Genomic DNA, 57,671 nt, shown 5'->3' with positions numbered 1-57,671 from the left:
TCCCGTTGGGCTTGTCGGCGACATAAGGGGTGAGCGTCGCGTCGGAGACGTTGCGCACGATGGTCCCGAAAGCTCCCGTCTCGCGCACCTCCCTCGAGGTCGCGGGCACAGGGTCCGACGACAGGCGGATCACCTCCCACGCACAGGCGGGGATCGCGACGATGGCGAGCGCACCGGCAACGACGGCAGAGAGGCGCATGGTCATGGCTTTCATTTCTTTTCGTTCCGTGCGGCGGCGATGGCGGTGAGCGCCGGCGTGGTTGCGGGTGCCATTGCGGTCGCGGCGATGCCCATCGACAATAGCTGCGGCGCCGCAGGGTCGAGCCGCGACCAGACGGGCAAGCCGCTGCCATTCGGATCGCCGGTCTTCGCGAAATTGGTCCAGTAATCGCCAAGCTGCTTCGCCGCAGCGCGATCGGCAGCAGTGGCATCGGCGGACAAATTGCCGAACTGGAAAGCGACGTCCGACGCATGGACCGCGCCCACGTCGGGTTTGCGCTGGCCTTCAGCGACATAGCCGAAGCGATAGAGCCAGGCCGGCCCCCCTGCGCGCGCCTGCAACAGGCCGAAGGCGAGCGCCGGTTCGGCGAACATCGCATCGCCGCCGAGCCGGCGGTTCGCTTCGTCTTCGCTTGCGTAGGCCGCCTTCACCATCCCGGCGGCGGCACCCAGCGACTTTTCGACCGGGCCATTGACCATCGCGCGGAACGGCGCGGGGATGAAGCCGAGTTCGTCGTCATTGCTGCCGATGATATAGGGAATGCGCGACTGCTTGCCCTCGGCAAAGATCGTCTCGGCGCCCGCGGGAACGATCGTCCCGTCGGTCATCGGCCCCGAATAGCGATCCTCTTCCTTGCTCATCAGCGCGACGCTGCCGAGGACCGTTTCGGCAGGCAGCGCACGCAGCGCCGCCACATCGGCGGCGCCTGCGCGGGTCGCAAAGACCTGCCCCTTCGCCTGCGCATCGGCCAGTGTCGGCCAGTTGTCGCGGCCGCCGCCCGAGGCAACGATCGCACGCGCGAATAGCCCCTTCGCCGCGGGCGATGCCATCAGGCGCGAGACTGACTCCCCGCCTGCGCTTTCGCCAAAGATCGTGACCTTCGCCGGATCGCCGCCGAAGGCTGCGATGTTGCGCTGAACCCATTTGAGCGCGGCAATCTGGTCCATCAGTCCCCAGTTGCCATCCTTGCCCAGCGCAGGGTGCGCAAAGAAACCGAAGCGGCCGAGGCGATAGTTGAAGCTGACGACCACGACATCGCGCCGCGCGAGCGCTGCGCCGTCGGTTTCGGGCAAGGTGCCCGATCCACCCACAAAACCGCCACCGTGGATCCAGACCATCACCGGCAGCTTCGCGCCCTTGGCGGGCTTCGGCGTCCAGACGTTGAGCGTCAGGCAGTCCTCGCTCATCGGTCGCGATCCGGGCTGGATGCCCGGCAGCGGGTTCTGCATGCAGTCGGGGCCATAAGTGGTAGCATCGCGCGGCGCGCGCCAAGGCTCGACGGGTGCAGGCGCGCTCCATCGCCCGGCGCCGACCGGCGCTGCGGCGAAGGGGATGCCCTTGAAAGAGGCGATGCTGTCGACGGTCGCGCCGGTAACGGCACCGCTATCGACCGTGACCTGCTGTGCCGCAGCGGGCGACACCAGTGCAGCGATGGCCCCCAAAACGAGTATCGCGCGGGTCATGGTGTGCCTCCGGTATTGAAGATGAAACGGCCGGGTCCGGTACGATAGACGGAATAACCCGCCTCTTGCCGAACGGCTTGAGCCCCCGACGGCGCAGCGATCCCTCCAAAACGTGTCGGCACCCAGATTTCACCGGTGGTGTTCGGCGGCACTTCGACCGTCAGCGTCAGTTTGCGGTGTGCAGCAAACTGCCACCCCGAAAAGGCGCGGCCGTGGACCGTCTCCATCGCCGCCTCGGCGCTCGCGAGCCCGTCGGGGATCGCCGGCCTGACGAGCACGACCTTGTACCCCGGCGCGCCCGGGCGCAGCCCGGCCAGGCGCTGGCGCATCCAGTCGGAAATCGAGGCGAAATAATGATGGTCGCGCGAACGGCTGTTCAGGCTCCACGTCTCGAACATCGTCGAGTGACCGTTCTTGATCCACCAACCCCAGCTCGGTTCGTCATTGCGCGTCGCGACGCGATACGCCAAGTCGGCGTAGCCATAGTCACTCAAAATTTCGAGCAGGTAACGCGCGCCATAGACGCCGGTGCGCAGCCCCTGTTTGTCGACGTCGCGCGCAATGGTTTCGGCGACGCCTTTCTCGCGCCCCGGCGGCACCATTCCGAACGCAAGCGGCAAGATATTCTGCACTTGCGTCGCTGGTCCTGCGACACCCTTGGCATCGACGGTCCGATACCAGCCGTTCGCTCCGTCCCAATAGCGCTCATTGTAAGCCGTGCGGATATCCTCCGCGAGCTTCGCGTAGCGCACCGCATCCCCTGCCTTGCCAACAATCGCCGACGATTTGGCGAGCAGGTCGGCCTGATGGAAAAAATAGGCCGTCGTCACCGCGTCGATACCGCCGCCGCGCGCATTGCTGTAGTCCATGCCGCCCGCCGATGCCCATTCGGACAGCCCCGCCGAACGCCGATAATCGGGCGCCTTGATGAAGGTCGCGGTGTAATCGACGAGCCTACGCTGCATGTCCTGATTGTCGGCGAGGATGCGCGTGTCGCCAGTGGTCGTGTAAAGCTCCCACGGCAGGATCATCGCCGCCGCATCCCACGGCGTCGTCGGGCCCCAGATCACGTTCCATCCCGGCGTATTCTCATAGCCATAGAAGGGCGTCGTCGGCGCGATTTCGGGCACCTCGCCCTTCTCCGATTGCGCATCGCGAAAATCGGCGAGCCATTTGGTCCATACGCGCGCAATGTCGAGGCTGCGCGCCGCGGCGCCCGCCGAAGCCTGCGCATCGCCGGTCCAGCCGTTCTTTTCATAGGTCGGCGTGTCGGTCTGGAAACCATGGAGATTGTTGAGGATCGACGCGATCGCGGCAAAATCGATCTGGTTCAGCAGCGGATCGGCGCTCGTGAAGCTGCCGGTGCGCGCGACCGCCGAATGGACGATGCGTGCTGTCAGAGCGCCTTCGCCGGGCGTGCCGGGAAAGCCATCGACCTGCACATAGCGAAAGCCGCGATAGCCGAAGCGCGGCTCCCATTGCTCGGCGCCCCTGCCCGCGAGCGTGTAGCGATCGGTCTGGAGCTGCGCGTCGATCAGCCCCGCGGCGGGCACGACCTTCCCGTCGTCGGCGACGCGCTCGCTCGCGACCATCGACACGGTGAGTCCCCGCGGCCCGCTGACCTTGAGCACCGGCCAGCCGGCAACGATGCGGCCGAAGTCATAGACATGAACACCAGGCGCGACCTCCTTGACCGCAACAGGCGCAATATCTTCGACGGGCTCGATCGCTTCCGAATTGGCCGCCACAATCTGCCCCGCCGGCCCCGCGACGACCGGAGCCGCCGACCATTTGCGGTCACGGAAACCCGCGCGATCCCAGCCCGCCGACACCAGTCGCGCGTCGAAGCGTTCGCCACGGTGCACAGAGTCATTGAGCGTCGGGCCGGCCATCGTGCGCCAATTGCCGTCGGTCGCGACCGTTTCGCGGGTGCCGTCGGCGTAGGTGACTTCGAGCTGCGCTTTCAGCGCGGGTTCGGCGCGCCAGGGCGCCGCGTGGAAATACCATTCATTCGGATCGGTCAGCCCGTACCATCCGCGTCCAAGTTCGGCGCCGATCACATTCTCGCCGCGGCGCAGCAGGCTGGTGACGTCGACAACATAGCCGAGCACGCGCTTGTCATAGGCGGTGAAACCCGCGCCGAGCGACGAGCCGACGACGGTACCATTGACCGAAAGGCGCGGCATTCCCGCGCCCGCATAATAAAGCCGCGCGCTTGCGATCGGCTTGGCGAGGCGGAAGGCATGGCGAACGAGCGGCGCGGGCGCCTCTATCGGCAGGACGATATCGACGCCCGGAACGCCGCTCGCGACGACGAGTCCGTCCTTCGCGACGCTGCCGCCGGTGAAGGGATTGTCGCCGCCCACGAAATCGAACGCGACGGCAGGGCTCTGCGCCCCCGTTACGCGGACGGAATGGACGATGGCGGCTGCGGCTTCCTTGCCCGCGAAGCCAATCGTCCCGTGCTTGTGCGCGTCATTGTCGAGCGTCGCAACGACTGCGCCGTCGATGCGCGTCACGATGCGCCCGCCCTTCGCCTCGATCGAGAGCTTGATGCGGCGCCCCTTCAGCGGCGTCGGCAATTTGACCTGCACCAGTCGCTCCATCTTGATCGCCGAACTGGTGCCGCCCGGATAGCGGCGGAGGGTCTGGATCAGCTCGGACCCGTTCTTGTCGTCGGCGAGCGTCCACACATAGGCATCGCCATAGGTCTTTCCGTTCGGCAACGCGCGAAACAGCACGTCGACACTCTTGCCCGTCAGCGTGAGGTCGGCGTCGAGCGTCAGGTCACCCCAGTCATGGTCGCGCCGTACAGGCCCCGAAATCCATTTCGCCTGCCAATCCTGAGCGTCAAGGAGTCCCATTTCCCACGAAGCAGGTGCGCTCCAGCCCGAGACATTTCCGCCGGAATCCCAGACCTGGACCTGCCACCAGTAGCGCTGGCGCGACACGAGCGCCGGCCCGGCATAAGCGATCTGGACATTGTCGGAGGAAACAACCTTGCCGCTGTCCCACAGCGGGGCGCGATCGAGGTCGGCTTCCGATGTCGCAACGCGGATGCGATATGCGCTTTGCCGCGCTACCGGCGAGCGCCACGCAAGCCGCGGCGCCGCCGTGTCGAGCCCCAGCGGCGCTGCGGCATATTCGGTCCGCAGCTCAGCCGGCGCCGCATCCGCAGCCTTCGCGGGGGCGGTTGTCATGCCAACGGCGGCGAGCGCACCCCAGAACAGGCCTCGCAAGCTTCCGATCAGCGGCAACCCAACCTCCCCGTCAGAATTTGGTGCGAATACCGAAGGATACCAGCCGGCCGAGCGTGCTGCCATTCGTATAGCCCGATGCACTGTTCAGGAATGGCGGGTCCTCGTCAAAGACATTGTCGACGTTCAGCGTCAGCAGCGTGTTCGCGAGCATGTCGCCGAGATCATAGCTGAAGAAGAGATCGACCGTGTCGAACGCCGCGATGCGCGTCTGCGGCGGTAGCCCGATGATCGGATAGCCGCTGCGGTGGTTGAGCGTCGCGCGCGCGGTGAAGTCGCCGACCGTCGCGCCGAGCCCCGCGGTGAAGAGGAAACGGCCCGTCCCGTTCTTGAGATCGTCGTTGACCGGACCGCCCTGCACCACCTGCGTCTCGCGATTGAGGAGGTAGCTGCCCGTGAAGTTGGCGTTGATCGAGCCAAAGCCGGTCGGGCGATTATAGGCGAGGTTGAAGTCGATCCCGTCGACTTTCACCGCGCCGAGGTTCGCACGCTGCGCGAGGAACAGCACATAGGGCGAGCTGATCGCGAACAAGGTCGCAAGGTTCGGTACGCCATCGACGCGGAGATTGCCTGCCGCCGCCTGCGCCTGCGCGAGCGTCGGGTTGAGGATATAGAAATCCGAATAGGCGGGCGTGGTGAACAAGAGCGGCGAGGTGAAGGGCGGGACCGCGATCGCATCCTTGAACTTCACGTTGAAATAGGTCGCGCTGGCGACGAGGCCTTCGATCGCCGCGGGCTTCAGGTCGAAACCGAGCGACCATGTATCGGCCTTTTCGGGCTTCAGATTGGCGTTACCGCCGGCGATCGCGATCGTCGGACGCAGTGCGTCGAAGGGCGAACTGTTCGGCGCGCGGAACGGACTGAACGGCAGAACCTGCACACGCGCGTCGACCGAATTGCCAAGGTCGGCGAGGCTCGGCGCGTGGAACGACGTGCCGTAATTGCCGCGGATCGTCAGCGCCTCGAACGGGCGCCAGGTCACTCCGACCTTCGGATTGGTCGTGCTGCCAACGTCACTGTAATCGTCGTAGCGAACCGATCCCGACAGTTCGAGGCTGTAGAAACCGGGCATGCGGTTGTCGGCGCCAAAGATCGGGACCAGCAATTCGCCGAACAGCGATTTCACATTACGCGCGGCATAGGCGTTCGAGCCGGTGACCGCCGCTTCGGGACCGCTACCGGTGAACGAACGGATATTCTCGTAATGATATTCGCCGCCGACCGCCAGGCGGATGTCGCCGCCGGGCAAGTTGGTCAGCGGGCCGTCGAGCACGAAGCGGCCCTCGGCAAGTTCCTGCGTCGCTTCGCCATAGTTGACGAAATCGTCGATCGCCGCGAGCACCGCGGGCGAGGTCGCCGAGAGGTTATAGGGGTTGAGCGCGGTCGCGGTCGAGGTTCCGGCGAGCGCAATCGTCGCGAGCGTCGAATTGAACGACCGCTCGGTCGATTCATTCTCGCTGCGCCCGAAGTTGGCCATTGTGCGCAGCTGCCAGCCGCCGCCGAGCTCGAAATCGAAGCTTGGCGTGATGCCGTAGGAGGTGAAGCTCGACGGGCTGTCGTTACTCGGCCCAAAGACATCGTCGAACGCGAAGGAAACGGTATGCGCCAGCTCGGTACCGATCGGGCGGAAGAAGGGATTTGCAGCGGTGATCGTCCCGCTTGCGCTGCTCTGTGCACTGCGATGCAGCGTGTCGCGCTTCGACCAATAGGCCGACAGCTTGAACGCAACCGAGTCGCTGAGGTCCTGCGTCAGGCCGGCGAAGACGCTGTGGCGCTCCTCGCGCGGATAGATGGCCGCATAGTCGGTCTGGTCGCAGCGATTGACCCCGGGCGTGCGGCCGGGAAGCGCATAGGTCGTCGTGCCGACGGTGATGTTGGCGAGCGCGCAGGCGGTGCTGCGGAAATCGCCGCCGCCGCGGTCAGTTTGGTTCGCCGTCGCATAGTCGCGGTCGAGCCCGATCAAATCGTCGTGCCAGGCATAGGCATAGGAGATGAAGACCGAGCCGGTGCCCCAATCCTTGCCCGCAATGACGCTGGCGTCGATCGTCTGATAATCCTTGGCAAAGCCATAACGCGCATTGACGCCGATGCCGTCGTAACGGTCACGCGTGATGAAGTTGATCACGCCGCCGATCGCGTCGGACCCATAGATCGACGAGCCGCCGTCGGGGATGACGTCGACGCGCTTGATGACGTCGGGCGGGATGACCGAGGGATCGAAGCTCGTCTGCAAGATGCCCGCGCCGACCATTCGATGGCCGTCGACGAGCACCAACGTCGTCGAACCGCCGCTCGCGCCGAGGTTGCGGATATTGGGGCGCACGATCGGATTGCCGAAATTGCCGAGCCCCGCCGGAATCGTGCCGAAATTGCCGACCTGCGGGATCGAGGCGAGCAGGTCGTTCGCCGACGCCGCACCCGAAGCGACGACATCGGCCTCGCTGACCGCAACGACATTGGTGCCGACCGGCGCAACGCCGCGCAGCAAGGTGCCGGTAACGACGATGTCCGCATCGCTCGGCGCTTCGGAGTCGGCGTCCTGCGCATAGGCGCTGCTTGCGCCAAGCAGCGCGCCCGCACATGCCAGCACCGAAATACCGCGTCGCCACGCGCCCCGCCGTGCAACCATATCCAGCCCTGCAGTCGTCATCGCCTTCATCGCATCCTCCCTGCGCTCGCCTGCGCGAGCTGTCCTTTTGACGGAGGTGCCTGTCCGGCAAATTTGTCCTCCGATGCCACGCCTCGTTGAGCGTTTCTGCATCAATGCTCATTATTTGTCTTTATCAATCACGTCAACGATCAAATTCAATCATTCCAGCCCGAACGGCACAGCCCCGCGCGGTTTTGGCGTGAAAGCTTTGGGAAATTCAGGCGATGATGACGCGGATACCGGCGGCTTCCATCATCGCGACATGGTGCGGTTCGATTCCGGCGTCGGTGACGACGACGTCGATTTCGTCGAGCGAGCAAACGACATTGCCCGAGGGACCCGAGAATTTCGAACTGTCGACGAGGACGATGATCTCGTCGGCGCGCTCGATCAGCCGCCGTTCGGCGGCGACGAGGATCACGTCGGCCTGCATCAGCCCTGCAGGACCCATCGACGCCGCGCCCATGAACAGTTTAGGCGCATGAAAGCGCGGCATCCCGTCATCGCCCGCCGCCGACAGCACGATATTCTGTTCGCGAAATACCTGCCCCGAGGGAATGAGGATGCGCGTCGTCGGCTGCGGCAACAATGCGCTGACGATATGGAGCGAGTTGGTCAGCACCTGCAGGCTCAGCCCGTCGAGGTGCGGACACATCTGCAGCGTCGTCGAGCCGCCGTCGATCATGACGCCTTCGCCCGGGATACAAAGACCCGCGGCCGCGCGCCCGATCGCTTCCTTCGCGGCGCGATTACGGCCGATATTCTCGTGGAACGGAACGCCCGATAGACCATCTTCGGACGCGGTCGACGCCCCGCCTCCCCCTCCAACGCGCTTCGCCCCGCCGCGCACGCGGGTAATGACGCCCGCGTCTTCCAGCCGGTCAAGATCACGGCGGATGGTAGCTGGCGATGCGGCAACGCGGCTTTCGAGGTCGCGGAACGAGACGAATCCGTTCTCGCCCAAGCTGTCGAGAATCATTTTTTCGCGTTCGGCTGCGTGCATATGGGTCCCTGTCTGATTGCGCCTATTTGACGGGAGCTGCGCCGAGTTGCAATCGAATGATTAGACAATCCCCGCCGTAGTCCCCGCCGCGCGCCGTTCCTGCGCCTTGCGCTCCCGCCAGCCGCTCGCGCGATAGGCGGCGATCGTGTCGATCGCCCCGCCCGCTTCAGCGCGCGCCGCGGCGAGGATCGGAGTGACGTCGGTGCGGTACGCCGCACGCAGCGCCTGAAACGCCATCATCGTATCGTTCGCTTCCTGCGCGGCAAGCAATGCCTCGCGGTCGACGAGCAACGCCTTGGCATAGGCCGCGACAATCGCCTCGGCCGACGAGAGCATCGACTCGATCGGGTCGGTCACATTGTGCGACTGGTCGATCATATAGGCGGGGCGGAAATCGCCGCGCGGGTTCAACTCGGCCTCGATCAATTCGTTGAAGACGAGGAACAGCTGGTGCGGGTTGATCGATCCGCTATCGAGGTCGTCGTCGCCATATTTGCTGTCGTTGAAGTGAAATCCACCAAGCTTTCCGAAGCGGTGGAGGCGTGCGACAATCTGTTCGATATTCACATTCGGCGCATGATGTCCAAGGTCGACGAGGCATTTCGCCTTGTCGCCCAATTCCTGCGCAACGAGGATCGAGCTGCCCCAGTCCGAAATCACGGTCGAATAAAAGGCCGGCTCGAACATCTTGTGCTCGATCAGCATTCGCCAGTCGCCGGGCAGCGCCGCATAAACCTGCGACGCCGCATCGAGATAGCGGTCGAGGCTGCGGCCGAGATCCTGCTGCCCTGGGAAGTTGGTGCCATCACCGACCCAGACGGTCAGGTCGGTGACGCCAAGCTGTTTCCCGATCTCGATGCATTCGATGTTGTGCGCTACCGCCTGCTCGCGCACCTCGGCGCGGGTCGAGGAGAGCGAGCCCGTGGTATAGCTCACCGCCTGTCCCGGCTGGTCCTGGAAGGTGTTGCTGTTCACCGCGTCGAAGCCGAGCCCGAGCGCCGCCGCTTCCTCACGCAAACCGCGATAGTCGCTGACCTTGTCCCACGGGAAATGTGGACTGACGCGCGGGGTCGCGCGGCCGAGCTGCTGGATGACTGCACAGTCCTCCAGCTTTTCATGGATGCTCGTCGGCTCGCCCGCGATCGGGAATTTGGCGAAACGCGTGCCGCCGCGCCCTGCACCCCAGCTCGGGACGGCGACCGAGAAACCCGCGACCTTCGCCTTTACGCCATCGATGTCGATCCCGCGCCGGCCTAGCTGGCGGCCGAGGCTGCCATAATCATCGTCGAGCGCGTCGGTCAGACCGGCGTTCAGCCGCTCAATATCATCCTGTGCGAGCGGCAGGTCGCCAGCCATAAAACTCTCCGTACCTTAGCGTGTGAATGCCTGCGCGTTGCCCGCGTCGACGTTGATCATATTGCCGGTCGACTTTGCCGACATATCGCAGCTGAGAAAATAGACTGCTTCGGCAACATCCTCGGGCAGCACGTCGCGCTTGAGCATCGAGCGATTCCGATAATGCTCCTCGAGCTCGCTACCCGAATCGATGCCATGCGCGCCCGCACGCTCGCGGCGCCAGTCGCCGTCCCATATGCGCGATCCCTTGATCACCGCATCGGGGTTGACCGTGTTGACGCGGATGCCGAAAGGCGCGCCTTCGAGCGCGAGGCAACGCGCGAGATGCAGCGCCGCCGCCTTCGCCGACGCATAGGCCGAGGCATTGGTCGCGGCGGCGATGCCGTTCTTCGACCCGATGAAGACAATCGAACCGCCGCCTTGCGCCTTCATCAGCGGGAAGGCCGCGCGCGCGGTGAGGAAATAGCCTTGAGCGAGCACGTCATAATTGCGCTGCCACAGCTCGAGCGTCGTGTCCTCGATCGGTGCCGACGAAGCAATGCCCGCGTTGGCGACGAGGATGTCGAGGCCGCCGAATTCGCGCGCGCACGCCGCAAAAGCCGCGGTGACCTGCGCCTCGTCGGTGACGTCGCACACCGCCGAACGGATGCGGTCGCGGCCGAAACGGCCTTCGAGTTCGTCCGCAGCTTTGAAGAGCGCATCGGCGTCGCGGTCGACAAGCAGCACGCACGCGTCGTCTGCGGCGAGACGCTCGGCTGTCGCGGCGCCGATCCCGCCCGCTCCGCCGGTAACGAGCGCGATGCGCCCTGCGAGCGGTTTGGGTTTCGGCATCCGCTGGAGCTTCGCTTCCTCAAGCAGCCAATATTCGATGTCGAACGCTTCCTGTTCGTCGAGCCCGACATAGTCGCCGATCGCCTCGGCACCGCGCATCACATTGATCGCATTGGCGTAGAATTCGCCTGCCAGCCGTGCAGTCGCCTTGTCGCCGGCAAAGGTCATGCGGCCGATGCCGGGGACGAGCACGACGACCGGATTGGGATCGCGCATCGCGGGCGAGTTCGCGCGCGCGCAGCGCTGGTAATATGCGGCATAGTCGGCGCGGTACGCCTCGATCCGCTCTGCGAGATAGGCGGTGTCGTCGATCCGTACGGGGTCGAGCACGAGCGGCGCGATCTTGGTGCGCAGGAAATGGTCGGGGCATGAGGTGCCGATCGCAGCGAGCTTCGCGAAATCGCGGCTGCCGGTGAATTCAAGCGTTTCGGCATCGTCGGCGAAGTGCCCAACGCGCCGCCCGCCCATCAGTCCGCGGAGCAGCGGCATCAGTTTGGCCGCGAGGGCATTTCGTTCGGCGGCGGGCCGCGGCGCGACGATCTCGCCGCCAAACGCCGGCCCCTCGGCCAGCTTCGCATTCAGATAATTTGCCGCGTCGGTGATTAGCGCTATCGTATTGTCGTAGCAGCCCTTGGCACTGTCGCCCCAGCAGATGATCCCGTGCCCCGCGAGCATGACCCCGCGAAGGTCCGGACGCGCGGCAACATAGTCACGCAGCTTCAGCCCGAGGTCGAAACCCGGACGCTGCCAGGGCAGCCAGCCGACGGCTCCGCCCCAAATCGCCTGCGTCGCCGCCTCGCCCTCGCTCGACGCGGCGAGCGCGATGATCGCGTCGGGGTGGACATGGTCGATATGCGCGAAGGGCAGATAGCTATGGAGTGGCGTATCGATCGACGCCGCGCGCGGATTGAGCGCGAAGGTGCAGTGCGGCAGATAGCCGACCATCTCGTCCTCATGCTCGAGCCCGCGATAGAGTTTTTCGAGACCGAGCAACTTGTCCTGATAGAGCGTCGAAAACCCGTCGAGCTTCATCGAACCGATATCGCCGCCCGACCCCTTGACCCACAGGACGGGAACGCTTTCTCCGGTCAGAGGATCGCGCGCATCGAGCTTGGCCGAGGTGTTGCCTCCGCCGAAGTTGGTGACGGTCAGATCGGAACCGAGGCGGTTCGAGCGATAGAGGAGCAAATCTTCGGGGGCCTTACCCTGCACCTCCTCATCCGACCAGCGATTCGCCGGAATGGCAAAAAGCAGCGCGGCCGGGGAACGGGATTCGGGCGTGGTATCCAGAAGATCGGGCATGAAGGAAACTCGTTGTTTCGACTATGCGAGGCTATCTATCGAAATCGCTGGCGCTCTGCAATCAGTTTCGATAAAGTTCGATCAAATTCGGTCTTAACGAAGCAAGAGGGAGAGAGATGAAGGGTCGCGCAACCGTAGTCCTCGACGTGGGAAAAACCTTGGCAAAGCTCAGCCTTTGGTCACCCGGGGGTGAATTGATCGAACGGCGCGTGCGACCCAACGAGCGCATCAAGGCCGGAACCTTTGTCGCGCTCGATACGGCGGGTATCGAGGGCTGGGCGGTCGAAGTGCTACGTTATTTTGCGACGCTCGCCGACGTCGGTGCGATCGTGCCGGTCGGCCATGGCGCCGGAGCCGCGATCATCCGTGACGACCGCCTCGCCTGCCCGCCGCTCGACTATGAAGAGGCGATACCCCCCGCCCTCCGGGCGGCCTATGACGCCGAACGCGACCCGTTCGCGCGCACCGGCTCGCCGGCGCTACCCGACGGCCTCAATCTCGGCGCACAGCTATTCCGCCTCGACGCGCTGGAACCGGCGCTGACCAAAGGCACACAGATAGTGCCGTGGACGCAATATTGGAGCTGGCTGCTGAGCGGGGTCGCAGCTTCGGAGGTAACAAGCCTCGGCTGCCATACCGACCTGTGGAACCCGCTCGCGGGAACACCCTCGGAACTCGCCGAACGGCGCGGATGGGCAAGGCGGCTCGCGCCTGTCCGCGCCGCGAGCGACATATTGGGCACGCTCCGGCCCGAATGGGTATTTCGCACCGGCCTGCCCGCCGACACCGAAGTGCACTGCGGTCTGCACGATTCGAATGCAGCCTTGCTCGCAGCGCGCGGCTTTGCCGAAATCGCCGACCATGAATCGACCGTTCTGTCGACCGGGACCTGGTTTGTCGCGATGCGTTCGCCCAAGGATGCCGCATCTGTCGACACGCGCGGCCTCGACGAAACACGCGACTGCCTGATCAACGTCGATGCCTATGGAAAGCCGATCCCGTCGGCGCGTTTCATGGGCGGGCGCGAGATCGAGACGCTGATCGGCCTCGATACACGGCAAAGCGACATCGCGCCCGACCAGCCCGCGCTGCTCGCGGCACTTCCCGAAGCGCTCACCGGTGGCGCGATGGCGCTGCCCAGCTTTGCACCGGGCTTTGGCCCCTTCCCCCGCGGTCGCGGGCGCTGGATCGCCGAACCCGCGAACCACGCGATACGCCGCGCCGCGGTCTCGCTCTATGCCGCGCTTGTCACCAACGCATCGCTGGAGCTGATCGGGACGCGCCAACGGCTGCTGATCGAAGGGCGCTTTGCCGAGGGCCAGGTCTTCGTGCGCGCGCTCGCGGCGCTGCGCCCCGACCTGCACGTCTATGTCGGCAAGGCGCACAACGACGTGTCCTATGGCGCCCTGCGCCTGATCGATGCCGCCCTGCCCGCCGCCGAACCGCTCGAACTCGTCGAGCCGCTAGGCGCCGACCTTGCGCCCTATCGGGACCGTTGGCGGAGCGAAGCCGAACGGGTGGAAGAAACCGCGTGAGAGCAGCATCGATCGGCGATTATCGCGAGGCCGCGCGGCGTCGCCTGCCCCACTTCCTCTTCGAATATTTCGACGGCGGCTCCTACGCCGAGCAGACGCTACGCGCCAACATCGCCGACCTGCAGGAGGTTTCGCTGCGCCAGCGCGTGCTGAACGATGTGTCGGCGATCGACCTGTCGACCAGCCTGTTCGGCCAGTCGCTGTCGATGCCCATTGCGCTCGGCCCGATCGGGCTTGCCGGCATGGCCGCGCGGCGCGGCGAGGTGCAGGCGGCACGCGCCGCTGCGGCGAAGGGTGTGCCCTTCACGCTTTCGACGGTGTCGGCCTGCTCGCTCGCCGAGGTCGCGCGGGGTTCTCCAACGCCCTTCTGGTTCCAGCTTTATATGGTGCGCGACCGCGGCTTCATGCGCGCGCTGCTCGACGAGGCCAGCGCCTCCCATTGTCCGGTGCTGGTGTTCACCGTCGACATGCCGCTGCCCGGCGCGCGTTATCGCGATGTGCGCTCGGGATTGTCGGGCGCCCCCGGCCTTCGCGGACAGGCACGCCGCGTCGGCCAGGCTATGATGCGCCCCGGCTGGGCATGGGACGTCGGCCTCCACGGCCGGCCGCACCAGCTCGGCAACGTCGCGCCTTTGCTCGGGGCCAAATCGGGGCTCGAGGATTTCCTCGGCTGGATGAAGAATAATTTCGATCCAAGCGTGACCTGGGCCGATCTCGACTTCGTGCGCGCACACTGGACGGGGCCGATCGTCATCAAGGGCATATTGGACGCCGACGACGCCCACCGCGCCGCCGAAGCGGGCGTCGACGGCATCATCGTGTCAAACCACGGCGGACGCCAGCTCGACGGCGTGCCGTCGGTCGCGCGCGCGCTGCCCGCGATCGCCGATGCGGTGGGCGACCGGCTCACCATCCTCGCCGACGGCGGGGTGCGGTCGGGGCTCGACGTCATACGAATGCTCGCACTGGGCGCCAGAGGCGTGCTGCTCGGCCGCGCATGGGCGTTCGCGCTGGCTGCGGACGGCGAACGCGGCGTGCGCCATATGCTCAACCTGATCGAGGCCGAAATGCGCGTCGCGATGGCGCTGACCGGGGTGACCGGGGTGGACAAGATCGGGCCGGAGATACTAGCCGCCTGACGAATGAGGGGAGAAGAAGGATGGATGCCAACCCGCTGCTTGGCGTGTTCTTTCACTGGCTGGGCGGGCTTTCGTCGGCGAGCTTCTATGTGCCGTACAAGCGCATCCGCGCTTGGTCGTGGGAGATTTTCTGGATCACCGGCGGTGTGTTTTCGTGGCTCCTCGCCCCGTGGCTCTTCGCCTCGATCCAGACGCATGACCTGATCAGCGTGCTGAGCCGCACGCCAAGTGATATCTGGTTCTGGTGCTGGTTTTGGGGCGCGATGTGGGGGCTTGGCGGGCTGACCTTCGGGCTCACGATGCGCTACCTCGGGCTGTCGCTCGGCATGGCGGTCGCGCTCGGGCTGACGACCGTCATCGGGACCATGGGGCCGCCGATCTTTCGCGGCACCTTGGGCGAGCTGTTCGCAACGACGAGCGGGCAGACGGTGTTCCTCGGCATCGCGATCACGCTCGCCGGGATCGTCGTCGTCGCACAGGCGGGGCGACGCAAGGAACGCGAGATGGGCGACGCTATCGCCGAGGCCGACAAGTCCGAATTCAATCTGCGTAAGGGGCTCGCGATCGCGGTCTTTTCGGGCATCATGTCGGGCTGCTTTGCATGGGGCCTCGACGCCGGCGCGCCGATCCGCGCATTGACGCTGGCCGCCGGGACCGACCCGCTGTGGCAAGGGCTGCCGGTGCTCTGCGTCGTGCTGCTCGGCGGCCTCACGACCAACCTCATCTGGTGCGGCATCCTCATCGCGCGCAACCGCAGCATCCGCCAGTTCGTCGGCGAAGCCGCGCCCGGCGCGACCGAAAGGCCGGCGCTGGCGCTCAACTATGGCCTCGCAGCGCTCGGCGGGACGCTCTGGTATTTCCAGTTCTTCTTCTACACGATGGGCGAAAGCCAGATGGGGCGCTTCGGCTTTTCGAGCTGGACGCTCCATATGGCGAGCATCATCCTCTTCTCGACGCTCTGGGGCTTCGCGCTCAAGGAATGGGCGCCCGCAGGCAAGCGCACGCGCGCGCTCGTCTGGCTCGGGATCGCGGTACTGATGGCATCGACCGTCGTGATCGGGCTCGGCAACAGCCTCGCCTGACCCTTCCTCAGGCAGGCGTGGCGGCGAGTTCGCCGCGCGCCTGCCGGAACACTTCGAAGCTGCCCCAAATTGCGAGTGCCGCCATGATCGCAGCGACCGCGAGGTCGGGCCAGCTCCGCCCGGTGCCGAACACGCCGAGCGCCGCGCCCATCACCGCGATATTGCCGATCGCGTCGTTACGCGAGCAGATCCACACCGAGCGCATGTTGGCGTCGCCCGTGCGATAACGAAAGAGCATCAGCGCGACTGCGACATTGGCGGCGAGCGCGAGCGCGCCGATCAGCCCCATCGTTTCGGCATGCGGCGCCGATCCGGCGAAGAAGCCCCATACCGCCGAGCCGAAGACCCAGAGGCCGAAGGCCAGCATCGTCGCGGCCTTCAGCAAGGCGGCGCGCGCACGCCATGCGAGCGCCATGCCCGCGACGCCGAGGCTGATCGCATAATTGGCGCTGTCGCCAAGAAAATCGAGCGCATCAGCCTGAAGCGCGCGCGAATCCGCCGCAACCCCGGCAACGATCTCGACGCCGAACATCGCCGCGTTGATGATGAGCGCGATCCACAGGATCCGCCGCCACTTGGGGTCATTGAGCGCGGTCTTGCCGCTTTTGCCGGCACAGCATTGATCGGCCATCGCCGAATTCTCCTGTTATCTTCGAGTCGGCGTCCTATATGCACCCTGTAGCAACTACAGGGTCAAGCAATGAAAATCGGCGAACTGTCGCGGGCAACCGGGACCAATATCGAAACCATCCGCTATTATGAGCGCATCGGCCTGCTGCCTGCCCCCGATCGCACCGCGGCGAACTACCGCAGTTATGGCGATGCGCACCGATCGCGGCTCAGCTTCGTCCGCCATTCGCGCGACCTGGGGTTCACGATCGAGGAAATCCGCTCGCTGCTCGACCTGTCGGACGACCCCGCGCGCGATTGCGGCGAGGCCGACCGCATCGCCACCGCGCATCTCGAACAGGTCGAGGCAAAGATCGCGCAGCTCACCCTGCTCCGCGACGAGCTGGAGCGCATCGTCGGGCGCTGCCGCGGCGGGATCGCCGCCGATTGCCGGGTAATCGAGGCGCTTGGCGATCATCGCCACTGCGAAAACCCGCACTGACGCATACTATGGCCTTGGCGCTTGATGCGCTCCGGCTGCGAAGTCATTTGATTGGCGCGCTAAAAAAGAAGGGCGCATTTTGCCTTCATGACCGTTTTAGGTAGGAAACGGATCAGGAGGAGCGGGGTGGCAGCAGAATCTGTCTCCGAACTGGAACGGCTTACCCGGAAATTCCGGCCGCCGCTGATCGCCTTTTTTTCGCGTCGGGTCGCCGGCCTCGCCGAGGCTGAAGACATGACCCAGGAGGTTTTCGTACGGCTGATGCGAACGCAAGCGAATATCGAAGAGACGAGTGCCGCCTATATTTTCCGGATCGCCGCGAACCTCGTCACCGACTGGGCGCGCCACGACCTCGTACGCCGGCATTTCGCCGACGCCGTGCGCAGCGACGGCAACGCGGGAATCGACCCCCTCGATCCCTTCCGGATCGCATCGGCGCGCGAGAGCATTTCGGTCCTCTGGGCCGCGATCCAGGCGCTGCCCGAACCGACACAACAGATATTCATTTTGTACCGCGTCGAGAATATTCCGAAACAGACGATCGCCGACAATTTCGGGTTTCACCTGCGGACGGTCGACAAGCATATCTCGCGCGCACTGGTTTTCCTCGCTCGTCGCATGAGGCAGCAGGCATGATCCCGCAGAACGACAACGACGGCTTCGCCGATCAGGAGGAACGGGCCGCCGCCTGGTGCCTGCGGATTGCCGAGCGTCCGCTGACCACCGCCGAGCAGGCCGATTTCGACACATGGCTCGCCGCCGACGAGCGTCATGCCCAATATTTCGAACAGATGGTGGCGGCATGGCAATGCACCGATGCGATCGCGGAACTGCCGGGCTTCCTGTCGCTCCGCGCCAAGGCGCTGACGACGATGGAAAACGCCCGGAGCCACAATGAACGATCTTCGCGAAGCCTGACCCGCCGCCATGCTTTTGGAGCGCTGACCGCGTTTGCGCTGACCGCGGGGGCCGGCGCCTGGTATTGGGCCGAAAGCCCCGACGTTTATGATACCGCCGTCGGGGAACGGCGGATCGTCAGGCTCGACGACGGGTCCAGCGTCTCGCTCGATGCCGCGAGCCGGATGCTGGTGTCCTTCACCGACGAACGGCGTTCGGTCACCCTCGAGCGCGGCCGGGCCAAGTTCGACGTCGCGAAAGATCCGTTGCGGCCGTTTACCGTAACCGCCGGTTCGCAGTCGGTGGTCGCCGTCGGTACGAGCTTCAGCGTCGAGCTGTTGAAAGACCAGCTGAGGGTATTGCTGTTCGAGGGGCAGGTTGCGGTCGTGCCGCGCGCCGCGGCGGCCGGCGCGATCAAGGCCGGACGGCCGGTTACGCATACGAAGCAGCTGTTGCCTGGACAGGAACTGGTGGCCGATCTCTCGTCGGGCGCGGCAGAAGTCCTGCCCGTCGAGACCGAGCGCTCGCTGGCGTGGGAAGGCGGCCGGGTCGATTTCATCGACATGCCGCTCGCCGATGCGGTCGAACGGATCAATCGTTATGCGGCGTCGCCGATCATCATCGGCGACGCGGCGGCGGGCCGTCATCTCGTCAACGGCGTGTTCGACGCGGGCGACACCGACAGCTTCGTCAAGGGCGTGACGTCGCTCTATCCGCTGGCCGCGCATGAAGAGGGCGGCCAAATCACTATCAAAACTGTAAATTCCGGCATCGCCGAAGAAAAAGATCGGCCCTAGACAAAATCAGGGGCGTAAATCGGCGGCTGGTTCGTCTTTATGACAGAGGGGCAATAATATCGACCCCTCGCATAGAGGGAGAGGGTATGTCCAAACGTCGTCATTTGTTGTCGAGTCTTGCGCTCGGCGCGCTGGTTGCCATGTCGGCGCCGGCACACGCCGAAGCGCGCCAGGTCCAGCAGTTCGATATTCCGGCCCAGGATCTGGGCGGTGCGCTGCGCGCCTTCGCGCGCGCATCGGGGGTGCAGGTGATTTTCGACGGCAAGGCGGTACGCGGCAAGCGTAGTGAGGCGCTGCGGTATCGCGCGGGCGCCGAGGATGCGCTCCGCGAGCTGCTCCGCGGGACGGGGCTGACCTATCGTCGCGATGGAAAGATTTTCGTTATTAGTCCGGCGCGAAGGATCGCGCAGGCCGACATGGCGAGCGCCGTCGCGACAGCCGCCGTTCCGGCGCCGCCGGCGCAGGAGATCAGCGACGCCAGCGAAATCATCGTGACGGCGCAGAAGAAAGAAGAAAAGATCATCGATGTGCCGATCGCGATGACCGCGCTGTCGGGCGAAGCGCTGGGCGATCAGAAGATCGAGGGCGGGTCGGAGTTGCTTCGCGCCGTTCCGAACGTGAATTTCTCGAAAAGCAATTTTTCGATGTATAATTTTTCGATCCGCGGGATCGGAACGAAAGCGATTTCGGCTTCCAGCGATCCAGCCGTCGCGGTGAGCTTCAACAATACGCCGCTGGCACGCAACCGTCTGTTCGAGTCGGAATTTTTCGACATGCAACGGATCGAGGTGCTGCGAGGGCCGCAAGGTACGCTTTATGGTCGCAACGCCACCGCAGGCGTCGTGAATCTCATCACCGCCCTCCCCGAAGCCGATTTTGGCGGAGAGGTAAAGGGCGAAGTCGGCAGCTTCAAGACGCGTCGCCTGAGCGGAATGCTCAACGTGCCGATCACCGATACGCTGGGTGTCCGGGTCGCCGGCGCGTGGACCAAACGCGACGGGTTCGATTACAACAGTTTCACCCAGAAGCGCGTGAACGATCGCGATCTCTGGTCGACCCGGGCCACCGTGGAGTGGAAACCCACCGACAATTTCAGCGCCAACATGATCTGGCAGCGATTTGAAGAGGATGACAATCGCTCGCGGACTGGCAAGCAACTGTGCACGCGCGACCCCGGTCCGGAACGCATCGGCAATATTGCCATCACCAATCTCGATGTGCGCGGCCGCCTGAGTCAGGGGTGCTTGCCGGGATCGCTGTACAAGGATGAGGCATATGGGACGCCCAACGGGCGCTCTCTGGCCTATATGATCGCAGCCAACAGCTTCGTATATCTGGGCCTGAAGCCGCGGACGTTCGAATTTGTTCCCGTCGTCAAGACTCTCGACCCCTTTCAGAACGTCCAGCAGTCCCGGAACCTGAGAGAAATATCCACGTCTTATGACCCGATATTTCGGGCCAAGAATGACGTTCTTCAGCTCAATATGAAATTCTCTAACGATAGCGGATTGGAATTTCACTCTCAAACCGCTTACAGCAAAGACAATTATTTCTCTACTCAGGACTATAACAGAACCGTATCGGCTCCCGCTTTTAACGACTCCCTCGCTCCCCTGAGCGATTTTCTGGGTTCATTTGCCGGCCGTCTTATCGATACGACCCTCTATCCGGGACCGACCCCTGGCGGCATTCTTTGCGACCCGCAAATCGGCTGCTCCGATCGGGTGATGTCGGTCGACCTGAGCAGGTCGAAAAACAGGCAATGGTATCAGGAATTCCGGGTTCAATCCGATTTTGACGGTCGCTTCAATTTCAATATCGGCGCGAACTATCTGGATTTCAAAACTGAAGATAAATATTACGTATTCAACAACGTTTTTACTCTTCTCGCAAAATATATGTACGGGGATCCGGCCCCTACCTCTCCCCCGTTAAGCGGACCTACGCCCTTGAAGTCCTGTCCCGCCGGATATGAAGCCAAGGAATGCGTGTATGTCGAAACCAATTCGATAGATGATATTCAAGATATCGGTCATAATTACTTCCTGAGCAACAATATGGTAAGAACGAAATCACTAGCCATATATTCCGAGGCCTATCTGGAACTGAACGATGACTTGAAGTTTACCGCGGGATTGCGGTACACGCGAGACAGGAAGACATCGTCGCAAATTCCCAGCCAGCTTTTGCTCGGCGGTGGCGCGGAAACACCCGTTTTCAACAGGGGCGGCGCGACCGGCGGCAAGGTCAATTCGGGCTATCCCGCGCTGGACGATATCAGGCAAAGCTGGGGCGCCCTCACCGGCCGGGCCGTACTCGACTGGAAGCCCGATCTCGGCTTTACCGACGATACCCTGATCTATTTGAGCTATGCCCGCGGATATAAGGGCGGCGGCACCAATCCGCCCCGCGTGGATTTGAATCCGGCGGTGGTTCAGTACCTTCCGCTGGAAGAAGAATTCAAGCCGGAATATCTCAATGCCTTTGAAATAGGCACAAAGAACTCGTTTGCGAACGGAAAATTCCAGCTCAACGCAACCGCTTTCTTCTACGACTACAAAAACTACCAGATCTCGCAAATCATCGACCGGATTTCGTTCAACGAGAATTTCGGTGCGACGAGTCACGGGCTCGAACTCGAAGCGGCGTGGAAGCCATCGAGATCGTTCAGGATGAACGCAAATCTTGGCTATCTGAAAACAAGACTGAAGGATGGGAGCGAGTCCATCGATGTCATGGACAGAACGCTCGGGAATCCGGACTGGGTGTTGCTGCGACCCTGGCTGCAAGCCCCATCCAATTGCATCGCTCCACGCGTGTTTGTGGAAAAAATCCTGCAAAGAAATCCGGCGAATGTGAACATCCTGGCCCTTTCCGCCCTGTGCGCGGGATCGACCAGATTCGGAAGCTTCAATCCGGCATTTCCCGGGCAGGTCGCCTACAACCAGCAATATGGATTCACCTGGGATCCGCTGGCTCCGTACAATCCCGATACGGTTGGCCTCAACATTGCCAATGGAGGAAGCGGCGCACCCAATGGCGGGCGCGGATTTTCCAAGGACGTTTCCGGTAACGAACTACCCAACGCGCCGCGCTTCACTTTTAATGTGGGTGCAGAATATACTTTCTTCATCGAGGGAGGCGATTGGGAGCTGACCTTGCGCGGCGATTACTATCGCCAGTCGAAGAGCTTCGCGCGCATCTACAACACGACTTACGATCGGCTCAAGGCGTGGGACAACAGCAACCTGGCGATCACGCTTACCCGTCCGGACGACGGCTTCGCCATGCAACTGTACGTCAAAAACCTGTTCAACAAGACTCCGATAACCGACTTTTTCACAAACTCGGATGACACCGGGCTTAGCTCCAACGTCTTTACGCTGGACCCCCGGATATTCGGATTTTCTGTTTCGAAGAAATGGTAGAAAGGAGAATGAAAAGTACAGCATTATTCAAATAATATTCAAGAACTTCTCTAATCTTAAACAAATTTTGGGAGAGTTGTTATGAAACGCTATATTTCTGGTATTTTGGCAAGCGCGGCGCTGGTCGTTTCGGGCACGGCACATGCTGAAACATATACGTCCACTGCAACCCATTCCTGGTCGGGTGTGGTTCTTGTTCAGAAGACTCCGTCCCCCGCATTTCCGTGCACGGCGACGGTGAGCGGGACCCCGGCGACGACGAGCGGCCCGCTGACCAATCTGACGATCAACTTCGTGCAGTTCGGCCCCACTCCTCCCGGACTGTGCGAATCGATCACGGTACTGGATGGGCCTTCCGGCTCGCCTGATCTGTCGAGCCTCTATGTCTGGAATACGGGCCCGACCCAGCTCGCCATCAATGGCGTGTACGTCCACACCCCGACCCCCGGCGACTGTTCGGGTAATATCGTTGCTGCCTACGACAGTAGCGGCAACCTGAACGTCAATTCCTCGCTTCCGGGCGGCAGCGGAACCGATCCGTGCACCTTCGCTGGAACGCTGACGCAAACGTCCGGTGGTCTCGTTACGAATCCCTGATTATTCCTATTTCTTGCTTCTCTCAGCCACCGTGTGCTTTTCGGCGGTGGCTATCCTAACTTGGGGCGCCTGGCCGGGTGCCCCTTTTTAGGCCCGTTCTCGAGCTTCCCGTATATCCCTGCATCGTACAGTTTTACGGTTCTGGAATATATTGGATGCGAAATGCCCGTGCAAGGTCATGATTCAGGCGTGGCATAGCATATCGATTCCACTCGCTCTGCTTGTCGGGCCGCCCGCGCTCGCGCACGCCGAAACGGATAAGGGCGACGCTACGGCAGGGACGATCCCGGGAGGGATTTCCCTGCCCGGCGTTACCGCCCCGGCGGCCGATCCGGACGAGATCGTGGTTACGGCCGAGCGCCGTGGCGAGGCAAAGGTCGCGGCCGAAAGCGAATTCGGCGAGGATGAGATCGCGGCGCAGGGCGTCGACAGCATCGGGGACCTGTTGATCCGCCTTGCCCCATTTATCAGCGACGATGGCGAAGAACCCGTCATCCTGATCAACGGCAAGCCCGCGGGGTTCGACCGCTCGATCCTTTCCTACCCTCCTGAAGCGCTCGACCGGCTCGCGGTGCTGAAACCCGAGGCAGCGGCGCAATATGGCGAGCCGGCAGGCAAGCGCGTCGTCAATCTGGTACTCAAGAAGAATTTTGCGATGCTCAACGCCGACGCCGGCTTCGATTTCGCAACCGGCGGTGGCCAATATGGCGGCACCCTGTCGATCAGGCGCACGGCGATCAGCGGCGATACGCGCTGGAACGTGCAGGCGCGGGTGGGTGCGGACAGCGCCTTTCGCAAAGCCGCCCGGAACATCCCGCCACGCGAGGGCATATTCGACAGCGTCGGCTTCATTTCTGCGCCGGGCGGCGGAGAGATCGATCCCGCGCTCAGTCTGGCGGCGGGGCAAGTTGTGACGGTCGCAGCCATCCCGCCGAACGCGCTGACGGATGTCCCGGGCCTCGACGCCTTCGCTGCAACCGCCGGAGTGCTCCATCCCGTCGATCCCAACGGCTACGAAACGCTGCAATCGTCCCGGCGCAACGCCGGGCTCAACATCGGGGTGACGCGGCCGATCGGCAATTTCTCCGCCTCGCTCAACCTCAATGCGAACCGGAGCAGTAGCGACGGGGAGCGGGGCCTGCCGATGGCGTCGGTACTGCTTCCGGCGGGTCATCCCTCGTCACCCTTTACCGGGGATGTTGTCCTGACGCGGCCTTTCGCAGGCGAACGCGCGCTCCGCATCGACAATGGCTCGACCGCGCTCAGCGCGACGCTGACGCTGAACGGCAGCATCGGAGGGTGGCAGACCAGCCTTGCCGCGAGCTATTCGCGCAACCAGGCGGACAATTTCGTAGAAAACGGCATCGACATCGCGCGCGTCCAGCAGTTGATCGACACCGCCAACCCGGACTTCAATCCCTATGGCGTGTGGAACGAAAGCTTGATGATCGCGACCCGCAGCCGGACGAAGGGCGAAAACCTCAGCGCCCGGTTCAACGTGCGCACGACAATCCTCGACCTTCCCGCCGGACCACTCGCCTGGAATCTGACCGCCAACACCGGCCGCAACAGCACGCAAAGCCGACAGTTCGACGCGTCGGGGAGTCTGATCGGGGCAAACAGCCTGACGCGCACCCAGTCGAGCGGCCAGATGTCGGTCAGCGTGCCAATTTCGGGCAATGGTAGGGCCGGGGCGGGCTGGCTCGGCGATCTGACAGTCGACCTGTCCGCCAACGCACAGACCATGGCGAACAGCCGGCCCCAAAAGGGGTTCGGCGGCAATGTCAGCTGGTCGCCATGGCCGCTCGTCCAGCTTCGCGGGACGATCGACTTTACCGAAAACGCACCCTCGTTCGACCAGCTCGATGCGCCGATCGTAACCACCGTGAACCGCGTCTTCGACTATCAGCGCCAGGAGATAGCCGAGCCGATCTGGACCACCGGCGGCAATCCCGACCTCGAACGCGGCCGCCGGCAAAGCCTGACGCTCTCTGCAGCAGTTCGCCCACTGGGTAACCAAGTGCTGACGATCAACCTCGGCTATCGCCAGTCGGTCGCGAAGGGCGGCGTGACCGGATTTCCCGAACTGACACCCGCCATCGAGGCCGCCTTTCCAGAACGGGTTACGCGCGATCCGGGCGGGCGGCTTGTCGCGGTCGACGCCCGTGCGATCAACCTTGCGCGCGAAACCGACAGCGCGCTGTCGACCGGCATCGCGCTTCGCCTTCCCGGGACGCGCCCGACAGGCAGTACGACGGCCGCCGACCCGCTGCAATTCTCCCTCTCGCTCAATCACAACATGCGATTGAAAAACGAGCTACTGACCCGTCCCGGCCTGCCCGCGATCGACCAGCTTCGCGCCGGCGGACAATCGCGACACAACCTGTCGTTTCAGGCATCGATCGGCAAGAGGGGGTTCGGGGCGAATCTGGGCGGCAATTGGAGCAGCCCGGGCCGGCTGCGGGGAGAGGACGAAGTCTTCATCTCCAAACCCCCGGTGACGCTAAACGTTTCGGCCTTCATCGAATTCGACCATCTGTTCGAAATCCCCGGCAGAAGGGGCATATTGAATGACCTCAGAATGTCGGTGGATATCGACGACCTGCTCGACGGATATCGCCGCGTGACACGCGAGGATGGGACGGTGCCTGCGGGATATACCCGCCACGAAATCGACCCGCTCGGACGCAAGGTCCGGCTGACGCTGCGCAAGAAATTCTGACGCAGCACGCGTGCCTTCGCGCGAAGCACCGGGTTCCGGAAAAGGGGAAAGGTGGGACGATTCTGTTGCCCGGCTCGTCCCCAGCCGCTGGTATCCGATTCTGTTGCCCGGTTCGGTCCGAACCGCGTTCTATTTGAATAACCTTAGGCCGTGAGGCTTATCGGTTACGCAGCCAGAGCGAGTGCTTCGTTATCGTTAGCACTTATAGTTTTGAGCCTTGAACGGGTTACTCAGCCCGGAAGAAAACATCGCCTTTGAACACACGTCGATCCTGGTTCGGCCCCGTCAGAAACCCGCGCGCCCATCGAAGAAACCCGGGTTCGTGGTGGAGCCGCCGGGTACTGCCCCCGGGTCCGCTGTGTCTATTCCACGACACCATTTATCCTCATAGCCGGCCGAAACCGGCATGACCGATATAGGGGGGCCGCCCGCCGATGAAAAGGGCGGGCGTGCATTTCATCGCGGATAGATCACGGGCGCTTTTTCAGTTCGTCACGGATTTCGGTGAGGATATCGACCTCGGTCGGCCCCGCTTCAGCGGGCTTGATGAACTTGCTCGCCTGCCGCACCAGCAGGAATACGACGAACGCGAGCAGGACAAAGTTGATCACGGCGGTGACGAAGCTGCCCAGCGCCATCACATTTGCACCGGTCGCCTTTGCCGCCGCCAGCGTCATGCCCGCGGTTACCTTGTCGCCGCCCGACAGCACCAGATACTGGTTGGTGAAATCGACCCCGCCGCCGGTGACGAAGCCGATGAAGGGCATCAGCACATCGTCGGTGAGCGATTTGACGATCGTCCCGAAAGCCGCACCGATGATGACACCGACGGCGAGCCCCATCACATTGCCCTGGTTCAGGAATGCCTTGAAATCTTTGAACATGTACCAACCCCTTTGGTCACTGCGCCTGCCGTGCCAACGTGCCTTACGTGATTATCGGCGTCAATGATTGCGGCGGACGGGGCGTCTTACTATATTAAGGCAGTTGGCGCGGCACCGGGCCGCGCGGAGGGAGTTCGAAGACCATGACCATGCGTTCCGCCCGTTGGTTGATCGTACCCGTCGCCGCGATGAGCCTGTCCGCCTGCGGCATCAACAGCGTCCCCACCAAGGAAGAGGCCGCGAAGGCCAAATGGGCGAATGTCGAGAACGAATATCAACGCCGCGTCGACCTTTACCCGAACATCGAGGCGCTTGTGAAAGGGGCCATGAATCAAGAGAAATCGGTATTCGTCGGCGTTGCCGAGGCGCGATCGAAAGCATCGTCAATCCAACTGACTGGTGACGATCTGAAAAACCCTGCCAAGGTGGAACAATATCAACAGGCCCAAGACCAATATGGTAGCGCGCTTAGCCGCCTGCTCGTAACGGTAGAACAATATCCGAACCTCGTCTCGCCGAAGAACGTCGAGACGGCGCAGATCCAGATCGAAGGGACGGAAAATCGCGTTTCGCGTGCTCGCGAGGAGTATAATGGAGCGGTCCAAGACTATAATACCACGATCCGCACCTTTCCCGATATCATTGGCGCGAAGATCGTTCACGGCGCACAACCGATGGTTCCGTTCAAGGCCGTGACCAAAGGCGCCGATGAGGCTCCGAAGATGAACCTCGGCCAATAATCGTGCGCGCGAGCGCCGCGGCGATGATCGGACGGCTTTTCTTCTTGCTGGCGGCGCTGGCCGCATTCGCATTGTCGCCTGCGGGTGCGCAAACGATTCCCAAGTTGACGGGACCCGTCATGGATCTCGCAGACCAATTGGATCCGGCACAGGAAGCGGCGCTCGACGCCAAGCTCCGTGCCTTTCAATCGTCGACGCAGCAACAGTTCGTTGTCGTCACCCTGCCCGGCCTTGACGGCTATGATATCTCCGACTGGGGCTATCGCATGGGCAATGAATGGAAACTCGGCAACGCAGAGCGAGACGACGGGCTGATCCTTATCGTCGCCCCTAAAGAAAGGAGGCTGCGGTTCGAGGTCGGAGACGGAATCGAGGGTACTTTCCCCGATGCCATCGCCTGGATAATCATCCGCGACGATATTACACCGCTCTTCAAAGCCGGCGACATCCCGGCCGGCATCAATGCCGGGGTGGATGCCGCCATCAAACAATTGCAGCTCCCCCCCGAAGAAGCCGCCGCGCGCGCCGCCGCTGCCGACAAGGCCGAGCGTGACCGCTCCGACGACGGCGACTGGCGCGGGCTGTTCTTCATCGGCTTCATCGTCTTTTTCTTCTTTATCCTGCCGATGCTCACCAGCCTCGGGCGGCGCGGCAAGAAGCGGCGCAAGCACAGCCCGTGGGGCGCCCCGATCATTATCTGGGGCGACGACGACTGGGGCAGCGGCAGCGGCGGGTCGTCATGGGGCGGTGGCGGATCGAGCTGGGGCGGCGGCGGCGGCGGCTTCGGCGGCTTTTCGGGCGGCGGCGGTTCCTTCGGGGGCGGCGGCGCCTCGGGCGGCTGGTAGGGGGATGCGGCCATGAAAGTCAGTCACGTCAGCGACGCCGACCATGATATCGTTACCGCAGCGATCGCCGCTGCCGAGGCGCATACCAGCGGCGAGATCGTCACCGTCGTCGCGGCGAAGTCGAACGACTATGACGATGTCGCGCTCGTCTGGGCGAGCATCATCGCCTTCCTCGCCATGTCGGTGATCGCGCTGTTCCCCGAATTTTACCGCGGGCTTTACGACCGGCTGACTGGCGGCTGGGGGCACGAACTCACCGCTAATCAATGGCTTGGGACGGTGATAGCGATCGGCGTGCTCAAGTGGATCGGCATGTGGCTGATCCTGCTGTGGCGCCCACTGCGGATGGCGCTCACCCCGCGCGCGATCAAGGCGCAACGCGTGCGCGCGCGCGCGGTCGACCTGTTCAAGGTTGGGACCGAGGGGAAGACCACGGGTCGCACCGGCGTGCTGTTGTACCTCAGCCTGAAGGAGCATCGCGCCGACATCGTCGCCGACGAGGCGATCGCCGCGAAGGTCACACCCGAGGTATGGGGCGATGCAATGGCGGCGCTGATCGAACGCGTGCGCGCGGGGCAGCCCGGCGAAGGCATGGCCGAAGCGGTGCGCCAGATGGGCCTCGTGCTCGCCGAACATTTCCCGCGCGGCAGCGAAAATCCGAACGAACTCCCCGACCGCCTGATCGAGCTTTAAAAGGACAAGACATGAGCCGCCCCGGCCCCGACACCCCTATCGAGACGCGGTGGGAAGGCCGCTTCATCACGGTCAGGCAGCAGGGCAATTGGGAATATGTCTCGCGATCGCGCGGTATCCACGCCGCGGTGATCCTCGCGATCGACGAGGCCGCCGATGGCCGCCACGTCATCCTTGTCGAACAATATCGCGTGCCGCTGAAGGTCCGGTGCATCGAGCTGCCTGCGGGACTCGTCGGCGACGATACCGCGGGCGAAGCGTCCGAAATCGCGGCGCAGCGCGAGCTCGAGGAAGAAACGGGTTATCGCGCCGACCATTGGCGCACCGTCGGCGAATTCTACAGCTCGCCGGGGATGGTCAGCGAAAGCTTCACGCTGCTGGTGGCGAGCGGATTGACGAAGGTGGGCGACGGCGGCGGGGTCGATGGCGAGGATATCGTCGTCCACCGCGTCCCGCTGGACGACATCGCCGATTTCGTCGCGGCGAAACGCGCCGAAGGCTGCGGGATCGATGTCCGCGTCGCGATGCTGCTAGCGGGCGGGTTGCTCGCCGGGAGCTGACCTACCGCGCGCCGAAGCGCCAGCGAAGCAGCGGGCGCGTCAGGAGCAAGCCCCCAAGGAAACCGCCGATATGCGCCCAAATGCCCGGGCTGACGTGGGGATTAGAGGGCGCCACATTGCTCGCAAAGCCGATCAGCAACTGCAATCCGATCCACGCGGCCGAGAGCCATAGCGCCCGTACCCAGACGCCGGGGATCGGCCCGATCGCGCGCACCTGCTGCTGATTAAAAATCAGCGCGTAGCACGCGATCAGTGCCGAAACGACGCCGCTGGCGCCGATGCCGACCGCGGTCGAGTCCGGATTTGCGATCCACGAAACCGCTGCCGCGGCATAGGCTCCTCCAACCATCAATACGATCGTGGCCTTCGGTCCCAGCGGCAATTCGACCTGTCGCCCGATGAAGATCAGGAACATCATGTTGAAGAGCAGGTGCACCGTATCGAGGTGCAGGAAGGCCGACGTCAACGGCGTCAGTATCGCGGGAACAGCCGCACCGTCGAGCGCGAAGGGATTAGCGCCGAACCGCGCGGACATCATCCCGGCGGCCTCGGCTACCGGCTCGAACAGTCCCGTCACCGACAGGAAGACGAACAGGATGACGCACGTCAGCGCAAAGCCGATCGTTACCGGTGCATCGATCGGCTTCATCGCCATTCGCCTCAGATGAATTCGATTTTGGTCACCAGATAATATTTGTCGCCCGCGGGCACGGTGACTTCGACCTCGTCGTCGACGCGGCGGCCGATCAGCGCGCGGCCGAGCGGCGAGTTGTAGCTGATCTTGCCGTCCTTGGCGTCGGCCTCGGCCTGTCCGACAATCTGATAGCGCACCGGCTTGTCGTCTTCGTCAGCGAGGGTGACGGTCGCGCCGAACACGATGCGGTCGCCCGACAGCGTCGTCGGGTCGATCACCTGGGCGCGCGAGAGCTTGTCTTCGAGGTCGCCGATCGTCGCTTCGACCTGGCCCTGGCGCTCTTTTGCAGCGTGATACTCGGCATTTTCCGAAAGGTCGCCATGCGCGCGCGCTTCCTCGATCGCATCCACGATCAGCGGTCGCTCGGCTTTGAGGGTCGCGAGTTGCGCGTTCAGCTTCTCATAGCCTTCTGCCAGCATCGGCACCTTTTCAACGCTTGCCATTATCCTGTTGTCCTTCGTCAATAATCCAGCGCCGGCGAAACTTCGCCGGGCGGCTGCGCCGCTGTTTCCGTCAATGTCGGGGGGTGGAGCGGTCCTTTAATAATAGTCCTGAAGCGGCTTCACTTCAAGAGAGTGCGCACGGAGCGCCCCGATCGCCTGCGTCGCCGCCTCGCTTGCCGCAGCGGTCGTATAATAGGCGATATCGGCCGCCAGCGCCGACGCGCGGATCGACTGTGAATCCTGCAACGACTGCCATCCCTCGGTCGTGTTGAAGATCAACTGGACATCGCCGTCCTTGATCCGGTCGACGATATGCGGGCGGCCTTCAGCAACCTTGTTGACGCGTTCGACCTCGATCCCCTGCCCCGCCAGATAGTCGGCGGTGCCGCCGGTCGCGATCACCTTCCAGCCCCATGCCGTGAGCTGTCGTACAGCGTCGAGGATACGCGGTTTGTCACTGTCCTTGACCGACACGAAGACGCGGCCGTCGGTGGGCAGGCGGTCACCTGCGCCGAGCTGGGCCTTGGCAAAGGCAAGGTTGAAGTTGCGATCGATTCCCATCACTTCGCCCGTGGACTTCATCTCCGGCGACAGCACCGGGTCGGTGCCGGGGAAGCGCGCGAAGGGGAAAACCGCTTCCTTGACCGCGACGTGGGTGATTTCTCGATTGATCTTCGGCAGGTCGGCGAGTTTCTCCCCCGCCATCACGCGCGCCGCGATCTTGGCGATCGGCGAACCCACCGCCTTCGCCACGAAGGGCACGGTGCGGCTGGCGCGCGGGTTGACCTCGATCAGGTAAACCTCGCCATCCTTGACCGCGAACTGGATGTTCATGAGGCCGCGAACCTCGAGCGCGCGGGCAAGCGCCTCGGTCTGGCGTTCGATTTCGGCGACGATGTCGGCCGACAGGCTGTACGGCGGGATCGAGCAGGCGCTGTCGCCCGAATGGACCCCCGCTTCCTCGATATGCTGGAGCACACCCGCGACGACGACGTCGGTGCCGTCGCACAGCGCATCGACGTCGACCTCGATCGCATCGCGCAAGTAGCGGTCGATCAGCACCGGGCTGTCCCCCGACACCTGCACCGCGGTCTCGATGTAATTTTCGAGCTGTGCCTGATCGTCGACGATTTCCATCGCGCGGCCGCCGAGCACATAGGAGGGACGCGTGAGCACCGGGTAACCGATGCGTGCCGCGACCGCGACGGCTTCCTCGCGGCTGCGCGCGATGCCGTTCTCGGGCTGTTTCAGGCCGAGCTTGTTGACGAGCGCCGCGAAACGCTCGCGGTCTTCGGCAAGGTCGATCGCGTCGGGCGAGGTGCCGAGGATCGGGATACCCGCTTCGGCCAGCGCCTGCGCGAGCTTCAGCGGCGTCTGCCCGCCGAACTGGACGATCACGCCGACGAGTTCGCCCTTCGACATTTCGACGTGCAGGATTTCGAGCACATCCTCGGCCGTGAGTGGCTCGAAATAGAGGCGGTCCGACGTGTCGTAATCGGTCGACACCGTCTCCGGGTTGCAGTTGATCATGATCGTTTCATAACCCGCGTCTTCGAGCGCGAAACAAGCGTGGCAACAGCAATAGTCGAACTCGATCCCCTGCCCGATCCGGTTCGGACCACCGCCGAGGATGACAACCTTTTTTCGGTCGCTCGGGTTGGCCTCATTCTCGGGATCGCCGAAGGTCGGCGCTTCATAGGTCGAATAAAGATATGGCGTCTGCGCCTGGAATTCGGCGGCGCAGGTGTCGATCGTCTTGAAGACCGGCCGCACGCCGAGCTTGTGGCGCAGCGCGCGCACCTCGGCCTCGGTCACGCCGCCGGTCATTGCTTTCACCGCTTCGTGGATCAGGCCCGAACCGCGCGCGGTCGCGCGGCGCGTGCCGGGGTGAAGGTTCGCCGACTGGAGCGCGAGATAGGCGAGCCTTTTGTCGGAGAAGCCCATGGCTTTCAGCTTGCGCAGCCCTTCGGCATCGCGCGGCAGGCCGTTTTCGCAGACATCCTGCTCGGCGGCGACGATCTCGGCGATGCGTTCGAGGAACCACATGTCATAACCCGCGACGCGGTTGATGTCGGCGAGCGGCAGGCCTTCGCGGATCGCCTGCGCGGTGTTGAGCAGGCGGTCGGGGGTGCGCTGCGCCAGCTCGTTGCGCAGCTGGTCGTGCGTCGCGCCCTTGAGGCGGTCGACGAAGTTGAAGCCCGAGAGGCCAGTTTCAAGTCCGCGGAGCGCCTTCTGCAAGCTCTCGTGGATGGTACGCCCGATCGCCATCACCTCGCCGACCGACTTCATCGCGGTCGACAGCGTCGCCTCGGCACCCTTGAACTTTTCGAAAGCGAAGCGCGGGATCTTGGTGACGACATAATCGATCGTCGGCTCGAACGACGCCGGGGTCACCCCGGTGATGTCGTTCATGATTTCGTCGAGCGTGTAGCCGACCGCGAGCTTCGCCGCGACCTTGGCGATCGGGAAGCCCGTCGCCTTCGACGCGAGCGCCGACGAACGCGACACGCGCGGGTTCATCTCGATCACGATCAGGCGGCCGTCCCTGGGATTGACCGCGAACTGCACGTTCGACCCGCCCGTTTCGACCCCGATCTCGCGCAGCACCGCGATGCTCGCGTTGCGCATGATCTGATATTCCTTGTCGGTCAGCGTCAGCGCGGGGGCGACGGTGATGCTGTCGCCGGTATGCACGCCCATCGGATCGACATTCTCGATCGAGCAGATGATGATGCAATTGTCCTTGCGGTCGCGCACCACCTCCATCTCATATTCTTTCCAGCCGAGGAGCGATTCCTCGATCAGAACTTCGGTGGTCGGCGAGGCGATCAGGCCGCCGCGGACGATATGCTCGAACTCCTCGCGGTTGTACGCGATGCCGCCGCCGGTGCCGCCAAGCGTGAAGGACGGACGGATGATCGAGGGCAGCCCCGTGCGTTCGAGCACCGCGAACGCCTCGTCGAGCGTGTGCGCGACGCCGCTGCGCGCGCTTTCGAGCCCGATCTTGTCCATCGCGTCGCGGAACTTCTGCCGGTCCTCGGCCTTGTCGATCGCCTCGGCATCGGCGCCGATCATCTCGACGCCATATTTGGCGAGCGTGCCGTCCTGCGCGAGCGCGAGCGCGGTATTGAGCGCGGTCTGTCCGCCCATCGTCGGCAGCACCGCATCGGGGCGCTCCTTCGCGATGATCTTCGCGACGATCTCGGGCGTGATCGGCTCGACATAGGTCGCGTCGGCGAGGTCGGGATCGGTCATGATCGTCGCCGGGTTGGAGTTGACGAGGACGATGCGATAGCCCTCCTCCTTCAACGCCTTGATCGCCTGCGTCCCCGAATAGTCGAACTCGCACGCCTGACCGATAACGATCGGGCCGGCGCCGATGACGAGGATGGATTGGATGTCGGTTCTTTTGGGCATTTCAGCTATCTTTGAATAGAGCGATTACACTAACGACAAATGCCAGAATTGCGATCCAGTCGCTTCTAGGCACCGATCTTACTCGATCGAAAAAAGAAACGGGCTTACGCGTCTGCCTGACCTCGGCAGCTCGGGCTAGCCCGCCTCCATTTATGAGGAAGCGATGCTCCTCAAGGTCAGAATCCGCCTTGCCCCAGCCCAGAGACTGCATGTCGTGGCCTACTGTCGAGATCCAAGTTTCGTGAGCGAATATCCCATGGCGCTTGCACAGATCTTCAATGTCCAAATAACCAAGCCCCGGCGGCTCTTGGTCATCCGCCAACGCAACGATCACGGAGTCACGAAAAGTAATATAGTCGGCGTTCTCGATACTCACTTCAGCCCGCCCACAAACTTCTCGAACAGATAGAAGCTGTCCTGCGGCCCCGGGCTCGCTTCGGGGTGGTACTGCACGCTGAACGCATTTTTGCCCGTGATCGCGATGCCGCAGTTCGATCCGTCGAACAGGCTCTTGTGCGTTTCGACCACGCCCGCGGGCAAGGTCGATGCGTCGACCGCAAAGCCGTGGTTCATGCTGGTGATCTCGACCACGCCGTCTTCGGCGCGCTGCACCGGATGGTTCGCGCCGCGGTGGCCCTGATGCATCTTCACCGTCTTCGCGCCCGCCGCGATGCCGAGCATCTGGTGGCCGAGGCAGATGCCGAAGATCGGGACGTCGCGTTCGAGCAGCCCCTGGATCACCGGCACCGCATAATCGCCCGTCGCCGCGGGGTCGCCGGGCCCGTTCGAGAGGAACACGCCCGCGGGCTGGTGGCTCAGCACTTCGTCGAGGCTCGCGGTCGCGGGCACCACGGTGACGCGCGCGCCGGCCTTCACGAGGTTGCGGAAGATATTGTCCTTCGCGCCATAGTCGATCGCGACGACATGCGGCCGCTCGCCGCCCTCTTCGCTCGCATAGCCATGCCCCAGCGTCCACGCGCCGCCGGTCCAGTCGCCCGTGTCAGTGCGGCTGACCGCCTTCGCAAGGTCCATACCCTCGAGCCCCGCCCAGCCGCGCGCCATGGCGAGTAGCTCGTCGATGTCGAACTTGCCGTCGGGGCTGTGCGCGATCACGCCGTTCGGCGCGCCCGCATCGCGGATGCGGCGCGTCAGCGCGCGCGTGTCGATGCCCGCGAGCCCGATCACGCCCTGTTCGGTCATCCATTCGGGGAGCGTCTGCACGCTGCGGAAGTTGCTCGGCTGCGTCGGCAGCTCGCGCGTGATCGCGCCGAGCGCACCATGGACGCCGCGTTCCATGTCTTCGGGGTTCGCGCCAACATTGCCGATATGCGGGAAGGTGAAGGTGACGACCTGTCCCGCGTAAGACGGATCGGTCAGGATTTCCTGATAGCCCGTCATCGACGTATTGAAACAAATCTCGCCTACCGCAGCGCCGGCGGCGCCATAACCCACGCCCCACAGGATCGTGCCATCGGCGAGGACGAGGACGCCGGTGGCGCCCGAAGGCTGGGCCGCAGGCGCGGCAGAGGGGTTGGCAGGTGCCATTCAACATGCTCCGGACGGGGGGCTAAACGGCCGACCAAGTAGGCGCCAAAAAAGTGATTCACAAGCTATCGGATTTGGAATCTTCCCGCTAGGGAGGGTCTTTCCGAAATTTGCAGCGCATGGGGACACGCATGATTCGTGACGACATCAAGGCTGCGCAGGTCGCCGCGATGAAAGCCGGCGACAAGGCGCGTCTGGGCACCATCCGGCTGATGCTGGCCAAGATCAAGGACAAGGACATCGAGCTCCGCACCGGCACCGCGCCGGCCGACGACGATGTGCTCGTCACCGACGTGCTCCAGAAAATGGTCAAGCAGCGCCGCGAATCGATCACCATGTACGAACAGGGCGGCCGCCAGGAGCTCGCCGATATCGAGGCGGCCGAGGTTGTCGTGATCGAGGACTTCCTGCCCGCGCAGCTCTCCGACGACGAAGCGACCGCAGCGATCAAGGCGATCGTCGTCGAACTGGGCGCGACGAGCCTCAAGGACATGGGCAAGGTGATGGCCGCGGTGAAAGACCGGCTCGGCTCGCAGCTCGACATGAGCAAGGCGAGCGGGTGGGTTAAGGCGGCGCTGAGCTAAATCCGCTAGCGGCGCTGGCCCACCCGTAGCCCCTCCCGCAAGCGGGAGGGGAACCGGAGGTCGCGATCTTGCTTCTCCCCTCCCGCTTGCGGGAGGGGTCGGGGGTGGGCATACCGGCCTATGATGGACGGACAGTTTCAGCCCCGCGACACGCCGCGCGCGAAGGAGTTGCGCAATGCTGCGTCTCCCGCCGAGCGGGCTCTATGGCGCTGCTTGTCCGGTCGAAAAATCGGCGGCTGGAAATTCAGTCGACAGATGCCTGTCGGCCCCTATTTCGCCGACTTTCTTTGCCGCGAAGCGCAACTGATAGTAGAACTCGATGGATACTCGCACGACATGCGCCAAGCCTATGATCGCCGCCGAGATCAATGGCTGTCTGAGAACGGCTACCGCGTCGTTCGCTTCACCAATGACGAGGTCATAGGCAACATCGAAGGGGTAGTGAACGAAATCGAAAGGCGACTTGTCCATCTGCCCACCCCTAACCCCTCCCGCAAGCGGGAGGGGAACAAGTGAAATCGAGCGCAATTCTTCTCCCGTCCCGCTTGCGGGAGGGGTCGGGGGTGGGCATGGCGCCACGATGACCCTCACCCCGCAATGGCTGGACGAACTGCGATCGCGGATCACGCTGTCGACGCTCATCGGGCGGACGGTGAAGATCACGCGCGCGGGGCGCGAGTATAAAGCGTGCTGCCCCTTCCATAACGAGAAGACGCCCAGCTTCACGATCAACGACGAAAAGGGCTTCTACCACTGCTTCGGCTGTAGCGCGCATGGCGATGCGATCCGCTGGATGACCGACCAGCGCGGGCTGAGCTTCATGGACGCGGTGAAGGAGCTCGCCGCCGAGGCCGGCATGGAGGTCCCTGCCGCCGACCCGCGCGCCGCGAAGAAGGCCGAGGAGCAGGCGAGCCTCCGCGACGTGACACAGGCGGCCGCCGAGTGGTTCACGCAGCAACTTGGCAGCAGCAACGGCGCCCCGGCGCGCGAATATCTGGCGAAACGCGGCATTTCGGAGGCAACGCGCAAGGCCTTCGGGTTCGGCCTCGCGCCCGAGAGCCGCAGCGCGCTGAAAGAAGCGCTCAAGAAATTCCCGACAGCGATGCTCGTCGAATCGGGCATGCTGATCGCGGTCGAGAACAAGGAACCATACGACCGCTTCCGCGGCCGGCTGATGATCCCGATCCGCGACGCACGCGGGCGGGTGATCGCCTTCGGCGGACGCATCCTCGGCGACGGCGAGCCGAAATATCTGAACTCGCCCGACACGCCGCTCTTCGACAAGGGTCGCGTCCTCTATAATCTCGACAAGGCGAGCCCCGCATCGCGGCAGACGAACCGGATCATCGTCGTCGAAGGCTATATGGATGTGATCGCGCTCGCCGAGGCGGGGATCGCCGACGCCGTCGCGCCGCTCGGCACCGCGCTGACCGAGGCGCAGCTTGGGCTGATCTGGCGGATGGTGCCCGTGCCGGTGCTCTGCTTCGACGGCGATGCGGCGGGGCAGAAAGCCGCGATGCGCGCCGCGATGCGCGCGCTTCCCCTGCTCCGCCCCGGCTTCAGCCTGGCGTTCGCGACCTTGCCTGCGGGACAGGATCCCGACGACATCGTCCGCGCGCGCGGTGCCGAAGGGTTCAATGCGATCCTCGACGAGACCCAGCCGCTCGTCGAGCGCCTGTGGGCGCATGAGGTCGCGGCGGGACCGCTCGCGACCCCGGAAGAGCGCGCCGCACTCAAGACACGCCTGCTCGCGCACGCCGATGCGATCGAGGATGCCGATGTTCGCCACCATTATCGCGAGGCGTTCCGCGAGCGGCTCGACTCGCTGTTCGCGCGCAAACAGCCCGAGCGCGCGCAGCGCCAGCCGTGGACCCCGAACCCGCCGCGCGGAAACGGTCCTCGCCGCTTCGGCCCCGACCCGCGATTGCAACCTCCGGCCGATGAAACGCGTTCCATCGGGCAGGCCGGGATTTCCGCGCCTTATGTCGCGGCGCTGATCGGCGGGTTGCTGCGTTTTCCCGAAGCGCTCCGGCGCAACGAGGAGGCGCTGACGCGGCTGCCGGTGAGCGATTCCAGCGACGCCGAACTGCTCGGCGTAATGCTTGACAGCGCGATGCGTCAGGAAGGGCTTGATTGCGAGGGGTTGCTTGCCATATTGGAGCCAATGAAAGTGTATAATAGGGCGACGACATTGCTCAGAGCCGACGGAATGCACTTCTCGTTCAATCGCAGGCTTGAAGGCGAAGAGGTTGATGCAGCGCGCGAAATCGCACTGCGCGACCTTGACGAATATATCGGCGTGCTGGTCACCCAGCCCGAAATCCGCACCCGGCTTGCCGAAGCCACCGCGGATTTCCAGCGCACGATGGACGACGAAGGCCTGGCGCGTCAGCAAAAGCTGCGCGCGATGGACGAGGAACTGACCCGCCGACTGGCCGCGCTGTCCGAGAGCAGCAGCCAGTGAAGACAACTTATTGCCCCTAGGCAGGAACAAATATGGCCACCAAAAGCACCGCCGCCGATACCGATACCGACGCCCCGCTGATCGACCTCAACGAGGCCGACGTCAAAAAGCTGATCGCGCGCGGCAAGAAGCGCGGTTACCTGACCTATGACGAGCTGAATGCGGCGCTGCCGCAGGACGAGATGTCGTCGGAGCAGATCGAGGACATCATGTCGGCGATCTCCGACATGGGCATCAATATCGTCGAAAGCGACGAGGATGTGCAGGAAGAGGCCGACCAGGAAGCCGACGATGACGTCGACGTCAGCGCCGGCACGGGTTCGGTGTCGAACCCCGCGATCGAAAAGAAGAAGGAAACGGTCGATCGCACCGACGATCCCGTTCGCATGTACCTGCGCGAAATGGGCGCGGTCGAGCTGCTCAGCCGCGAGGGCGAAATCGCGATCGCGAAGCGCATCGAGGCGGGCCGCGACACGATGATCCTCGGGCTTTGCGAAAGCCCGCTGACCTTCAACGCGATCATCGACTGGTCGACCGCGCTCAACAACGGCGACATGCAGCTGCGCGAGATCGTCGATCTCGAAGCGATGCTGTCGAAGGATCCCGCGCCCGAGAATATGGACGAAGAGGGCGCCGAGGACGACGGCGAGATCAGCGAGAAGACCGCCGGCGTCTCATTCAAGGACGAGGACGAGGTCGAGGAAGAACCTTCCGCCGACGGCGACGACGAGGACGGCGAAGGCTCGTCGGGCAAGCGCGAGAATTTTGAGGAAGACGAGGAAGACAACACCCTCAGCCTCGCCGCGATGGAAGAGCTGCTGAAGCCCGACGCGCTCGAAAAATTCGCGAACATCACCAAGAGCTTCAAGGCCTTCTCGAAGCTACAGGAAGCACGCCTCGAATCGCTCTCGGGCGGCGAGGAATTCCCCGCGGCGTCGGAAAAGAAGTACCACAAGCTGCGCGAGGAACTCACCGCGCAGGTCGAAAGCGTGCAGTTCCACGGCACCAAGATCGAATATCTTGTCGACCAGCTCTACAGCTACAATCGCCGCCTGACCGCACTCGGCGGCCAGATGCTGCGCCTTGCCGAGCGCCACAAGGTGCCGCGCAAGTCGTTCCTCGACAATTATGTCGGGCGCGAGCTGGAAGAGAATTGGCTCGACGAAGTTTCGGGTCTCGACAAGAAATGGGCCGCCTTTGCCGAGAATGAAGCCGGCGCGGTCGACCGCATCCGCATCGAGATCAGCGAAATCGCGCAAGCGGCGGGCATGAGCCTCGTCGAATTCCGCCGCGTCGTGAACATGGTCCAGAAAGGCGAGCGCGAAGCGCGCATTGCCAAGAAGGAAATGGTCGAGGCGAACCTCCGCCTCGTGATCTCGATCGCCAAGAAATATACGAACCGCGGCCTGCAGGTCCTCGACCTGATCCAGGAAGGCAATATCGGCCTGATGAAGGCGGTCGACAAGTTCGAGTATCGCCGCGGGTACAAGTTCAGCACCTATGCGACCTGGTGGATCCGGCAGGCGATCACCCGCTCGATCGCCGATCAGGCGCGCACGATCCGCATCCCGGTCCATATGATCGAGACGATCAACAAGCTCGTCCGCTGCAGCCGTCAGTTCCTCCACGAAAGCGGCCGCGAACCGACACCCGAGGAAATGGCCGAGCGTCTGTCGATGCCGCTCGAAAAGGTCCGCAAGGTGATGAAGATCGCCAAGGAGCCGATCTCCCTCGAAACGCCGATCGGCGACGAGGAAGACAGCCACCTCGGCGATTTCATCGAGGACAAGAATGCCGTCATCCCGGTCGACGCCGCGGTGCAGTCGAACCTCAAGGAAACGGTGACGCGCGTTCTGGCGTCGCTCACCCCGCGCGAGGAGCGCGTGCTGCGCATGCGCTTCGGCATCGGGATGAACACCGACCACACCCTCGAAGAGGTGGGCCAGCAGTTCAGCGTGACGCGCGAGCGTATTCGCCAGATCGAAGCGAAGGCGCTCCGCAAGCTGAAGCACCCGTCGCGCAGCCGCAAGATGCGCAGCTTCCTCGACCAGTAAGCCCTTCGGGTCTTTCGGACATCAGACACCCCGCCCTCACCGGCGGGGTGTTTTGTTTTGCACTTTGGATCAAGGCGTTGCCCCAATGCTGCGCCGCACAATTTTTTTGTCCGGGCTTCTTTAAATCTTCATATCCCTGTCCCAGATAGCCCCCGTCATCGATGCGGCGGGCTTCATGACCGGTTCAGGCACCACCCGCCAAATGGCAAATATTCCCACTCAATGGGAAACAACACAGGGCAAAAGGCGGGCCGCAAGGCATGACCCGCACGAAAAAAGCCCGAAAATTGGCGGGACTGCAAAAATTGGCACGGCCTTTGCGATGTATCCGGCATCGGCGCGGGGCAGTGCTCGCAGCCCAAGGGAAAGACAAAAAAATGGACAATGAAACCACCAACCTCTTCCGCCGCCGCGACACCTTTTTCGGTATCTGCGAGGCCGTGGGCCAGGATTTCGGCTTCAACCCGCTCTATCTCCGCCTGGCATTCATCGCCCCGCTCTTCTTCTTCCCGGCCCAGACCTTCGCCGGCTATTTCGGCCTCGGGATCGTGGTGCTCGCATCGCGCCTGATCTTCCCGGCAAAGAGCGCAGCAGCCGTCCAGCCCGTGCTCAGCGTGACCGAAGGTTCCGAGCCGCAGGCCGACAGGGCCGAGGATCTCGCACTGGCTGCATAAACAGAGCCGGCAGGACCTCTCCCCAAAGTCCTGCACGTCCACCCTTTTTGGCGCCCCGGCGCCAGGGAAGGGGCCGGCAAGCTCTCCCCGGTGCTTGCCGGCCCCTTATCCTTCGCGCCGCCCCCTTCCTAACCATTGTCCCTTACTGGAACAGCTTGCGGAGCAAATCGGCCGCCGCTTATAAACGCGACGTTTACGACGTTGTCCTATGACTGATCGCTGCAATTCCATCGGCTTGGGTCGCGCACGGCCCGCCGCAGCGAGGATCAAGCGTTGAGCCCATCGACCCAGCCCAAGACGCAGACGCGCGGCGCCGCCGAACTGCTCGACTCGCTGGTTGCCAACGACGGCACCGGCGCGCACCCGCACGTCCGTTCGGGCGCGCTGTCGAGCGGACCGGAGGCAATGCGCAACCTTGCCGACGCCGTCCATTTTCTTTGCCTGCTCCACGGGCGCTATCCGGGCGTGATCGACAGCGCCGCGCGAAAGGCGATCGATCCCGCTTCGCGCCAGTGGATGGCCGAAGCCGCCGACGCCTTCGCCGAGGAACGAGCTTTTCTGTCGAAGATCGCTTCGGCGGTCGGCCCGGTCCCGAGCACCCAGGGCCAGGCGCAATGCGAGGCCGCGGTCGCCGCGCAGCGCAAGGCGATCGACATGCTCGCTGAATCGGACCGCCACGGCTGCGCCGTGGGCGCCGCGATCGCGCTGACGCTCGACTGGCGGACGATCCGCGTGCTGCTCGACATCAGCGCCCAGCGACTCGACCTGACGCCGCCGACCTGCACCCTGCCCGACCTGCGCGAAACGGCCCGGCTGGCCGCAACCGTTGCGGATACGCCCGCGGTAGAACGCGCGATGGTATTCGGCGCACAGCAGCTGATCATGCAGCACAGCGGCCTGTGGGACCTGATGGCGGCACGCGCCGCCAGCCGCGCGCATCCCTGATTTCCCGCCGGCCCGACGGGCATCTCTCCCTTCGGCTTGCACCCTTCCCCCGCTATCGCTATGCCCGCTTGACGTTCACGTTAAGGGAAAGAGCCGATGCGTTTCGAAGGCACCAGCGCCTATATCGCCACCGACGACCTGAAGGTCGCGGTCAACGCCGCAACGCTGCTGCGCCGCCCCTTGCTCGTGAAGGGCGAACCGGGCACCGGCAAGACCGTGCTGGCCGAAGAAATCGCCAAGGCGTTCGACGCGCCGCTGATCACCTGGAACATCAAGTCGACGACGAAGGCGCAACAGGGCCTCTACGAATATGACGCGGTCGCGCGCCTGCGCGACGGCCAGCTTGGCGAAGAGCGCGTCCACGACATCCGCAACTATATCCGCAAGGGCAAATTGTGGGAGGCATTCACCTCACCCAAGCTCCCCGTGCTGCTGATCGACGAGATCGACAAGGCCGATATCGAATTCCCGAACGACCTGCTCCAGGAACTCGATCGCATGGCCTTCCATGTCTATGAAACCGACGAGACGATCGTCGCGAAGGAACGCCCGATCGTCGTCATCACCTCAAACAATGAAAAGGAACTGCCCGACGCGTTCCTGCGCCGCTGTTTCTTCCATTACATCAAATTCCCCGACCGCGACACGATGGCCGAAATCGTCGAGGTCCATTTCCCCGGTATCCAGAAGACGCTGGTCAGCCGCGCGATGGATATCTTCTACGAAGTGCGCGAGGTGCCGGGGCTCAAGAAGAAACCGTCGACGAGCGAACTGATCGACTGGCTGAAGCTGCTGCTCAACGAGGACATGCCGCTCGAAGTCCTGCAGAACCGCGACGTCGGCAAGGCGATCCCGCTTCACGGCGCCCTGCTCAAGAACGAGCAGGATGTGATGCTGTTCGAAAAGCTCGCCTTCATGGCGCGGCGCCAGGGCAGCTAAGCCGCCCGTCAGAGCTGGTACGCCACCTCGACGTCGCCCCAGCGGCGGCCGTTGATGATCGCGGGCATATAGACGTTGCGTACGGTCACATAATTGATGCCGTCGCCTTCTTGCCGATAGACCGTCATGAAGAAGGGCGCGGTGCTGCGTTTCGCCGCAGCGTCGGTCGCGTCATAGAGGATGCGGCCGTTGCGGCAGTGCGCGGTGTCATGTTCGAGATCGCCGGTCGGGGCGCGCGAGCAATCGGTGATGTGCGTCGGCAGGAAGCCGTTCATGTCGCCCGCCGAGGACATCTTGATCTCCGGATGCTGGGCAACGATGCGATCGAACAGCGGGCGCCAGTGCGTGTCGGCCCAGTCGCACAATGTGGTGCGGAAGCGTTCGGGATTCGAACCCGGCACGCGGACATAGTCCGTATCGAAAATCTGCTCCATCGACAGCTCGCCGTGCGCGACGGCGCGTTCGGCCAGCCCGACAAATTCGTCGCGTACCCGCGCGGCCAGTTCGACGATCGCCGAATCCTGGGGGCTGACCCCCGCCGAAATGACCGCGTTGAACATGCGGTTCGACACATGCTCCATCGACAGGATCGAATCGCGCGTGCCGACGAGGGTCGAACTATTGTCGCGTACCGAGGTGACGACGCTGTCGAGCGCCTCGCGCACCTTGGCGCCGTTCGCATGGACCATCGCGCTCGATTGCGCGATGCGGTCGCTCTGGTCATCGAGCAGCGCGACAAGATGCGTCGCGTCGTGGAGCGCATCGGTGATCGTTTCGAACTGCGCCTCGGCGCGGCTCGACTGTTCGACCCCCGACTGGATTTCGGCAACCAGCCCGCTCGCCTCGGTCGCAAGGCTGCCGATGCTTCGACGGATCTCGTCGGTCGCGCCGCGGGTGTTCTGCGCGAGCTTCTTCACTTCGGCGGCAACGACGGCAAAGGTACGGCCGGCGTCGCCCGCGCGCTCGGCCTCGATCGCGGCATTTAGGGCGAGCATGTTGGTCGTCTTGGCGATCGATTCGATCGATTGGCTGACCTGCTGCACCTGCTCCATCACCGCGGCAAAATTGGTGACGTGCGTGCCGAGCCGCGCGATCAGGTCGATCACCGATCGGAACTCGCTGACCGCAGCGTTGACGCGCTCGGCACCGCTGTCGAGCTGTTCGCACGCGCGCGCCGAGAGCAATTTGGCCTCGTCGGTCGAATCGGCGATCTGGCGCTGGTCGGCCTCGAGGCTGACGACATATTCCTCAAGCCGGCCGAGTTCGCCGATCTGCCGGTCCATCTGGTCGGTCGCGCGCTTGATCCGCCCCGCGGCATCGCTGCACCCCACCGCCAACTCGCCGCAGTCGCTTGCGACCGACTGGTCGAGGATCGGCGCCGCTGGATTGATCGGATCATATTTCATTGGTTTGCCCGCGTCCCTGAATGATCGAGGAGATATGCCGGACATTGGTTAACGGCGCGTCAATTCGGCAGCCCGGTCGGGGGGATCGAAGCCGCATTGCACGCCCGCGGCCAACGCGTTACGCCTCCGGACAGACGATCGATGTAGGGGGAGATATCATGCGTCCTTGGCCGGTTCTGGCGGCGGTCGCCGCTATATTCGCACTGCCCGCAGGGGCGCAGGAAATGGTCGGCGGACATCGCATCATCCGCACCGCGGACCCCGCGATCTGGTCAGGCCGCGACACGAGCGGCCCGATCACCCATATCGCGACCGGCACCGTCTTTCCCGAAAGCATCGGCGGCTTTCAGCGCACCAGCCTGATGGCGGTCGACAATGGCAATGACGTCATGCTGCATTATCGGCTGAAGCGCGATCCGGCGTCGATCGAGGTTTCGACGTTTCTGTTCCAGCCCGGCGCGCTTGCCGAACATCGGCTGAAGGGAGCGATCACCTCGCTGGGCTATGGGCGCAAGGACATGACTTTCCTGTGGGCCGACGGCCCCTTCGACATCGAGGCGCCGCAAAAGCTGCGCGGTTTCAAGGCCACCTATAAGGTGGGCATCGGTGGGGACACCGCACTCGAATATCTCTATTTCATCGAACTGGGGAAATGGACCGCGAAGGTTCGCGCGACGCTGCCCGAGTCGAAAGAACCCGCCGAGGAGGGCCAGATCGACGCATTCGTCCGAGCGCTCCCCTGGGCATCGATCCTTGCCGCGAACGGCGCGTGCAGCGGGCCGGCCTGCGACGGCACGCGAGCGATGCCCTTCAACAACCATATGGCCGAGATGTTCCTGACGAAAATCGTCGCGAGCGGTCAGGGCAAGGCACTCTTGGGCGACGCCGCAGAGCCCGTTTATGCGCGGGAAGCGGGCGGCAAACGCTGGACGCTCTATCCACTCGACGAAAAGATTGTACCCTTGTTTACCGACGTGTTCGGCCGGATTTCCGCGCGCGCGCCGCTATACAGCCTGTCGTGGTCGGCGAAGAAGGAAAACGGCGTCGTCCGGTTCTTTGTCGGGAAACCGAGCGAAGAGGCATTTACAGCCACGGTCGACGGCCTCGTCGCGCATCCCGAAACATCGGCGTTCATTGTGCCGGCCGATGCAGCCGCCTACGCATCCGATTGACGTCCGGATCGATAGTCATCGGCGGAGCCAGCTTTACGTTCACGTAAAGTGATTGCACGCGCGGTGCGAACGCGATACGCCTGCCCCATGTTTTTCGGCTTCCTCGACGAGCTTCGCGCCGCGGGCATTCCCGCCAGCCTGAAAGAGCATCTGATGCTGCTGGAGGCGCTCGACCGCGAGGTGATCGACCGCAGCCCCGAGCAATTCTATTACCTGTCCCGCGCGATTTACGTGAAGGACGAGGGCCTGCTCGACCGCTTCGACCAGGTGTTCAACAAGGTCTTCAAGGGCATCATTTCGGACTACGGCCAGAACCCCGTCGACGTCCCCGCCGACTGGCTGAAGGCGGTCGCCGAAAAATTCCTGACGCCCGAGGAAATGGCCGCGATCGAGTCGCTCGGCGACTGGGACAAGATCATGGAGACGCTGAAAGAGCGGCTCGAGGAACAGCAGAAGCGCCACGAGGGCGGCAGCAAGTGGATCGGCACCGGCGGCACCTCGCCCTTCGGCAATTCGGGCTATAATCCCGAGGGCGTGCGCATCGGCGGCGAGAGCAAGCACAAGCGCGCGCTGAAGGTCTGGGAAAAACGCGAGTTCCAGAATCTCGACAACACCAAGGAACTCGGCACGCGCAACATCAAGATCGCGCTCCGCCGCCTGCGCAAGTTCGCGCGCGAGGGCGCCGCCGACGAGCTCGACATCCCGGGCACGATCGACGGCACCGCACGGCAGGGCTGGCTCGACATCAAGATGCGCCCCGAACGGCGCAACGCGGTCAAGCTGCTGCTGTTCCTCGACGTCGGCGGATCGATGGATCCGTTCATCAAGCTCTGCGAGGAACTCTTCAGCGCCGCGACGACCGAGTTCAAGAATCTCGAATTCTTCTACTTCCACAATTGCCCGTACGAAGGCGTGTGGAAGGACAATAAGCGCCGCTGGTCCGAACGCCACCAGATGTGGGATATCCTCCACAAATATGGCCATGATTATAAAGTGATCTTCGTCGGCGACGCGTCGATGAGCGCCTATGAAATCACCCATCCAGGCGGCAGCGTCGAGCATTTCAACGAAGAGTCCGGCGCGGTCTGGCTCCAGCGCATCACGCACGTCTATCCCGCCGCGGTGTGGCTGAACCCGGTACCCGAGGCGCATTGGGGCTACACCCAGTCGGTGAAGCTGATCAAACAGCTGATGAACGATCGCATGTATCCGCTGACGCTCGCCGGGCTGGACGACGCGATGCGCGAGCTGACGCGCAAGCATTGATCCACAGTTTCATTTAATCGTCATTGCGAGGGCCGAAGGCCCGTGGCAATCCAGAGCGCGCAAACCGCTCTGGATTGCTTCCCCTAGCTTTCGCCGGGGTCGCAATGACGAGAAATTAGGCCCCAAATGATCGACCTCCCCCTCGTCACCATCCTGCTGCTCACCGGTTTCATCAACCTGATCGGCGCGCTCGCCTATGCCGCGCGCATCGCCGGGGTCCGCACGCGGCGCATCGCGATGTCGTTCGCGCTGTTCAATATCCTCGTGCTTTTTTCGCGCACCTCGAACAGCTTTCTCGGCCCCTTCCTCGCAAAGCGGATCGAAACACGCATTCACGACGGCAGCGGCGCGTCGCTGTTCATCGACATGCAGCTCGTGCTCGCTGCGGCGAGCGTCGCGACGCTGATCGGGATCCTGCTCGTCCCCACCGGACAGCGGATGTTTGCAGTGGCGATCGGCTGGTACCAGAACAATCGCTCGACGACGAAGCTCGCATTGAAGGCTGCAAGCCCCAGCGGCCTGCGCACATTGGGCCGTTCGCTGACCGTCCCGAGCCTGTCGCATATCAAAAGCTGGAAGATGCCGAAGGGGATCGGCTGGGGCGTGTTGATCGCCAATTGCCTTGCGCAATCGCTGCTCGCGGTCGGCGTCGTCGCGTCGCTCTATGCGGGGTATCTCGCCCCCGAATTCCGTGTCACCGCGTCGCAGCTCTCGGCGCTGATCAACGGCTTCGCCACGATCCTGCTTTTCGCCTTCATCGACCCGCAGCTGTCGGTGATGACCGACGACGCGGTCGAGGGCAAAGTCGACGAGGCCGATTTCCGCCGCGCGATCACCTTCATCTCGCTGAGCCGTCTCGCCGGCACCGTCCTCGCGCAGGCGCTGTTGCTGCCCGCCGCCGCGCTGATCGCCTACGTCGCCGTCTATGTCTGAGACCGGCGGCGGTCACAGCCGCTTCCACGCCGTCCGCGCGCGGCTGGAGGCGATGGCGATCACACCGGGCCCGCGCGGCTGGTTTCTCGAATTTCTCGTCTTCGGCTTCAAGCAGGGCTGGGCGTGCCTGTTCGGCGGCCTGATGCTCGCACTCTTGCTCGGCACGCATCTCTTCTGGCCCGACGATGCGCCGCTCCACCGCTATCACGCGATTACGATCGGTGCGGTGCTGATCCAGCTCGGCATGCTCGCCTTCCGCCTTGAGACGCCGAAAGAAGCGCTCGTCATCCTGATCTTCCATATCGTCGGCACAGCGATGGAATTGTTCAAGACCGCCGCGGGGTCGTGGCAATATCCCGAGGCGAGCCTGCTCCACATCGGCGCCGTGCCCCTCTTCTCGGGCTTCATGTACGCCGCAGTCGGCAGCTACATCGCCCGCGTGTGGCGCATCTTCGACTTCCGCTATTCGGGCTATCCCCCTGCGTGGGCGACCTACGCACTCGCCGCGGCGATCTACGTCAATTTCTTCGCGCACCATTGGGTCACCGATATCCGCTGGCTCCTCTTCGCCGCGACCGCGCTGCTGTTCTGGCGCTGTCAGGTGTGGTTCCGCCCGCTCCACATCCACCGCCGCATGCCGCTGCTCGTCGGCTGGGGACTCGTCGCTTTGTTCATCTGGTTCGCCGAGAATATCGGCACCTTCGCGCGCGCATGGACCTATCCCAGCCAGAACGACGGCTGGCATATGGTCGGGCTCGAAAAGCTCGGCAGCTGGTATCTGCTGATGATCATTTCGTTCGTGCTGGTCAGCCTCGTCCAGCGGCCGAAGGCGGCATTGCCGATGGAGGATGGAAGTCGATGAAGCCCTTCGCCGAACCTGCCGGCATCGCGCAATATACGGGACAGGTGGCTGTCCTGATGCACCGCCTCAAAGGCGGCCGGGGATGAGCAGTGGAATGATGCTCGGTCGGCGGACCTTGCTGGCTGGATCGGCTGCGCTGATCGCTGCTGGGCCGGCGTCGGCTCGTTCCCGCACGGAAGCACGATATTCGAAGGACAATCCCACCTGGATTCCGTCCGGCGAACTGGTTCGCGATCTTCCGCGCCTGATGCGGATCGCCGGGGTCCCCGGCGCCGCCATCGCGGTGGTGGATCGCGGGACGCTCTCCTGGAGCGGGAGCTTCGGCGTGAAGAACATCCTCACCCGCGACCCGGTGCGAGAGGATACGTTGTTCGAGGCCGCGTCGATGACCAAGCCTGTCTTCGCCTATGTCGTGATGCAGCTGGTCGACGAGAAGCGCCTCGACCTCGACAGGCCGCTCGTCCTGTATCGCCGGCCGGCGAATTTGGGCACTGACCCGAATCTGGAGCGCATCACGGCCCGGCATGTGCTGGAACATTCGACGGGCTTGCCCAACTGGGCCTCCGGGCCGCTCGTCACGACCAGCGCGCCCGGATCGCGTTACACCTATTCCGGCGAAGCCTTCATCTGGCTCCAGCTGGTGGTCGAGACAATCATGGGAATGGGCCTCGGCAGCGCGATGCAGGCAAAGCTGTTCGGCCCGGCCGGAATGACGCACAGCAGCTTCGGGTGGGACGAAGAGATCGCAAGGTCGGCGGTCTTCGGCCATTCCGAACCGCCGGAAGGCGAACAGACGCTCCCTCCCCAGCCGACGCGCGAGCTCGGCGACCGGCTGCTTCGGGTCGCCACGAAGCGGCGCAAACCGATCGCGTCCTGGACCTACGAAGATTCGGTCGAAGCGATGCGAGAGACCGATCCGGCGACGCCGCCATCGACCCACGACCTCCTCGTCAATTCGGCGGGAGGATTGCTGATGACCGCATCCGACTATGCGAAGTTCATGGCACTCATGATGGACCGGCCAGAGAGAGCGGCGTGGGAGATCAGCGATGCGGCCCGGCAGGCTATGCTCACCCCCCGGCTGGAGATACGCGGGCGCGACATCTCGCGAGGGCTGGGATGGGAAATGGAGCAGTCCCCGGCAGGCCCGCTGTTCCAGCACAGCGGCAGCAATTACGGGATTTTCAAGACGCTGGGGGTCGGCGATGCCCGGCACGGACGGGCGATCGTCGTCTTCACCAATGGCGCGAACGGAAATGCGCTCGCGGCGTGGATCGTTCGGCAGGCGACCGGAATCGACCGGTTGAAGTCGCTGGTCTGACCATCGCCACAAGCGGATCGAGCAAAACCTAAGCGAACGGCCGGTCGATCGACGGCGGCGGCTCGCTGAACCATTTCGGGCCGCTGTCGGTCAGGTAGAAACAATCCTCGAGCCTGATGCCGAATTCGCCGGGAATATAGATGCCGGGTTCGTTCGAGAAGCACATGCCGGGTGCCAGCTTCGTCGTTTCGCCGCGGACGAGGTTGACCGGCTCGTGGCCGTCGAGCCCGATGCCATGGCCGGTCCGGTGCGAGGTGCCGGGAAGCTTGTATCCGGGGCCCCAGCCGAGGCTCTCGTAATAGGCGCGCACAGCATCGTCGACCTTGCCCGCCGGCGTGCCAAGCTTGGCCGCGGCGAACGCGACGTCCTGTCCCTTGCGCATCTGGTCCCAGACCTGCCGCTGGCGCGCGCTCGCCTTGCCGTAAACGAAGGTCCGCGAAATGTCGGATTGATAACCATGCACCGTCGCGCCGCAATCCATCAGCACGACCTCGCCGTCCTTCACCGCCTGCGGCTTGCCCGACCCATGCGGATATGCGCTCGCCTCGCCGAGCAGGATCAGTTCGAACTCGCTGCGCCCGCCGAGCGCAACGGTCGCCGCCTTCATGATCGCTCCGATATCGGCGGGTGTCATCCCTGCCTCGACCCGCGGCGCGGTGTGGCGATAGGCGGCGAGCGTGATGTCGGCGGCGATCTGCATCAACGCGATTTCGGCGGGTGATTTGTGCATCCGGCAACCGCGCACGACGGGCGCGCCGTTGACCACCGTCGCCTGCGGCATCGCTTTCTCAAGGCCGTCGACGGCGAAATAGCGCACCGTTTCTTCAACCCCGATCTTTCCTTTCAAGAGTCCGCGCTTGCCAAGCCATGCAGCGACGGCTGCGAGCGGGTTCTCGTCCTCGTTCCACGTCAGCACCTCGGCCTCGATACCAAGGCTTTCGCGCACCGATGGTTCTTCGAAGAAGGGCGTGACGATCGCGACCTCGCCCTCGCGCGTCAGTACCGCGGCGGTCAGCCGTTCGCTCCGCGACCAGCGCACCCCGGTGAAATAGATAAGGCTCGATCCTGGTTCGATCAGCAGTGCACCGATATCGTTCGCGCGCATCAACTCCTTCGCTTGGGCGATGCGTGCCATGCGTTCGGCCTTGCTGATCGGGACAGCTTTGGCGGCGAGGTTCGGGAGGCCAGAGGTTTCCGCGGCCAGCACCGGCACAGGCAAGGCCGCGGCGAGGCCAGCGATAGTCGCAGTGCCGAGAAATTGCCTCCGGTGCATCATCGTCCCCTTTGTCAGTAAATGAGCAGATCCGCGATTTCCTCGCGCCACCCCGCCTCGTCGGGTATCGCCAGCGCATCGAGATCGCCCGCCGCCGCACCCGCATCGTCGACCCACTCGCGCAGGCCCGGACCGCCGTTGATCACGTCGATCGCGAGCACATCGTCGGTGTACTCATATTTGAAATCCTTGCCGCGCCAGATCGAATAGTCCGGGTAGAGGCTGCGGATCGCCTTGAACCCCAGCGCCTGCACGCGCCACGGCTGGAACGCATCGTCGTCGTACCACGGCCCGTCGGCATGGATATGCACGCCGCTGTTGAGCCGGCCCACGTGCTTATGGAAGGTCGGCTGGAACCAGATATCGCGCAGCTTACACCCGCCAAGCCATTGCGGCGCGAGACGCTGCATCTCGGCGATCACAGCCTTGGCGTCGATATCGGGTGCACCGAACAGCTCAAGCGGGCGCGTCGTGCCCCTGCCCTCGCTCAAGGTCGCGCCCTCGACCATCACGGTGCCGGCATAGGCGCGCGCCATATTGACGTTGGCGGCATTAGGGCTGGGGTTGATCCACACGCGATCCGTGGGCCAGCCGAAGCCCGGACCTTTCGGGTCCCAGCCCTCCATCCCGATCACGCGATAATCGACGTCGAGGCCGAAGTGACGGATGAACCAGTGCCCCATCTCGCCCATCGTGAGGCCATGGCGCATCACCATCGGCCCCGCGCCGACGAAGCTTTCCCAGCCGGGCAGAAGCCGCGTGCCCTCGACCGGGCGGCCCGCAGGGTTCGGCCGGTCGAGTACCCACACCGCCTTGCCATGCTGCGCCGCGGCCTCGAGGATATACAGAAGCGTCGTCACATAGGTGTAGATCCGGCAGCCAAGGTCCTGCAGGTCGACGAGCATCACATCGAACGTGTGCATCGACTGGCCCGAAGGCCGCCGCACCTCACCATAGAGGCTGAACACCGGCATGCCATAGGTCGGATCGGTGAAGTCGGGCGACTCCATCATATTATCCTGAAGGTCTCCGCGCACGCCATGCTGCGGTCCAAACACCGCGGTGATGTCGAGCCCCGCCGCGACGAGCGCGTCGAGGCTGTGCGTCAGGTCGGCGGTGACCGAAGCGGGGTGCGCGAGCAGCGCGACGCGCTTGCCTTCGAGCGGTTTGCGAAGCGCCGGGTCGGCGAGCAGGCGGTCGATGCCGAAGTGAACAGTCATGCCGCGTCGGGTGCCCCAAGCGTGAGCGCAAAGCAATCGGGATGATGGAAGTCGGGCTTGCCCGGCGGATGCGCGAGCGCCCAATAGCTTTTGGTGCCGCCCTCCTCCTCGATCACCGCCGACAGCGCGAGTTTTGCGCCATTGTCGGGAAAGATACCGGGCTCGACGCGCAGCGCATAGCTTTGGTCGCCCTTCTCCGCCGCCATTTCCCACGGCGCGAGGTCGTCGGTGCGCAGCAGCGAGCGATAATCGTCGAACTGGTAACAGGCCCAGCGGCCGTCGGGCGAATAGTTGAACTCGGTGTAATCGGGCTCGCCCTCTTCGGTCAGGAAGGCCTCGAAGCAGGTGCTTTCCCACAGGCCATCGGTCGCGCTGTCGGCGATGACGAGTTCGCCCTGCCCGTCGGGCAGCACCAGCGCGGAGATCGCGCCGTCGACGATGAAGCGCAGCGCAAAGCCATCCTCGAACGAGAGACTAACCTCGACGGCGACCGCGCGCACGGCCTTGCCCGGCGTCGCCGGATGACAGATCAGCTCTTTGCGCATGCTATCCAAATATCAAACCCCATGCTAAGCGCCCGCCCGCTATGACCAGTTACAAATCCGACCTGCTGCGCCTGCTCGACGAGCGAGGCTATATCCATCAGACGACCGACGCGGAAGGGCTCGATGCGCTCGCGGCGAAACAGGTCGTCCCCGGATATATCGGTTTCGACGCAACCGCACCCAGCCTGCACGTCGGCAGCCTCGTCCAGATCATGATGCTGCGCCGCTTGCAACAGACGGGACACAAGCCCGTCGTGCTGATGGGCGGCGGGACGACGCGGATCGGCGACCCCACCGGACGCGACGAGAGCCGCAAGATGCTGTCGGACGAGACGATCGCGGCGAACATCGCGTCGATCTTCAGCATCTTCCAGCAGTTCCTGTCTTTCGGCGACGGCCCGACCGATGCGGTGATGGTCGACAATCAGGACTGGCTCGGGCAGCTCGGCTATATCGAACTGCTGCAGGAAGTCGGCACGCACTTCACGATCAACCGCATGATGACCTTCGATTCGGTCAAGCTGCGCCTCGAACGCGAGCAGCCGATGACCTTCCTCGAATTCAACTATATGATCCTGCAAGGCTATGACTTCCGCCATCTGTCGAAAGAGCGCGGCGTGCGGCTTCAGATGGGCGGATCGGATCAGTGGGGCAATATCGTCAACGGCATGGAACTCGGCCGCCGGATGGACGGCGCGGACCTCTTTGGCCTTACGACTCCGCTGCTGACCACCGCCGCGGGCGCCAAAATGGGCAAAACCGCCGCCGGCGCTGTCTGGCTTAATCCCGAACAACTGTCCCATTTTGACTATTGGCAATATTGGCGCAACTGCGACGACCGCGACGTCGGCAAGTTCCTGAAGCTGTTCACCGACCTGCCGCTGGACGAGATCGCGCGGCTCGAAGCGCTTGAAGGCGCAGAGATCAACGAAGCGAAGAAAATCCTCGCGAACGAAGCGACGGCGATGTGCCGTGGCGCGGACGCCGCACGCATCGCTTCAGAGACCGCCGCGCAAACCTTTGAAAAGGGACAGATTGGCGGAGACCTTCCGCAGGCGATCGCCCCCGCCGAAGGGATCAGCGTCGTCGATGCGCTGCGCGAACTCGGCTTCGCCACGTCGAACAAGGAAGCACGCCGCAAGCTCGACGAAGGCGCGGTGAAGGTCGACGGCGTCGTCGTTCGCGATCCGCAGCACCAGATCCAGCCCGGCGAAAACCCCGTTCCGCTGAGCCTCGGGTCAAAAAAGCATGGCCTTGTGACCCGCTAGGGCGCAGACGAGCGTTTACGACTTCTTCAGCAATCGGGTGGATCGTCATGGCAAAATCAACAAGGTCCACGAACATGCGCAAGATCGACACCAGCAAGGCCCATTATGTCGGCCTCGACCAGCGGATCGCTCCGCGTAGCGACGTCTATTGCCGCCTGCCCTTCGTCATGCCCGACGGACGGCAGGAAATGTGCACCTGCGTCAACATCAGCGCCGACGGCATGCTGATGCGCTTCGAGCGCGGACTGGAAATCGGCGACCTCGTTGTGCTGCGAATGCCGATCATCGGCCGTACCTCGGCGAAGGTCATCTGGTCGCTCGGCGGCAAGACCGGTCTGCAGTTCGAAAAATCGATCTCGGTCGAAGATTATCTGCCGATGATCCGCGCCATGGGTGCGCGCGGGGATGTGAACTAACCACTCCGCAGCAGCGGCACCGCCGCATCGCGCTCGAACAGATAGAGGCAGAGGCGCACCGCCTCTGCGCGCGCGCCGTCCATCCCGCCATCGCGTTCGACGAACAGCCGCGCGTCGTCATGCGCGACCGGCAACAGCCGCACGAGCTGTTCGGGGGTCGCGAGCCGGTAGTCGGCATCGCCCGATTGCTTGAGTCCAAGCAACTCGCCGCCGCCGCGCAGCTCGAGATCCTTCTCGGCGATCACGAAACCGTCGTTGGTATCGCGCATCAGCGCGAGCCGCTCGCGCGCGGTTTCGGAGAGGCCTTGCGAACGGAGCAGCAGGCAGACCGACTTCGCGGCGCCGCGACCGACGCGGCCGCGCAGCTGGTGAAGCTGGGCGAGCCCGAAATTCTCGGCATGCTCGATGACCATGAGGCTGGCGGCGGGAACATCGACCCCGACCTCGATCACCGTGGTCGCAACGAGAACGCCGATCTCGCCCGCCTGGAAGCGCGCCATGACGTCATCCTTTTCGGGTCCTTTCATCCGCCCGTGCACCAGACCGACACGGTTTTCGCCCAGCCGCGCGCGAAGCAAGGCCGCGCGATCTTCGGCAGCCGCCAGCTCGCTTCCTTCGGTTTCGGCAACGAGCGGGCACACCCAATAGGCCTGCGCCCCCGTCGCAAGGTGCCGGTCGAGCGAGTCCACGACATCGTCGAGCCGGTCGAGCGAGATCACGCGCGTATCGACCGGGGTGCGCCCCGGCGGCATCTCGTCGATCTGCGACACGTCCATCTCGCCATGGTTGGCGAGTTGCAGCGTGCGCGGAATCGGGGTCGCAGTCATTACCAGCAGGTGCGGCGGACGCGCCGCCTTCTGCGTGAGCATCAAACGCTGCGCGACGCCGAAACGATGCTGTTCGTCGACGACGACGAGCGCGAGGTCCCGATAATTGACCGCCTGCTGGAAGATCGCATGCGTGCCGACGAGGATATCGATGCTGCCGTCGGCGAGTCCCATCAGCGTCGATTCGCGCGCCTTGCCCTTGTCGCGCCCGGTGAGGATCGCAAGGTTGACGGGCAAGCCGCCGAGCATGCGTTGCAGCGTCGCATAATGTTGCCGGGCAAGAATTTCGGTCGGCGCCAGCAGCGCCGCCTGGGTTCCCGCCTCGACCGCCGCCAGCATCGCGCGCAACGCGACGAGCGTCTTGCCCGACCCGACGTCGCCCTGGAGCATCCGCAGCATCGGGGTGTCCTGCGCCATGTCGCCCGCGATCTCGCGCCCGACACGTTCCTGCGCGCCGGTCAGCCCGAAGGGCAGCTTGAGCGCATCGGTGAGCCGGCCATCGCCGACGATCGGTCGGCCCTTGCGCGTGCGGAGTCCCTGCCGGATCAGCATCAGCGCGACCTGGCTTGCGAAAATCTCGTCATAGGCGAGCCGGTCGCGCGCCGCCTCGTCGCGCGGGCTCGCGTGCGCACGCGCCATCGCCTCGTTCCAGGCGGGCCAATTCCGGTTCGCGAGCAGCGGCGCGTCGATCCACTCGGCAAGCTCGGGACGCCGTTCGAGCGCAACCTGCCCCAATTGCGACAGCCGCGCGTTGGTAAGTCCTTCGGTGAGCGGATAGACGGGTTCATGTTCGGCGATCCCGCCCTCGTCGCCCGGCTCGGCAACATGGTCGGGATGCACGATCTGCCGCATGTCGCCATAAAGATCGAGCCGACCCGATACGCGGCGTTTCTCACCCAAGGGAAACAGCTTGCGCGCGAGCCCCGACGTGCGGCCGAAATAGACGAGCCGGACATGATCGCCCGCATCGTCGAACGCCTCGACCCCGAAGGGCGCGCGCGGACTGCGGCCCGGCCGATAATCCTGCGCGGTCAGCTCGACGATGATCGTCTGTCCGGCTTGTGCCTGATCGAGCCGGTCGACCGGAAAGCGCGAGATGAGGCCCGTCGGCAAATGGAACAGCACATCGACGACGCGCTCAAGGCCCAGCCGCGTCAGCGGCTTGGCAAGCTGCGGCCCGACACCCTTGAGGTCGGTCAGCGCGGCAAAGAGCGGATTGAGTATCTCGGGTCGCATGACTATCTGGGCTGACTATAGAGATTGTTCCCCGTGCGCCACACCCAGCCGCATGGGCTGTCAGGATTCTTCCCGTGCCGCACACCGACCGCCTCAAACGCCTGAAATTTCGCGCCTGGCACCGCGGCACGCGCGAAGCCGATTATATGATCGGTGGATTCTTCGATCGCTATTCGGCGAGCTGGAACGAAGAAGAGATCGCCTGGTACGAGATTGTCGTCGAAGAGGATGACGTCGATATCATGGCGTGGGCGCTCGGCACTGGAAATCCGCCCGCGCATCTCGACCGTCCCGACATGATCGCCGCGATGCGCCGGCTGGACTATATCCCGCTGCCATGACCCGAAGCGCCGCCGACATTTTTGCCGCCATCGGATCGGCGTCGGCGCCGCTGACGCTGGCGCGCGCCGCCGACGGCTTCCTGCCGCTGCTGCTCGCCGACCTTGCGCGAGCGAGCGACAAGCGCCTCGTCTATGTCGCCACCGACGATACCGCGATGCAGGCGATCGCCGACGCGGCTCCCTTCTTTGCGCCCGACCTGATCGTCCATCGCTTCCCGGCGTGGGACTGCCTGCCTTACGACCGCGCCGGGCCGTCGATGCGCGTCAGCGCCGATCGGCTTGCGACGCTGTCGGCATTGCAACTTCCCGCCAAGCGTGGCGAGCTGATCCTGACCACCGTCGCCGCGATCACGCAGCGCACGCTCACCCCCTTCCGCATCCGCCAGCTCGCGACGACGCTCGCTCCGGGCCAGCGAATCGACCGCGACGCGCTCGCCGAACTGCTCGTCGCGAACGGGTTCAGCCGCGTCGATACAGTCGCCGATCAGGGTGAGTTTGCGGTGCGCGGCGGCATCCTCGACCTCTTCCCCGCGGGCGAGGAAAATGGCCTGCGCGTCGATTTCTTCGGCGACGAGATCGAGAGCATCCGCCGCTTCGACCCCGCCGACCAGCGCAGCCTTGGCCCCGCCAAGGCGCTGCAACTGCTTCCGGCATCCGAAACCTTGCTCGACGAAGCGACGATCAAACGTTTCCGCTCGGCGTATCGCGATCTGT

48 protein-coding genes and 1 other RNA gene (2 of these 49 only partly in view) are annotated in these 57,671 nt (G+C 63.8%); 29 read left to right on the top strand and 20 right to left on the bottom strand.

Annotated features, from left to right (window positions below):
- The 7 genes from VGN62_RS15480 to VGN62_RS15450 all read right to left on the bottom strand — a co-directional run.
- On the bottom strand, positions 1-205 hold the 5' end (the start) of the coding sequence (locus VGN62_RS15480; protein ID WP_327455460.1) for an alpha/beta hydrolase. Its footprint begins 650 nt before the window's first position; only the first 205 of its 855 coding nucleotides appear in the window; its start codon is at positions 203-205; the stop codon falls past the left edge of the window.
- A gap of 5 nt (positions 206-210) precedes the next feature.
- Positions 211-1,683 carry a carboxylesterase/lipase family protein gene (locus VGN62_RS15475; protein WP_327455459.1) on the bottom strand — a complete coding sequence of 491 codons (1,473 nt, stop codon included), beginning with the start codon at positions 1,681-1,683 and terminating at the stop codon, positions 211-213.
- The gene (locus tag VGN62_RS15470; protein ID WP_327455458.1) at positions 1,680-4,940 is read right to left on the bottom strand and encodes a family 78 glycoside hydrolase catalytic domain; all 3,261 of its coding nucleotides are present in this window, start codon (positions 4,938-4,940) and stop codon (positions 1,680-1,682) included. Before VGN62_RS15470 ends, VGN62_RS15475 begins: the two co-directional genes overlap by 4 nt.
- 13 nt (positions 4,941-4,953) lie before the next feature.
- Positions 4,954-7,599 carry a TonB-dependent receptor domain-containing protein gene (locus VGN62_RS15465; RefSeq protein WP_327455457.1) on the bottom strand — a complete coding sequence of 882 codons (2,646 nt, stop codon included), beginning with the start codon at positions 7,597-7,599 and terminating at the stop codon, positions 4,954-4,956.
- A 208-nt stretch (positions 7,600-7,807) separates the two neighbouring features.
- A complete protein-coding gene (locus VGN62_RS15460; RefSeq protein WP_327455455.1) occupies positions 7,808-8,593 on the bottom strand; it encodes a DeoR/GlpR family DNA-binding transcription regulator in 786 nt (261 codons plus the stop codon).
- A 60-nt stretch (positions 8,594-8,653) separates the two neighbouring features.
- A complete protein-coding gene (gene rhaI, locus VGN62_RS15455; protein WP_327455453.1) occupies positions 8,654-9,949 on the bottom strand; it encodes an L-rhamnose catabolism isomerase in 1,296 nt (431 codons plus the stop codon).
- A gap of 15 nt (positions 9,950-9,964) precedes the next feature.
- Entirely contained in the window at positions 9,965-12,082 is a 2,118-nt protein-coding gene (locus VGN62_RS15450) for a bifunctional rhamnulose-1-phosphate aldolase/short-chain dehydrogenase (RefSeq protein ID WP_327455451.1), read from the bottom strand.
- Positions 12,083-12,198: 116 nt separating this feature from the next.
- Between VGN62_RS15450 and VGN62_RS15445 the strand changes: the two genes are divergently transcribed.
- Genes VGN62_RS15445 through rhaT form a run of 3 tightly spaced genes read left to right on the top strand, consistent with a single transcriptional unit; the run spans position 12,199 to position 15,838 of the window.
- The gene (locus VGN62_RS15445) at positions 12,199-13,617 is read left to right on the top strand and encodes a carbohydrate kinase (RefSeq protein ID WP_327455449.1); all 1,419 of its coding nucleotides are present in this window, start codon (positions 12,199-12,201) and stop codon (positions 13,615-13,617) included.
- Positions 13,614-14,756: an FMN-dependent L-lactate dehydrogenase LldD gene (lldD, locus tag VGN62_RS15440; protein ID WP_327455447.1), complete on the top strand. Its 1,143-nt coding sequence runs from the start codon at positions 13,614-13,616 to the stop codon at positions 14,754-14,756. The genes VGN62_RS15445 and lldD overlap by 4 nt, the downstream gene beginning before the upstream one ends.
- 20 nt (positions 14,757-14,776) lie before the next feature.
- Positions 14,777-15,838: an L-rhamnose/proton symporter RhaT gene (gene rhaT / locus VGN62_RS15435; protein ID WP_327455446.1), complete on the top strand. Its 1,062-nt coding sequence runs from the start codon at positions 14,777-14,779 to the stop codon at positions 15,836-15,838.
- 7 nt (positions 15,839-15,845) lie between these two features.
- Here the strand turns inward: rhaT and VGN62_RS15430 are convergent, their stop codons facing one another.
- A complete protein-coding gene (locus tag VGN62_RS15430) occupies positions 15,846-16,469 on the bottom strand; it encodes a cation transporter (protein WP_327455444.1) in 624 nt (207 codons plus the stop codon).
- Positions 16,470-16,538: 69 nt separating this feature from the next.
- Here VGN62_RS15430 and VGN62_RS15425 point away from each other — a divergent pair, with 69 nt between their 5' ends.
- From VGN62_RS15425 to VGN62_RS15400, 6 genes are all read left to right on the top strand, one after another.
- Entirely contained in the window at positions 16,539-16,949 is a 411-nt protein-coding gene (locus VGN62_RS15425) for a helix-turn-helix domain-containing protein (protein WP_327455442.1), read from the top strand.
- 126 nt (positions 16,950-17,075) lie between these two features.
- On the top strand, positions 17,076-17,585 hold the full coding sequence (locus tag VGN62_RS15420; protein ID WP_327455440.1) for an RNA polymerase sigma factor: 510 nt from the start codon (positions 17,076-17,078) through the stop codon (positions 17,583-17,585).
- The gene (locus VGN62_RS15415) at positions 17,582-18,643 is read left to right on the top strand and encodes a FecR family protein (protein WP_327455438.1); all 1,062 of its coding nucleotides are present in this window, start codon (positions 17,582-17,584) and stop codon (positions 18,641-18,643) included. The genes VGN62_RS15420 and VGN62_RS15415 overlap by 4 nt, the downstream gene beginning before the upstream one ends.
- A gap of 86 nt (positions 18,644-18,729) precedes the next feature.
- Complete coding sequence (locus tag VGN62_RS15410) at positions 18,730-22,071, top strand: TonB-dependent receptor domain-containing protein (RefSeq protein WP_327455436.1); 3,342 nt, start codon at positions 18,730-18,732, stop codon at positions 22,069-22,071.
- 81 nt (positions 22,072-22,152) lie between these two features.
- A complete protein-coding gene (locus VGN62_RS15405; RefSeq protein WP_327455434.1) occupies positions 22,153-22,668 on the top strand; it encodes a hypothetical protein in 516 nt (171 codons plus the stop codon).
- 178 nt (positions 22,669-22,846) lie between these two features.
- Positions 22,847-25,390 (top strand): hypothetical protein, encoded by a 2,544-nt coding sequence (locus VGN62_RS15400; protein ID WP_327455432.1) that lies wholly within the window; start codon positions 22,847-22,849, stop codon positions 25,388-25,390.
- An 89-nt stretch (positions 25,391-25,479) separates the two neighbouring features.
- Here VGN62_RS15400 and ssrA read toward each other — a convergent pair.
- Positions 25,480-25,835: a transfer-messenger RNA gene (ssrA, locus tag VGN62_RS15395) on the bottom strand.
- Positions 25,836-25,860: 25 nt separating this feature from the next.
- Positions 25,861-26,274, bottom strand: coding sequence for a large conductance mechanosensitive channel protein MscL (gene mscL, locus VGN62_RS15390; protein ID WP_327455430.1), 414 nt, complete (start codon positions 26,272-26,274; stop codon positions 25,861-25,863).
- Positions 26,275-26,423: 149 nt separating this feature from the next.
- On the opposite strand from mscL, the gene VGN62_RS15385 reads away from it, so the two are divergent.
- From VGN62_RS15385 to VGN62_RS15370, 4 genes are read left to right on the top strand one after another with little or no spacing between them, the layout of a single operon-like run.
- Positions 26,424-27,014, top strand: coding sequence for a LemA family protein (locus VGN62_RS15385; RefSeq protein WP_414713290.1), 591 nt, complete (start codon positions 26,424-26,426; stop codon positions 27,012-27,014).
- 23 nt (positions 27,015-27,037) lie between these two features.
- Positions 27,038-27,859 (top strand): TPM domain-containing protein, encoded by an 822-nt coding sequence (locus VGN62_RS15380; protein ID WP_414713288.1) that lies wholly within the window; start codon positions 27,038-27,040, stop codon positions 27,857-27,859.
- 12 nt (positions 27,860-27,871) lie between these two features.
- Positions 27,872-28,552 (top strand): TPM domain-containing protein, encoded by a 681-nt coding sequence (locus VGN62_RS15375; RefSeq protein WP_327455424.1) that lies wholly within the window; start codon positions 27,872-27,874, stop codon positions 28,550-28,552.
- Between the two features lie 11 nt (positions 28,553-28,563).
- Complete coding sequence (locus VGN62_RS15370) at positions 28,564-29,112, top strand: NUDIX hydrolase (RefSeq protein WP_327455422.1); 549 nt, start codon at positions 28,564-28,566, stop codon at positions 29,110-29,112.
- Position 29,113: 1 nt separating this feature from the next.
- Here VGN62_RS15370 and VGN62_RS15365 read toward each other — a convergent pair whose 3' ends face one another.
- The 5 genes from VGN62_RS15365 to carA form a co-directional block, all read right to left on the bottom strand.
- Positions 29,114-29,761 (bottom strand): rhomboid family intramembrane serine protease, encoded by a 648-nt coding sequence (locus VGN62_RS15365; RefSeq protein ID WP_327455420.1) that lies wholly within the window; start codon positions 29,759-29,761, stop codon positions 29,114-29,116.
- An 11-nt stretch (positions 29,762-29,772) separates the two neighbouring features.
- Positions 29,773-30,249 carry a transcription elongation factor GreA gene (greA, locus tag VGN62_RS15360; RefSeq protein WP_327455418.1) on the bottom strand — a complete coding sequence of 159 codons (477 nt, stop codon included), beginning with the start codon at positions 30,247-30,249 and terminating at the stop codon, positions 29,773-29,775.
- 96 nt (positions 30,250-30,345) lie between these two features.
- Complete coding sequence (carB, locus tag VGN62_RS15355; RefSeq protein WP_327455416.1) at positions 30,346-33,666, bottom strand: carbamoyl-phosphate synthase large subunit; 3,321 nt, start codon at positions 33,664-33,666, stop codon at positions 30,346-30,348.
- Between the two features lies 1 nt (position 33,667).
- The gene (locus VGN62_RS15350) at positions 33,668-34,042 is read right to left on the bottom strand and encodes a hypothetical protein (RefSeq protein WP_327455414.1); all 375 of its coding nucleotides are present in this window, start codon (positions 34,040-34,042) and stop codon (positions 33,668-33,670) included.
- Positions 34,039-35,211, bottom strand: a complete 1,173-nt coding sequence (gene carA, locus VGN62_RS15345; RefSeq protein ID WP_327455412.1) for a glutamine-hydrolyzing carbamoyl-phosphate synthase small subunit — start codon at positions 35,209-35,211, stop codon at positions 34,039-34,041. Before carA ends, VGN62_RS15350 begins: the two co-directional genes overlap by 4 nt.
- Positions 35,212-35,342: 131 nt before the next feature.
- On the opposite strand from carA, the gene VGN62_RS15340 reads away from it, so the two are divergent.
- From VGN62_RS15340 to VGN62_RS15310, 7 genes are all read left to right on the top strand, one after another.
- Complete coding sequence (locus VGN62_RS15340) at positions 35,343-35,795, top strand: GatB/YqeY domain-containing protein (protein WP_327455410.1); 453 nt, start codon at positions 35,343-35,345, stop codon at positions 35,793-35,795.
- 120 nt (positions 35,796-35,915) lie between these two features.
- Positions 35,916-36,311, top strand: a complete 396-nt coding sequence (locus VGN62_RS15335) for an endonuclease domain-containing protein (RefSeq protein WP_327455408.1) — start codon at positions 35,916-35,918, stop codon at positions 36,309-36,311.
- A gap of 64 nt (positions 36,312-36,375) precedes the next feature.
- A complete protein-coding gene (gene dnaG, locus VGN62_RS15330) occupies positions 36,376-38,259 on the top strand; it encodes a DNA primase (RefSeq protein ID WP_327455406.1) in 1,884 nt (627 codons plus the stop codon).
- 32 nt (positions 38,260-38,291) lie between these two features.
- Positions 38,292-40,313 carry an RNA polymerase sigma factor RpoD gene (rpoD, locus tag VGN62_RS15325; RefSeq protein ID WP_327455404.1) on the top strand — a complete coding sequence of 674 codons (2,022 nt, stop codon included), beginning with the start codon at positions 38,292-38,294 and terminating at the stop codon, positions 40,311-40,313.
- 260 nt (positions 40,314-40,573) lie between these two features.
- A complete protein-coding gene (locus tag VGN62_RS15320; protein WP_327455402.1) occupies positions 40,574-40,987 on the top strand; it encodes a PspC domain-containing protein in 414 nt (137 codons plus the stop codon).
- 273 nt (positions 40,988-41,260) lie between these two features.
- Positions 41,261-41,932, top strand: a complete 672-nt coding sequence (locus VGN62_RS15315) for a DUF6975 family protein (RefSeq protein WP_327455400.1) — start codon at positions 41,261-41,263, stop codon at positions 41,930-41,932.
- Positions 41,933-42,028: 96 nt separating this feature from the next.
- Positions 42,029-42,871 (top strand): MoxR family ATPase, encoded by an 843-nt coding sequence (locus VGN62_RS15310; RefSeq protein ID WP_327455398.1) that lies wholly within the window; start codon positions 42,029-42,031, stop codon positions 42,869-42,871.
- A gap of 8 nt (positions 42,872-42,879) precedes the next feature.
- Here the strand turns inward: VGN62_RS15310 and VGN62_RS15305 are convergent, their stop codons facing one another.
- Positions 42,880-44,277, bottom strand: a complete 1,398-nt coding sequence (locus tag VGN62_RS15305) for a methyl-accepting chemotaxis protein (RefSeq protein ID WP_327455396.1) — start codon at positions 44,275-44,277, stop codon at positions 42,880-42,882.
- A gap of 158 nt (positions 44,278-44,435) precedes the next feature.
- On the opposite strand from VGN62_RS15305, the gene VGN62_RS15300 reads away from it, so the two are divergent.
- The 5 genes from VGN62_RS15300 (at position 44,436) to VGN62_RS15280 (ending at position 49,831) form a co-directional block, all read left to right on the top strand.
- Positions 44,436-45,449 (top strand): hypothetical protein, encoded by a 1,014-nt coding sequence (locus VGN62_RS15300; RefSeq protein ID WP_327455394.1) that lies wholly within the window; start codon positions 44,436-44,438, stop codon positions 45,447-45,449.
- 87 nt (positions 45,450-45,536) lie between these two features.
- Positions 45,537-46,715, top strand: a complete 1,179-nt coding sequence (locus VGN62_RS15295; protein WP_054730936.1) for a vWA domain-containing protein — start codon at positions 45,537-45,539, stop codon at positions 46,713-46,715.
- Positions 46,716-46,841: 126 nt separating this feature from the next.
- Positions 46,842-47,648 (top strand): lipid II flippase Amj family protein, encoded by an 807-nt coding sequence (locus tag VGN62_RS15290; RefSeq protein WP_327455389.1) that lies wholly within the window; start codon positions 46,842-46,844, stop codon positions 47,646-47,648.
- Positions 47,641-48,510, top strand: coding sequence for a DUF817 domain-containing protein (locus VGN62_RS15285; RefSeq protein WP_327455387.1), 870 nt, complete (start codon positions 47,641-47,643; stop codon positions 48,508-48,510). Before VGN62_RS15290 ends, VGN62_RS15285 begins: the two co-directional genes overlap by 8 nt.
- On the top strand, positions 48,497-49,831 hold the full coding sequence (locus VGN62_RS15280; RefSeq protein ID WP_327455385.1) for a serine hydrolase domain-containing protein: 1,335 nt from the start codon (positions 48,497-48,499) through the stop codon (positions 49,829-49,831). The genes VGN62_RS15285 and VGN62_RS15280 overlap by 14 nt, the downstream gene beginning before the upstream one ends.
- Positions 49,832-49,859: 28 nt before the next feature.
- Here the strand turns inward: VGN62_RS15280 and VGN62_RS15275 are convergent, their stop codons facing one another.
- The 3 genes from VGN62_RS15275 to VGN62_RS15265 are packed head-to-tail and all read right to left on the bottom strand — an operon-like array spanning position 49,860 to position 52,869.
- Positions 49,860-51,104 carry a Xaa-Pro peptidase family protein gene (locus VGN62_RS15275; RefSeq protein WP_327455383.1) on the bottom strand — a complete coding sequence of 415 codons (1,245 nt, stop codon included), beginning with the start codon at positions 51,102-51,104 and terminating at the stop codon, positions 49,860-49,862.
- 14 nt (positions 51,105-51,118) lie between these two features.
- Positions 51,119-52,324, bottom strand: a complete 1,206-nt coding sequence (locus VGN62_RS15270) for a DUF1343 domain-containing protein (RefSeq protein ID WP_327455381.1) — start codon at positions 52,322-52,324, stop codon at positions 51,119-51,121.
- Entirely contained in the window at positions 52,321-52,869 is a 549-nt protein-coding gene (locus tag VGN62_RS15265) for a DOMON-like domain-containing protein (RefSeq protein WP_327455614.1), read from the bottom strand. The genes VGN62_RS15270 and VGN62_RS15265 overlap by 4 nt, the downstream gene beginning before the upstream one ends.
- 41 nt (positions 52,870-52,910) lie before the next feature.
- Between VGN62_RS15265 and tyrS the strand changes: the two genes are divergently transcribed.
- Together tyrS and VGN62_RS15255 are read left to right on the top strand one after the other, a co-directional pair.
- Complete coding sequence (tyrS, locus tag VGN62_RS15260) at positions 52,911-54,137, top strand: tyrosine--tRNA ligase (RefSeq protein WP_327455379.1); 1,227 nt, start codon at positions 52,911-52,913, stop codon at positions 54,135-54,137.
- 74 nt (positions 54,138-54,211) lie between these two features.
- Positions 54,212-54,553, top strand: coding sequence for a PilZ domain-containing protein (locus VGN62_RS15255; RefSeq protein ID WP_327455377.1), 342 nt, complete (start codon positions 54,212-54,214; stop codon positions 54,551-54,553).
- Here VGN62_RS15255 and recG read toward each other — a convergent pair.
- On the bottom strand, positions 54,550-56,616 hold the full coding sequence (gene recG / locus VGN62_RS15250; RefSeq protein ID WP_327455375.1) for an ATP-dependent DNA helicase RecG: 2,067 nt from the start codon (positions 56,614-56,616) through the stop codon (positions 54,550-54,552). The genes VGN62_RS15255 and recG overlap by 4 nt on opposite strands.
- 74 nt (positions 56,617-56,690) lie before the next feature.
- Here recG and VGN62_RS15245 point away from each other — a divergent pair, with 74 nt between their 5' ends.
- Together VGN62_RS15245 and mfd are read left to right on the top strand one after the other, a co-directional pair.
- Positions 56,691-56,957, top strand: coding sequence for a succinate dehydrogenase assembly factor 2 (locus VGN62_RS15245; protein ID WP_327455373.1), 267 nt, complete (start codon positions 56,691-56,693; stop codon positions 56,955-56,957).
- Positions 56,954-57,671: the 5' portion of a transcription-repair coupling factor gene (gene mfd / locus VGN62_RS15240; RefSeq protein WP_327455371.1), read on the top strand. Its footprint extends 2,777 nt past the window's final position; 718 of the gene's 3,495 nt are visible here — the first part of the coding sequence; it begins with the start codon at positions 56,954-56,956; its stop codon lies off the right edge, out of view. The genes VGN62_RS15245 and mfd overlap by 4 nt, the downstream gene beginning before the upstream one ends.

It is taken from the genome of Sphingopyxis sp., from assembly GCF_035998905.1.
Classification (GTDB): Bacteria; Pseudomonadota; Alphaproteobacteria; order Sphingomonadales; family Sphingomonadaceae; genus Sphingopyxis.
Note: the sequence above shows the minus strand (reverse complement) of the source record. Positions and strands in the feature narration are given on the sequence as shown.

Bases quoted from the DNA above. Each gene is read 5' to 3' on its own strand.
- VGN62_RS15475 (WP_327455459.1), bottom strand. From the start codon at position 1,683: ATGACCCGCGCGATACTCGTTTTGGGGGCCATCGCTGCACTGGTGTCG.
- VGN62_RS15465 (WP_327455457.1), bottom strand. From the start codon at position 7,599: ATGAAGGCGATGACGACTGCAGGGCTGGATATGGTTGCACGGCGGGGC.
- VGN62_RS15460 (WP_327455455.1), bottom strand. From the start codon at position 8,593: ATGCACGCAGCCGAACGCGAAAAAATGATTCTCGACAGCTTGGGCGAG.
- rhaI (WP_327455453.1), bottom strand. From the start codon at position 9,949: ATGGCTGGCGACCTGCCGCTCGCACAGGATGATATTGAGCGGCTGAAC.
- VGN62_RS15450 (WP_327455451.1), bottom strand. From the start codon at position 12,082: ATGCCCGATCTTCTGGATACCACGCCCGAATCCCGTTCCCCGGCCGCG.
- VGN62_RS15445 (WP_327455449.1), top strand. From the start codon at position 12,199: ATGAAGGGTCGCGCAACCGTAGTCCTCGACGTGGGAAAAACCTTGGCA.
- rhaT (WP_327455446.1), top strand. From the start codon at position 14,777: ATGGATGCCAACCCGCTGCTTGGCGTGTTCTTTCACTGGCTGGGCGGG.
- VGN62_RS15430 (WP_327455444.1), bottom strand. From the start codon at position 16,469: ATGGCCGATCAATGCTGTGCCGGCAAAAGCGGCAAGACCGCGCTCAAT.
- VGN62_RS15425 (WP_327455442.1), top strand. From the start codon at position 16,539: ATGAAAATCGGCGAACTGTCGCGGGCAACCGGGACCAATATCGAAACC.
- VGN62_RS15415 (WP_327455438.1), top strand. From the start codon at position 17,582: ATGATCCCGCAGAACGACAACGACGGCTTCGCCGATCAGGAGGAACGG.
- VGN62_RS15410 (WP_327455436.1), top strand. From the start codon at position 18,730: ATGTCCAAACGTCGTCATTTGTTGTCGAGTCTTGCGCTCGGCGCGCTG.
- VGN62_RS15405 (WP_327455434.1), top strand. From the start codon at position 22,153: ATGAAACGCTATATTTCTGGTATTTTGGCAAGCGCGGCGCTGGTCGTT.
- VGN62_RS15400 (WP_327455432.1), top strand. From the start codon at position 22,847: ATGATTCAGGCGTGGCATAGCATATCGATTCCACTCGCTCTGCTTGTC.
- mscL (WP_327455430.1), bottom strand. From the start codon at position 26,274: ATGTTCAAAGATTTCAAGGCATTCCTGAACCAGGGCAATGTGATGGGG.
- VGN62_RS15385 (WP_414713290.1), top strand. From the start codon at position 26,424: ATGCGTTCCGCCCGTTGGTTGATCGTACCCGTCGCCGCGATGAGCCTG.
- VGN62_RS15380 (WP_414713288.1), top strand. From the start codon at position 27,038: ATGATCGGACGGCTTTTCTTCTTGCTGGCGGCGCTGGCCGCATTCGCA.
- VGN62_RS15375 (WP_327455424.1), top strand. From the start codon at position 27,872: ATGAAAGTCAGTCACGTCAGCGACGCCGACCATGATATCGTTACCGCA.
- VGN62_RS15370 (WP_327455422.1), top strand. From the start codon at position 28,564: ATGAGCCGCCCCGGCCCCGACACCCCTATCGAGACGCGGTGGGAAGGC.
- VGN62_RS15365 (WP_327455420.1), bottom strand. From the start codon at position 29,761: ATGAAGCCGATCGATGCACCGGTAACGATCGGCTTTGCGCTGACGTGC.
- greA (WP_327455418.1), bottom strand. From the start codon at position 30,249: ATGGCAAGCGTTGAAAAGGTGCCGATGCTGGCAGAAGGCTATGAGAAG.
- carB (WP_327455416.1), bottom strand. From the start codon at position 33,666: ATGCCCAAAAGAACCGACATCCAATCCATCCTCGTCATCGGCGCCGGC.
- carA (WP_327455412.1), bottom strand. From the start codon at position 35,211: ATGGCACCTGCCAACCCCTCTGCCGCGCCTGCGGCCCAGCCTTCGGGC.
- VGN62_RS15340 (WP_327455410.1), top strand. From the start codon at position 35,343: ATGATTCGTGACGACATCAAGGCTGCGCAGGTCGCCGCGATGAAAGCC.
- VGN62_RS15335 (WP_327455408.1), top strand. From the start codon at position 35,916: ATGATGGACGGACAGTTTCAGCCCCGCGACACGCCGCGCGCGAAGGAG.
- dnaG (WP_327455406.1), top strand. From the start codon at position 36,376: ATGACCCTCACCCCGCAATGGCTGGACGAACTGCGATCGCGGATCACG.
- rpoD (WP_327455404.1), top strand. From the start codon at position 38,292: ATGGCCACCAAAAGCACCGCCGCCGATACCGATACCGACGCCCCGCTG.
- VGN62_RS15320 (WP_327455402.1), top strand. From the start codon at position 40,574: ATGACCCGCACGAAAAAAGCCCGAAAATTGGCGGGACTGCAAAAATTG.
- VGN62_RS15310 (WP_327455398.1), top strand. From the start codon at position 42,029: ATGCGTTTCGAAGGCACCAGCGCCTATATCGCCACCGACGACCTGAAG.
- VGN62_RS15305 (WP_327455396.1), bottom strand. From the start codon at position 44,277: ATGAAATATGATCCGATCAATCCAGCGGCGCCGATCCTCGACCAGTCG.
- VGN62_RS15300 (WP_327455394.1), top strand. From the start codon at position 44,436: ATGCGTCCTTGGCCGGTTCTGGCGGCGGTCGCCGCTATATTCGCACTG.
- VGN62_RS15295 (WP_054730936.1), top strand. From the start codon at position 45,537: ATGTTTTTCGGCTTCCTCGACGAGCTTCGCGCCGCGGGCATTCCCGCC.
- VGN62_RS15290 (WP_327455389.1), top strand. From the start codon at position 46,842: ATGATCGACCTCCCCCTCGTCACCATCCTGCTGCTCACCGGTTTCATC.
- VGN62_RS15285 (WP_327455387.1), top strand. From the start codon at position 47,641: ATGTCTGAGACCGGCGGCGGTCACAGCCGCTTCCACGCCGTCCGCGCG.
- VGN62_RS15280 (WP_327455385.1), top strand. From the start codon at position 48,497: ATGGAAGTCGATGAAGCCCTTCGCCGAACCTGCCGGCATCGCGCAATA.
- VGN62_RS15275 (WP_327455383.1), bottom strand. From the start codon at position 51,104: ATGCACCGGAGGCAATTTCTCGGCACTGCGACTATCGCTGGCCTCGCC.
- VGN62_RS15270 (WP_327455381.1), bottom strand. From the start codon at position 52,324: ATGACTGTTCACTTCGGCATCGACCGCCTGCTCGCCGACCCGGCGCTT.
- VGN62_RS15265 (WP_327455614.1), bottom strand. From the start codon at position 52,869: ATGCGCAAAGAGCTGATCTGTCATCCGGCGACGCCGGGCAAGGCCGTG.
- tyrS (WP_327455379.1), top strand. From the start codon at position 52,911: ATGACCAGTTACAAATCCGACCTGCTGCGCCTGCTCGACGAGCGAGGC.
- VGN62_RS15255 (WP_327455377.1), top strand. From the start codon at position 54,212: ATGCGCAAGATCGACACCAGCAAGGCCCATTATGTCGGCCTCGACCAG.
- recG (WP_327455375.1), bottom strand. From the start codon at position 56,616: ATGCGACCCGAGATACTCAATCCGCTCTTTGCCGCGCTGACCGACCTC.